Below are 40,941 nucleotides of genomic sequence, written 5' to 3' on the forward strand. Positions count from 1 at the left end.
GCTCGCGGTGCTGCTGCTCGTCGCCGCGACCACGGCCGGGTGCTCGGGCGACGGTCCCGAGGACGCCCTCTCCGCCTTCCTCGACGCCCTCGCGTCCGGGGACGTCGCCGCCGCGGCGGCGAACACCGACTCGCCGGCCATGGCCGCGAGCGTGCTGTCCCAGGTCCGCGGCGTGCTCGAGCCCGAGTCCCTGGACGTCGACGACGAAGACGTCAAGGAACCCGGCGGCGACACCGTGACCGCCGGCTACCGGCTCACCTGGCACCTGCCGCACGGCCGCACGTGGTCCTACCGCGCCGACGCCCTGCTGCGCGCGGCCGAGAACGGCTGGCAGGTGCACTGGCAGCCGACGGTCGTGCACCCGCAGCTGGCCGTCGGCCAGACCCTCGGCCTGCTGCCGCAGCTGCCCGACGTCGCACCGGTCCTCGACCGCGACGGCGTGCCGCTGATGCGCCCGCAGACCGTGATCGGGGTGGCCGTCGACCCGCAGAAGGCGGGCAACGTGAACGCCGTCGCCGGCTCGCTCGCGAAGGCGCTGCACCGCTTCGAGCCGTCCGTCACCGGCCGGTCGGTGCTGGACGGGATGAGCAAGACCAAGCCCGGCGACGCCTACCCGGTGATCAGCCTGCGCGCGGGCGACTACCAGCGGGTCAAGCCGGTGATCTACGACCTGCCCGGCGTCCGGTTCGTCAGCCAGGAGCGGCTGCTGCCGGTCACGCGCGGCTCCGGGCAGCAGGTCCTGCCCGGCATCCGCGCGCTCGTCGAGCAGCAGCTGGCGGGCGCGGCGGGCTGGCGGATCGTCACCCGGGGCGTCACCGGCGGCGAGGTCTCCGAACTGAAGGCCGAGCCGCCGCGCCCGGCGCCCGCGGTCACCAGCACGCTCAGCACGAGGATCCAGGCCGCCGCCGAGAAGGCCCTGGGCACCGAGCCGTACCCGGCCGCGCTGGTGGCGATCCAGCCGTCGAGCGGGGACATCCTCGCCGTGGCGCAGAACCGGGCCGCCGACGACGAGGGCTCGCTCGCCCTGGCCGGCCGTTTCCCGCCGGGCTCGACGTTCAAGATCGTGACGGCGGCGGCCGCGCTGTCGGCGGGCGACGTCGAGGCCGGCAGCCCGGTCGACTGCCCCGGCACCACGACGATCGAGAACCGCGTCATCCCGAACGAAGGCCGGTTCGACCTCGGCCGCGTCCCGTTGACGACGGCGTTCGCGCGCTCGTGCAACACGACCTTCGCCCGGCTCGCCGCGGGGCTGCCGGCGTCGGCGCTCACCGACGCCGCCCGCTCGTTCGCGATCGGCGCGGACTTCGTCGTCCCCGGCCTGACCACGGTGACCGGGGCCGTCCCGGCCAGCGACTCGGCGGTCCAGCGCGCCGAGAACGGCTTCGGCCAGGGCACGGTGGTGACCAGCCCGTTCGGCCTGGCGCTGGCCGCGGCCACGGTGCAGGCGGGGAAGGTGCCGGCGCCGTCGATCGTCAAGGGCCTGCCCGCGACCACGCAGAACGTCGGCGACCCGCCCTCGGACGAGGTCCTCGGCGCGCTGCGCGGGATGATGCGCGAGGTCGTCACGGCGGGCACCGCGACCGGGCTGCGGGACCTCCCCGACGTCGCGGGCAAGACCGGTACCGCCCAGTTCGGCGACGGCTCCCGCTCGCACGGCTGGTTCGTCGGCTACCGCGGTGACCTGGCGTTCGCCGTGCTGCTGACCGAGGCCGGGTCGTCCAAACCGGCGGTGCAGGCCGCGCACCGGTTCCTGGCGGCGATCGGCTGAGCGGGCCGTCGTAAGGTGGAGGCATGTCCGTTCGTGCCCCGCTGGTTCCCGGCGTCCAGACGCCGCGCCGTGACGTCCCCAGTTCCATCGCCCGTCCCGAGTACGTGGACAAGCCGGCGCCGAAGCGGGACACCGGCAACGGCGTGCGCACGCCCGAGGTGATCGAAGCGATGCGGGTCGCGAGCCGGATCGCGGCGCAGGCACTGGAAGAGGGCGGCAAGGCCGTCAAGCCGGGCGCCACCACCGACGACATCGACAAGGTGGTGCACGAGTTCCTGCTCGACCACCACGCCTACCCCTCGACGCTGGGCTACCGCCGGTTCCCGAAGTCGTGCTGCACCTCGCTCAACGAGGTCATCTGCCACGGCATCCCGGACTCGACGGTGATCGAGGACGGCGACATCTGCAACATCGACGTCACCGCCTACATCGGCGGCGTCCACGGCGACACGAACGCGACGTTCCTGGCCGGCGATGTCTCCGAGGAGGCGCGCCTGCTGGTGGAGCGCACCCGCGAGGCGACGCTGCGGGCGATCAAGGCGGTCCGGCCGGGCCGGCAGCTCAACGTGATCGGCCGGGTCATCGAGGCCTACGCCAAGCGTTTCGGCTACGGCGTGGTCCGCGACTTCACCGGCCACGGCGTCGGCCCGGCGTTCCACACGCCCCCGACGGTCCTGCACTACGAAGAGCCCTCCGTCGACACGATCATCGAGGAGGGCATGACCTTCACGATCGAGCCGATGATCACCCTGGGCACCATCGACTACGACATCTGGGCCGACGACTGGACCGTCACCACGAAGGACAAGAAGTGGACGGCCCAGTTCGAGCACACCCTCGTGGTGACGGCCGACGGCAGCGAGATCCTCACGCTGCCGTGAGTCAGTGACTGGTGGCCTTCTTGTAGCAGCGCACCGAAAGCGGCACGAAGATCGCCAGCAGCACCACGATCCACAGCACCGACGCCAGCATGGCGTGCTGCATCGGCCAGACGTCGCGCGCGGGGAGGGCCGCGCTCGTGTTGCCGAACAGCTCCCGCGCCGCCTGCGTGACCGCCGAGACCGGGTTCCAGTCCGCGATCGCGCGCAGCGGGCCGGGCAGCCGGCCGCTGTCGACGAACGTGTTGGCCAGGAACGTCAGCGGGAAGACGACCACCATCGAGACGTTGTTGAACACCTCGGGCTTGCGCACGGCCAGGCCGAGCGCGCCCATCACCCACGACAGCGCGTAGGAAAACGCCAGCAGCAGGACGATCCCGCCCAGCGCCTCGAGCACACTGGTGTGGATGCGCCAGCCGACCAGCAGGCCGACCAGGCCCATGATGAGCAGGCTCGCCGTGCTGAGGATGAGGTCGGCGGTGGTCCGCCCGATCAGCACCGCGGCCGGGGACATGGGCAGCGAGCGGAACCGGTCGATGATGCCCTTCTGCAGGTCGTCGGTCAGCCCGTAGCCGGTGACGATGCCGCCCATCGCCACCGCGAGGGTGAAGATCCCCGGCAGCATGAACTCGCGGTAGGACAGGCCCGGGATGTCGATCACGCTGCCGAACACGTACCCGAAGAGCAGCACGAACATCACCGGGGTGAACACCAGCGACCCGAGCAGGTCCAGCGAGCGGAAGATCTTGATCGAGTTGCGCTTGGCGACCGTCACGCCGTCGGTCACGGCCATCTGCACCGCGTTCATCACACGGCCTCCTTCGCGGTTTCGGCCACCTCGTGACCGGTGAGGGACAGGAAAACGTCGTCGAGGGTGGGGCGGCGGACGCCGACGTCGCGGACTTCGACGCCGTCGGCGGCGAGCAGGGCCAGCGCTTCGGTAAGCGCTTTCGCGCCGTGGGTCACGGGCACGGTGAGCCGGAAGCCCTCGGCCTGCGGCTCGCCGCTGGCCAGCCGGGCCAGCGCACGCTGCGCGACGACGACGTCGTCGTGCGTGCCGACGGTCAGCTCGATGCGTTCGCCGCCGACGAGGTCCTTGAGCTCGTCGGCGGTGCCGCGGGCGATCACGCGCCCGTGGTCGATGACGGCGATGCTGTCGGCCAGCCGGTCGGCTTCTTCGAGGTACTGGGTGGTCAGCAGCAGCGTGGTGCCACCGGCGACCAGCTCGGTGATGACGTCCCAGAGTTCGGTGCGGGCTCGCGGGTCGAGCCCGGTCGTGGGCTCGTCGAGGAACAGCACCGGCGGGTTCGCGACCAGCGCGCCGGCCAGGTCGAGCCGGCGCCGCATGCCGCCGGAGTAGCCCTTGACCGGGCGGTCGGCGGCGTCGGCGAGGCTGAACCGCGCCAGCAGTTCCCGGCCGCGCGCCTTGGCCCGCTTGGTGCCCAGGTGGTAGAGCCGGCCGACCATCTCGAGGTTTTCGGCTCCGGTCAGCTCGAGGTCGACGGCGGCGTACTGCCCCGACGCGCCGATGTGCGAACGCAGCGCGTGCGCGTCCTTCACGACGTCGAACCCGGCGACGGTCGCGTGGCCCGCGTCCGGCCGCTGCAGGGTCGTGAGGATCTGGACGGTGGTGGTCTTCCCGGCGCCGTTCGGCCCGAGCACGCCGAGCACCGTGCCTTGGGGTACCCGCAGCGACATTTCGTCGAGTGCGGTGACCTTCCCGTACCTCTTGACCAGTCCCTCGGCCACGATGGCGTCTGACATGGATCTTCCCCTTTGTTTGAAGGTCTTCAGGCGCGGCGGATGACGATGTCGCCGGTGTAGGTGTGGGCCTTGACCTCGACGGTTTCGGTGCTGCCGCCGGGTCCGTCGGTGGCGCTGAGCGTGTTGCGCACGGTGCCGGTCAGGGAGTTGAGCTCGAGCCACGCGGCGCTGCCCTCGCGGATGCCGACCTCGATCTCGCCGACGGCGGTTTCCAGCACGACCCGGTCGCGCATGACCTCGCCGAGCCGGATGTCGCCGGAGGCGGTCTTGGCGTGCACGCCCGCGTGGGCGACGTCGACGAGGATGTCGCCGTTGGCGGTGTTGACCCGCAGGTCGCCGGTGACCTCGCCGACGCGCGTCTCGCCGTTGGAGTTCTTCAGCACGGCGGTGCCGTCGATCTCGCGGATCCGCAGCTCGCCGGAGCCGGTGCCGAACTCGGCGTGGCCGGTGGCGCGGTCGACCGTGACGTCTCCGGTGGCGGTGCTCGCCTCGACGGCGGCGGCTTCGTCGAGGTGGATGTCGCCGACGGAGGTCTTGAACCGGCTGTTCCCGATGCGGCCGCCGACGCGGAAGTCGCCCATCGCGGCAGTGCCCTGGATCCGCGACCCGGCCGGCAGCTCGACCGTGACGTGCAGCGCGCCGGCCTTGCCCCAGAGCTTGGTGACGTACTTAGGGCCCTTGACCAGCAGCTCGCCGTGGGCGAACTCGACGCGGGTCCGGGCCACGGCCTTGACGTCCTCGTTGTCGGCCGGGTCGGCCGGGGTGACCTCGACGGTGGTCTCCGCGCGCTCGCCGGCGACGATCCGGACGTCCGCGACGCTCACATCGATCGTCGCCGTGATCGGCTCGGGAGTGGGGAAAACAGGCATGGCTGCGCCCTCCTGGGGTGCTCGGGTGGCGTCTCCGCAGGTCGGAGACCGAAGAGAAAAGGCTTACTGAACCCAGCCGGTGTACTTCTCACCGAAGGCCGAGCGGCGCTGGGACGGCTGGGGCTTGCCGGGGCCGAGCGCGCTGTTCGCGGCCCGCACGAGCCAGGCGTTGATGGAGATCCGGTCCCGGCCGGCGGCTTCTTCGACGCGCTGCTTGAGCTGCTCGGGCAGGCGCAGGTTGATCCGCGCGACGGCGCCGTCGTCGGCCTCCGGCGGAGGCGGCGGCGCTTCGGCGGGCGCCGGTTCGGGCGTGGTGGGCAGCGCAACGGCGAACTCGGCTTCGCGACGGCGAAGGCGCACCTCGACGGAGCCGGGCGCGAGGTCGCGGGTGATCTCGTCGGCCGCGGCCGACAGAGCGTCGAGCAGGGTGAGCCGGATCGCCGATTCGAGCGGAGCGGTGAGCCGCTCGGCGAGGGCGACGGCGTCCTCACCCGCCGCTTCGGCGGCGACCGCGAGCTCCCGGCGGAGTTCGTTCACGAAGGGCGTCAGGTCCATGGCACTACTGTGGCACCGCGATGGCACCACGACAACCCTGAATTGGCACCCTTAGGGGACGCCGGTGATGCCACACCCGGTGAACCCGCAGCTCAGCGCGGCGCGGGGCAAGCGCCCCAATGTGGCGTTCGGTGCGTGGGACGCACCCAATGTGGCGTTCGGTGCGTGAGACGCACCCAATGTGGCATTGGGGCGGACGCAGGTCGGGCTGGCAAGCGCCCCAATGTGGCCTTCGGTGCGTTAGACGCACCGAAGGCCGCCTTGGGGCGCACGTCAGGAGCGCTCGACGCGTTCCAGCAGCTCGTCCAGGAATCCGCACGCCTCCGCGGCCGCGCGGTCGGGGTCGCGTTGGGCGATCGCCTCGGCGAGGCCTTCGTGGCCGATCTCCGGTGCGTGGTCCACGCCCGGCGTGATGGTCGACGTCGCCGCGATGCTCGCCGTGATGACTTCGGTCAGGCCGCGGTGGAGCTCGGTGAGCAGGCCGTTGTGCCCGGCGCGAACCACTGCCGTGTGGAACTCGGCGTCGGTGTGGGCGAAGTCCTCCCAGCGTCGCTCGCGCAGTTCCGTCTCGCGGCGGGCCAGCAGCGACCACAGCTCCGCCACCTCCTCCTCGGTGCGAGACAACGCGGCGAGCCGGGCCCCCTCGGCCTCGAGAGTGCGCCGGACCTGCAGGACTTCGCGCAGCTCCGAACCGCAGAGCCGGCGGATCGCGCCGGACACCTCGCTGGTGGCGCGCACGTAGGTGCCGTCGCCCTGGCGGACTTCGAGCAGGCCCGTGTGCGCGAGCGCGCGCACGGCTTCGCGGATGGTGTTGCGCCCGACGCCGAGCTGCTCGCCGAGCTCGGTTTCGGTGGGGATGCGTTCGCCGAGGGGCCACTCGCCCTGCGCGACCGCGGTCCGCAGCTGCTCGATGACCTGGTCGACCAGGCCGGCCCGGCGGGTGGTGGCCAGAGGCACAGGATTATCCCTTCATCCAATCATCCTACGTATGCGATAGTAGCGGTCATGCGCGTCGAACACCGTCAATCCGCCCTCGAACCCGAGCTGGACGGCGCCGTGGAGATCCGGACGCCGGGCGTGCTCACCGCCGGCGCGCTGCTCGCGGTTGCGGTGGTGCTCACCGCCCTCAACCTGCGCCCCGCCATCACCGGGGTCGGGCCCATGCTCGCCGAAATGCGCGCCGACCTGGGGACCTCCGTGGTCTGGGCGGGCGTGCTCACGACGTTGCCGACCCTCTGCTTCGCCGGCGCCGGGCTGGCCGCGCCGCTGCTTGCCCGCCGGGCCGGGATCGGCGCCGCCATCGCGATCGCGCTCATCGCGATCGCGGCCGGGCTCGTGCTGCGCGTGCTCGACGGCCCGGCCGTGGTGCTCGGCGGGACGCTCGTCGCCACCGCCGGGATCGCCCTGATCAACGTGCTCATCCCGGTGGTCATCAAGGACTCCTTCCCGGCCCGCATCGGCATCATGACCGGCGTCTACACCGCCGCTCTGCAGGGCGGCGGCGCCCTCGGGTCGGCGGTCACCCCCCAGCTCGGCGACGCGTTCGGCGGCTGGCGCCCGGCTCTCGGCGCTTGGGCGGTGGTGGCCGTCGTCGCGTTACTGGCGTGGATTCTCGCAGCCCGCGGCACCGGCCGGGCACCGCGTCACGCCGATGCCGCCGATGCCGGCCGGTCGCTGCTGCGCAACCGTCTCGCATGGATCGTCACGATCTTCTTCGGCCTGCAGGCGTTTTACGCCTACGCCGCGATGGGCTGGTTCCCGCAGGTCCTGATGGACGCCGGGGTGCCGCGCGACCAGGCCGGCCTGCTGTTCGGCCTGGTCTCGCTGATCGCTGTGCCGATCAGCCTGGTCGTCGCGCCGATGGCCGCCCGCCAGCGCGGCCAGGGCCTCTGGATCATCACCCTCGGCGTCTTCGGTTTCGCCGGGACGGCCGGGCTGCTGCTCGCGCCGTCGTGGTCGCCGCTGCTGTGGAGCCTGCTGGTCGGGCTCGGGATGAGCGTGTTCTCCCTCGCCCTGACGGTGATCGCGCTGCGCGCCCGGACCGGCGGCGACACCGCCCGGCTGTCCGGCATGGCGCAGGGCTTCGGCTACCTCTTCGCCGCGCTGGGGCCGTTCCTGTTCGGCCTGCTGCACGACGTCGCGGGCGGCTGGCAGGTGCCGCTGGCCATGCTGCTGGGCCTGCTGCTCGTCCAGATGGTGTTCGGCGCGCTCGCCGGCCGCCGCCGGTTCGTCTAGTACTACTGTGCCGTTCGTTAAGAATCCGACCACAGTCACGGCCGGATGGCTTTCGTGGCAACGGTTGCCTGCCGCTCGGGGGCCGGCCTACTTTTGGCCGTATTCTTAACAGTTAACGCCGTTCGCCGGAGTCGGCGCCGCTTACGATCACCGGATGGCCGTGCCGGCGCCGGACCTCGGGACGTTGCTGCGCGTGGGCCCGTTCGACGCGGCCCTGCGCGCGGCGATCCGTGCCCGCGGCCTGAGCCTCGACCGCCTGCGCGAGCACCTGCGGGCCCGCGGGGTCACGGTGACGACGGCGACCTTGAGCTACTGGCAGTCCGGCCGCAGCCGTCCCGAACGCCGGGATTCGGTGCGCGGCCTGCGTCAGCTCGAGGCCGTCCTCGAGGTGCCGGCCGGTTCCCTCGTCGCGTTGCTCGGGCCGCCGCGGGTGCGCCGGGCCGCGCCCGCGGAGATCGGCCGGTTCTGGCCGGACGGCCGCCGCATCGACGCCGCGGTGTCCGATGTGGACACCCGCTGGGACGAGCGGCTGACCCGGCTGAGCCAGCACGACGTCGTCCTCGTCGGCCCGGGCCGGGAGGAGCTGGAGATCCGGTCGCGGCAGGTGCTGCGCGCCGAGGCCGACGGCCCGGACCGGTGGGTGGTGATCCTGCACCTCGACGAGCACGACCGGCCGCTGCCGGAGCTGCGTTCGCTGCGCGGCTGCCACGCGGGCCGCAGCGTGCACCGGCCGGAGGACGGCCTCCTCGTCGTCGAACTGCTCTTCGGCAGGCCGCTCCTGCGCGGCGAAACGGTGCTCACCGAGCACACGCTCGTGAATCGCGCGCCGCACCCGATCGCGACGAACTACGAACGCAAGTTCCGGCTGCCGGTCCGCGAATACGTGCTCGAAATCCGGTTCTCCCCGGAGGCGGTTCCGGCGGTGTGCCGCCGGTTCGCCGAGCCCGGCGAACACGCCGACGTCGTGCCGGAATCCGCTGCGGTGCACGGGGTCGCGCTGAACTTCGGGCCCGGCCGCTACGGCTTCGAATGGGACTGGCCAGTTAACTGTTAAAGACTCGCGGATCTTCAAAACAGGCTTTCCGGCGGTTTACCGTCTGCGCACTCCACTCGCCGATCCGAGGAGAAATTCGATGCGCAGATTCGTTTCCGTCGCCGGCGCGGTCGCGCTGGCCGCACTGGGACTGGGTGCCGTGCCCGCCGAAGCGGCGCCGGACCACCCGGAGGCCGAAGTGGCGGGCGTCGCCGCGGCGTTCGGGCTGTCCACCGATCAGGCCCGGGCCCAGCTCGCCGCGCAGGACCGGGCGCACCGGCTGGCCACGACCCTGCCCGAAGCGGTCCGCGCGCACGCCGCCGGCCAGTGGTTCGACGCGGCCATCGGCAAGCTGACCGTAGCCGTCACCACGGAGGACGCCGCCGATCAGGCGCGCGCCGCCGGCGCCGCGGCGAAGGTCGTGACCAGGAGCCAGACCGAACTGGACCGCACCGACGCGGCCGTCCGCGCCCTGGTCGGAAAGGGCGTGCCCGGGGTGTACGGCTGGGGTGTCGACGTCCGTGGCAACGAGGTCGGCGTCGACGTCGACCGGACGAGGAAGACTGCGGAAACCGACAGTTTTCTCTCCCGCGTAAAGGATCTCGGTGTCCGGATCACCGAGACGGCGACGTCGCCGCGGCAGCAGTCGGGCACGATCCAGACCGGCAACCCGTGGTGGCCGGGCAGCGAGTCGAACTGCTCGGTCGGCTTCCCGGTGACGGATGTCAGTGGTGCCAAGCACTTCCTGACCGCGGGCCACTGTACGAACGACGCCAACCAAGCCGCGTACGGCGCTTCGGGCCAGCAAAACAAGATCGGCACGTCGAACGTCGGCGGCACGCACAGCGTCAACGCCCGCGAAGGCGACATGGGTGTCGTCGCGGTGACGGAGGCGGGCTGGAACCTGTCGGCGTCGGTGAACACCTGGGGCCAGCCGGCGGTCACGCTCACGGGCGCGGCCGACGCGATGGTCGGCGACCGTGTCTGCCACTCCGGCAACACTTCGCACTGGCAGTGCGGTGAGGTCAAGTACACGCACAAGTCCGCCGACTACGGCGGCGGCCTGATCATCGACGACCTGACCTGGACGACGGCGTGCTCCCTCGGCGGCGACTCGGGCGGCGGCTGGCTGCTCGGCGACAAGGCCACCGGCCTGCACGACGGCGGCCCGTCGCAGTGCGTCCAGAACCCGAGCGACGGCGACCTTTCCCTGTTCCAGCCGGTGATCGAGGCACTGAACAAGTGGCAGCTCACCCTGGTGACCAGCGGCGGCACCGGCGACACGACGGCACCGAGCGCGCCCGGCAACCCGCGTTCCACCGGCACGACGTCGAACAGCGTCTCGCTCTCCTGGGACGCTTCGACGGACAACGCCGGCGTCACCGGCTACGACGTCTACAACGGCTCCGCGCTCGCCACGAGCGTCGCCGGGACCAGCGCCACGGTCGGCGGCCTGAGACCGGACACGGCCTACACCTTCACGATCAAGGCTCGCGATGCCGCCGGGAACGCGTCGCCCGCGAGCGCGGCGGTGTCCGCGCGCACCCAGGCGGGCGGCGGCGGCAACCGGACCCTGACCAACGACACCGACTACGCGATCCGTGACTACCAGCAGGTGGTCAGCCCGATCGCCTCGACGCTCACCGGCAGCGCGGCCACCACGATCGGCGTCTCGCTGACCGTCCGCCACTCGTGCGCCGAAGACCTCGGCATCACGCTGCTGGACCCGAAGGGCAAGGCGTACGCGCTGAAGTACAGCGGCGGCAGCACGTGCACCCCGTGGAGCGGCGCGCGGACGTTCACGGTCCCCGCCACCGCTTCTCCGGCCGCCGGACGCTGGCAGCTGCGCGTGACCGACTACGGCCCTGGCGACACCGGCACCCTGGACTTCTGGTCGATCACCCTGTGAAAAGCCGTGAATGTCGCATTGCGGGACTTGGAGTCCCTCAATGCGACATTCACGGACTTGCGTCAGTCCAGGGGCAGGCTGAGCAGGGCGTTCTCGATCAGCTCCGGCATCGCCGGGTGGATCCAGTACTGCCCGCGCGCCATCGAACGCGCGTCCTGGCCGAAGCTCATCGCCTGGATCAGCGGCTGGATGACCGACGATGCCTGCGGCCCGATGATGTGCGCGCCGAGCAGCTGCCCGGTCGCCGGGTCGGCGAGGAGCTTCGCGAAGCCCGTCGTGTCCTCCATCGCCCAGCCGTACGCGATGCCGGCGTAGTCCTGCTTCGACGTCACATACGAGACGCCCGATTCGCGCGCCTTCTGCTCGGTGAGCCCGACCGACGCGACCTGCGGGTGGGTGAACACGGCGTGCGGCACGAACCGGTGGTCGGCGGTGATTCGCTCGTCCGGGTGCAGCAGGTTGTGCTGCACCACGCGGGCTTCGTGGTTCGCGACGTGCTTCAGCTCGTGCGGCGACGAAAGGTCGCCGAGCGCGTAGATGCCCTCGACCGCGGTCTCCTGGAAGTCGTCCACGACGACGTGCCCGCTGTCCTTTGTGGTCACTCCGGTGGCGGCGACGTCGAGCAGGTCGGAGTTCGGCCGCCGGCCGGTGGCGATCAGCAGCAGGTCGGCCTCGACGGTCTCGGCGCCCTGCGGACCTTCGAGGTCCAGCGCGACGCCGCTGCCGGTCTTGCGCGCGCGGACGGTCTTGCGCTCCAGGCGGACGTCGAAGCGTTCCGCGGCCAGCTCGGTGAAGCGCGCGCTGACGTCCTCGTCCTCCGAGCGCAGCAGCCGCCCGGAGCGGTTGACGAGCGTGACCTGCACCCCGAAGGACGCGAAGACGTGCGCGAACTCGGCCGCGATGTACCCGCCGCCGAGGATGACGATGCGCTCGGGCAGCTCGTCGAGCCGCATGACCGTGTCGGACGTGTAGTAGTCGACGGTGTCCAGACCGGCGATGTCCGGGATCACCGGGCGCCCGCCCGCGGCCAGCACGAACCGGTCGGCGGTCAGCACCTCGTCGGGGCGGCCGTCGGGGAAGCTGACGCGCAGCTCCTTGTGCCCGGTGAAGCGGGCGGTGCCCTCGTAGACGTCGACGTCCTTGTTGTCCTCGTGACTGCGCCGGTACTCCGCGCCACCCGCGGCGATGGGGTCGATGCGGCCGAAGACGCGGTCGCGGATGTCGCGCCAGCGCACGCCCTTCAGCTCTTCGTCGACGCCGTACTTCGCGCTGTGCGAAGGCGTGTACGCGACGTCGGCGGCGTACACGAACATCTTCGTCGGGATGCAGCCGACGTTCAGGCAGGTGCCACCGAAGGTGCCCTTCTCCACGATCGCCGTCTTCTTGCCGGCGAATTCGGGCCCGAGGATGGAGTTCCCCGATCCCGTCCCGACGATCACCAGGTCGTAGTGGGGCACTGCATCCTCCGCGGGGTTTCGATCCGGTCGAGTCACCCTAGCCAACCGTCGCCGCGAAGCGGGTGTTCCCCGTTGTGCTTAACGTCGTATTACGTGGTCAGTGGCCGTTGCCGGTGAAGTGCATCCGGTCCTTCGGGCTGGTCCACGCGCCGCCCCAGCTCCACCCGATCGCCGCGAACGCGCGCACGGTCGAGTCGCCCGCCAGGGCCATGCCCGGCCGGCGGTCCGCCCGGTCGAGGTAGGCCGAGGCCAGCTCGGGCAGCACGAGGTCGCGCTGGGTGTAGGGGTTGCAGAACGGGTTGACGTCCACCGCGAGCCCGTACGCGTGCGCCGACCAGGAGGTCTGCCCGCGCGCCGGGCGGCAGACGAACGAGCCCGTGTTGTTGCCGTCGCCGGTCGGCGGCGCGGTCAGTTCGGCCGGGCTGGTCACGCGCATCTCTTCCAGGGGGAAGCCCGCCGCGAAGAGCTGCCCGAAGACTCGGGTGATCCCGGCGGCGCCCTTCGCGTTGACCAGCATTTCGCCGGTGTGCGCGCGGCCGTCGAACCCCCGGAAGGACATCGTCAGGTAGCGCAGGTCGGCCGGCTTGACCGGGCAGGCGGGCTGCCAGGTGCTGCGGGCGAGGACGTCGGCGGGCACCGCGCCGGCGGTCGCGTGGTACCTGCCGTCCGCGGGCGGCGGGAGGATGTCTTTTGTCGGAAGTGCCCGATTCACCAGTTCGGGTGGCGTCGGCTCGATCTCGCCGAACCCGTCCGGGCGGAGGGGGAGGGGCCGGGCACCCGCCTGCCAGGTGACGGCGGGCGCGCTCGACGTCGCCGGCGGCGCCGATTTCACCGGGGCGGGGGGTTTGGCCACCGTCGTCGAGGACGGCGTCGCGGCCACCGGCTGCGGGGTCCGCGGGACTTCCGGCGTGCAGGCGCCCAGCGTGAGGGCCAGGACCGTCCCGCACACCGCCGTCGCCGTCCGCCGCATCCGTCCAGCCTGACAGAAGCGCTCGGTGAGCGCGGAGTCCACCCGTTTCAGTGACACCGTTTCGGGCCCACTCCGATTAGGGTATTCAGCGCCGCTCGTTTACGCACCGGAGTCGTCCGGGTGCCGAGTGCTTCGGCTCGTGCTGGTTGAAAGAGGGGAACGTCCCATGTCCGTGAAGTCCCGCCGACCCCTGCTGCTCGCGAGCGGCGCGCTCCTCGCGATCGCCGCGGTGGCCGTCCCGGTGGTGGTCGGCACGGCGTCGGCGGACCCGGCCTCCGCCAACCAGCCGCGGATCGTGGGCGGCGACAAGGCTTCGCTCTCGGACCACCCGTACGCGGTGTACCTGACCGACGCGGGCGGCAACCAGTTCTGCGGCGCGGTGATCGTCAGCTCGACGGCGGTCGCGACGGCGGCGCACTGCGCCAAGGCGGTCGCGAAGCAGGACATCCGCGTCGTGGCCGGCCGGGAGGACAAGCGCACCGACGTGGGTGACGTGCTGAGCGTCTCGAAGGTCTGGATCAGCCAGGGCTACACCGACCCGACCCAGGGCAACGACATCGCGGTCCTGACCGTCCGCGGTCAGTTCGGCTATCGGCCAGCGAAGCTGCCCGCCGGCGGTGACACCGCTTCGTACCGCGAAGGCACGCGGGCGACGGTGCTCGGCTGGGGCCGCGTCGCCGACGGCGGCGACCGGTCCGACTACCTGCGCAGCGCCCAGGTCCCGCTGGTCTCCGACAGTGCCTGCCGCTCCGACTACTCCGTGTACGACCAGAAGACGATGGTCTGCGCGGGCTACGCCGAAGGCGGCGTCGACGCGTGCCAGGGCGACTCCGGCGGCCCGCTCGTCGTGGGCGACACGCTGATCGGGATCGTGTCGTTCGGCGACGGCTGCGGCAAGGCGGGCAAGCCGGGCGTCTACACACGCGTTTCGGCGTACACGGCCGACATCGAGGCCCAGGCCAAGCCGCGCATCCTCGGCTGAGCGTGATAAGCAGGGGGCATGCCGACCCTGCACGACGCGACCGGGCCCGAGCTGACCGCCGCCCAGCTGCACGACATCCTCCGCCTGCGCGTGGACGTGTTCGTGGTGGAGCAGAAGGCGGCGTACCCCGAGCTCGACGGCCGTGACCTGCGGCCGGACACCCGGCACCTGTGGTTCTCGGATCCCGGCGGCGTGCTGTCCTACCTGCGCGTGCTCGCCGACCCGGGTGGCGTCCGCCGCATCGGCCGCGTGGTGACGGCGGCCACCGCCCGCGGCCGCGGCCTGGCGGCCCGGCTGATGGACGAGGTCCTGCTCACTCCGGGCGAGTACGTCCTGGACGCGCAAACGTACGTCCAGGGCTTCTACGCGCGCTACGGCTTCGTCGCGGAAGGCGCGGAGTACACGGACGAAGACGGAATCCCGCACATCCGCATGCGCCGCCTCCCGAAGTAACCCGCGTCGACCCCCCAATCACGCGAGTTCCGCCTTCAATCACGCGAGATCGGCCCCCAATCACGCGAGTTCCGCCCAGGATCACGCGAGCCGACCCTCCAGGTACGCGAACCGACCGTCCGAGTACGGCTCAGGCGGTCGCGCCGCGCGGAGCCGTCGCCGTGATCACCTTCACCGCGCGGTCCACATCGGACTCCGTGAGGTCGGCCCGCGCGGTCAGCCGCAGCCGCGAAATGCCGTCCGGCACCGACGGCGGCCGGAAGCACCCGACCCGGATGCCCTGCTCCGCGCACGCCGCCGCCCACGCGACGGCCGACTCCGCGGACGGCGCCTGAACCGAGATCACGGCCGCGTCCGGCAGGCTCACCGTCAGCCCGGCCGCCTTCAACGACATCGCCAGGTTGCCCGCGTTCTCGACGACCTTCTCCGCCAGCCCCGGCTCTTCCTTCAGCGCGTGCAACGCGGCCAATGCGGCGGCAGCACTCGCGGGCGCCAAAGCCGTGTCGAAGATGAAGCTGCGAGCCGTGTCGATCAGGTGCTTGATCACGCGACGCGGCCCCAGCACCGCCCCGCCCTGGGCGCCGAGCGACTTCGACAGCGTCAACGTCGTGACGACGTCGGGGGCGCCCGCCAGCCCGGCCGCGTGGACCGCGCCGCGACCACCCTCACCCAGGACGCCGAAGCCGTGCGCGTCGTCGACCAGCATCGCGGCACCGTGCGAGCGGCAGATCCCGGCCAGCTCGGCGAGCGGGGCGAGGTCACCGTCGACGGAGAACACCGAATCGGTCACCACCAGCGCCCGCGGCTTCCGGCGGGTCGCCAGCGCGTTCTTGATCGCCGACGGCGTCGCGTGCGCGACCGCGGCGACGTCGGCCCGCGAGAGCCGGCAGCCCTCGATCAGCGACGCGTGGATGTACTTGTCGGTGACGATCGCGGATTCGGCGCCCGACAGCGCCGTCACCGCGCCGAGGTTCGCGGTAAACCCGGACGAGAACACCAGCGCCGCCTGCACGCCGCAGAACCGGGCGAGCTCCATCTCCAGCTCGGTGTGCAGCTCGGTCGAACCGGTGACCAGCCGGGACCCGGTCGACCCGGCGCCCCAGCGCAACGCGGCGGCCGCGGAGGCCCCGGCGACGCGCTTGTCGCGGGCCAGCCCGAGGTAGTCGTTGCCGGCCAGGTCCAGCTCGTCCGCCTTGGCGGGACGCGGTCGCAGCTGCCGCACGAGCCCCGCGTTCGCCCGCTTTTCCGCCTCGGTGTCGAGCCAGTCGAAAACCTCGTCGGGCGGGAGCGTCGGCGGCGTAGTCACGTCCCGCAGTCTCCCATCCGGCCTTCGCCCGGCCGGGAAGCGGGCCCGGAAACGCCGGAAGCCCCGGACCGCACGGTCCGGGGCTTCCGAAAACTTCAGAGAACGAGATCAGCTGTCGTAGCCGCGACGCGGGCCACGGCTCGGGCGGCCGTAGCCACCGCCGTTGCCCGAGCGGGGCTGACGGCCACGGCCGCCGAAGCCGCCGGGACGACCCTCGCCGGAGCCGGAGCCGGAGCGCTGGCCGTAACCACCGCGGTCGCCGCCGCGGTCACGGTCGCCGCCGTAGCTGCTGCCGCCGCGCTCGCCCTGGCTGCCGCGGTCGCCGCGGTAGCCACCGCGGCTCGCGCCGCCGTGACCGCGGTCGCCGCGGAAGCCGCCACCGCCGCCGCGACGCGGGCTCTCGCGCCGACGCTCGATGACCGGCTCGCCGCTGGGCTCGCGGGCACCCGTGATGCGGGACAGGGCTTCGTCACCCGGGCGGACCATCGTGGACTCGGCGCGGACGCCGGCCCGGTCGGTCATCCGCTTGACCATGCGGCGCTGGTCGTTGGTGACCACCGTGACGACGACCCCGGACGCCCCGGCGCGGGCCGTGCGGCCGGCGCGGTGCAGGTAGTCCTTGTGGTCGGCCGCCGGGTCGACGTGCAGCACCAGCGAGATGTCGTCCACGTGGATGCCGCGCGCGGCGACGTCCGTGGCGACCAGCACCGGGGTGTGGCCTTCCTTGAAGTCCGCAAGAACGCGGTTGCGCTGTCCCTGCGTCTTGCCACCGTGCAGCGCCGCCGCGTTCACGCCCTGCTCGCGCAGGCGCTCGGCGAGGCGGTCGACGTGGTGCTTGGTGCGCACGAACATGATCGTGCGGCCCTCGCGGGCGCCGATCTGCGTGATGACGTCCTGCTTGTCCTGGTGCGAGACCTGGAGCACGTGGTGGTCCATGGTCGTCACGCTCGCGGTCGACGGCGCGACCGAGTGCGTGACCGGGTCGGTCAGGTACTGCCGCACGAGGCGGTTGACGTCACCGTCGAGCGTCGCGGAGAACAGCAGCCGCTGCCCACCCTGAGGGGTGAGGTCCATGATCTCGCGGACCTGCGGCATGAAGCCCATGTCCGCCATCTGGTCGGCCTCGTCGAGGGCGATGAAGTTGCAGTCGCCCAGGTGCGCGGTGCCCTGCCGGACGTGGTCCGACAGCCGCCCCGGGGTGGCGATCAGCAGGTCGACGCCACGGGAGAGCGCGTCGGCCTGGCGGGCGAAGGCCATGCCGCCGACGGCCGTGCGGCACCACAGGCCGAGCGACCTGGCCAGCGGGGTCAGCGAGTCGGCCACCTGCATGGCCAGCTCACGGGTCGGGACGAGGATCAGCGCGCGGGGGCGCTTCGGGCGGGCCTTGCCCTCGGCGAGCCGGGCCAGCATGGCCAGGCCGAAGGCGAGGGTCTTGCCGGAGCCGGTCTGGGCGCGGCCCAGCACGTCGCGGCCGGCCAGGGCGTCCGGGATGGTCGCGGACTGGATCGGGAAGGGGCTGTTGATGCCCGCCTCGCTGAGCGCGCGGAGCAGCGGCTCCGGCAGACCCAGCTCGGCGAAGGTCTTGGTGGCCACCAGCTCGACCGCGTCGTCGCGCAGCATGTCCCCACCGGCCGGGCGGGTGCGCGGCTTGCGGTCGGGACGGCCCGCGTGAGCGGACGTCGAGGAAGGGCCGGAATTGAACGTGACGGTCACAAATGCCTCTCGGACGTGGTTCGTCGCAAGGGAGGCCCGGGCAGCCCGCGCGCAGGCAGGGCAAGATGGTGTGCGATGGGCGTTCACAGGGACGGACCCGGCACACCGTGTCATCGCTTGCCGACACTGCGCGCCGCTTGGGTTACGGATCACCGCGAGCCATTCGGTGGCTCTGGAGGCGACGGACACCAACTCATCCACGCCGCCGGTTGCGGTCTGAATCGATAGTACCTGAGGGTGGCCTGGTCGTCCGCATCGAGGTGACCGGTTGTGGGCGGCGTCGCAGTCGTGGCCCGGGCCACAGCCGCGACGCCGCCGCGAAATCACCCGAGCCCGGCGGCGGAAACGAGGTCCGCCAGCAGCTCACCGGTGTTCGTGACGTGCTCGCCGAGACCGCGGCCGTGGAACCAGCCGGCGAGGTTGCGCACGTCCCGCGCGAGGAACTCGACGCCGCCGGGGTTGGCGACGACGTCGACCGCCTGCGGCAGGTCGATCACCACGAGCCGGCCCCGGTGCACGAGCAGGTTGTACGCGGAGAGGTCGCCGTGCGCGAGCCCCTCCGACGCGATGAGCTCGAGCGCCGCGGTCGCCTGGAACCAGAGGTCCTTCAGCTCGTCCGGCTCCGGGCGCACCTGGGCCAGGCGGGGTGCCGCCGTTCCGTCCTCCTCGCCGAGGAATTCGAGGAGCAGTTCGGTGCCGTTGCGCTGCACCGGGTACGGCACCGGCGCGCCGAGCGTCCACAAGCGACTCAACGCGGCGAACTCCGCGACGGCCCACTGTTCGGCGATCAGGTTGCGGCCGAACGCGGTGCGCTGCGCCATCGCGCGGGTCTCCCGGGAGCGGCGCATCCGCCGCCCTTCGAGGTAGCCCGCGTCGCGGTGGAACAGCTTGTGTTCGTCGCTGCGGTAGCGCTTCGCGGCGAGCAGCGTGCCGGGGGTACCGGGCAGGCCGCGCCGCAGCAGGTGGACGTCGGCCTCCTTGCCGGTTTTGAGGACGCCGAGGTCGGTGTCGACGGCGGCGAGCTCGGTGACGACCCACTCGGGCCGGGGGAGCGGGCCGTGTTCGGCGTCGTCCCAGGTGGACCAGCGGTCGGCGCCGTCCGGCAGCTGGTTTTCGGTGTAGGCGTCGTCGCGCAGCTTCGCGAGCCGGACGCGTTCGCCTTCGGTGAGCCGCCCGCGGCGGGTGGGCTCGGGTTCGTCCTCGTAGCGCACGGCGCGGCGAGCGCGCGGTGCGTCGTCCTCGGACCGCCGGCGGCGGCGCGAGGGGCGTTCGTCGAAAAGCTCGGAATCGTCGAAATCGTGCTGGCGCACTGGTGGGGTTCTCCTTGGTCAGGGATGCCCCACCGGGCGCGTGATCAGCCTCGGGGGGCGGGTGGGTGAGGGCGCGAGAAGGCCCGGACATCCATCACGACAGGCACCTCCCGCTCTCTCCGCACCGGCTCCCTGCCGGTTGTGCTTCAGCTTGCCGGACCGATCCGGGCCCGCGCAACCGAATAGCGCGAAAGGACCGTTCGTGCGCTTTCCTTGAATTCCGCCTCCGGCCGTGGCCACGATGAACGGGCAGGCCGATCTAGGAGGAGCGGATGGACTCGTACGACGTCGTGGTCGCCGGCGGCGGCCACAACGGGCTGGTGGCGGCCGCGTACCTGGCGCGGGCGGGCCGGTCGGTGCTCGTGCTCGAACGGCGCGGGGAGACCGGGGGCGCCGCCGTGTCGTTCCGCGCGTTCGACGGCGTCGACGTCCGGCTTTCGCGTTACTCCTACCTGGTCAGCCTGCTGCCGAAGAAGATCGTGGCCGATCTCGGCCTCGACGTGCGGCTGAAACGGCGCCGGATGTCGTCCTACACGCCCACGGCCGACTCGGGTCTCCTTGTCGACACGGGTGACGACGGCCGGACGGCGGCGTCCTTCCGCGCGGTCACCGGGTCCGCGGCGGACTTCGCGGCGTGGCAACGGTTCTACGAGCTGACCGAGCGCGTCGCCGAACGCTCCTTCGGCACCCTCACCGAGCCGCTGCTGTCCGAAGTGGACTTCCGCGCGCGGATCGGTGACGGCGAGGCGTGGCCGCTGCTGTTCGAGCGGCCGATCGGCGAGACGCTCACGTCGTGGTTCGGCGACGACACGGTCCGCGGTGTCGTGCTGACCGACGCCCTGATCGGCACGTTCGCCGCGGCGGACGGCGCGGACCTGCGGCAGAACCGCTGTCTGCTCTACCACGTGATCGGCAACGGAACCGGCGACTGGGACGTCCCGGTCGGCGGCATGGGCGCGGTCACCGGCTCGCTCGCGGCGGTGGCCGCCGGCGCGGGCGCGCGGCTCGTGACCGGGGCGGAGGTGCTGTCGATCGACCCCGGCGGCGAGGTGCGCTACCGCCGTGACGACGTCGAACACGTCGTGCGCGGCGGCCACGTGCTGGCGAACGTCGCGCCGGCGACGTTGGCGCGGCTGCTGGGCGAGGAGCCGCCGGAGCGGCCGGAAGGCGCGCAGCTGAAGGTGAACATGGTGCTGTCGCGGCTGCCGAAGCTGCGCGACCCGCACGTCGACCCGGCCGAGGCGTTCGGCGGCACGTTCCACGTCAACGAGACGTTCACCCAGCTGGAGACGGCCTACCGCGAGGCGGCGGCGGGGCAGATTCCCACGCTGCCGCCGTGCGAGATCTACTGCCATTCGCTGACGGACCCGTCGATCCTGGGTCCGGCCGAACGCGCGGCCGGCGTGCAGACCCTGACGTTGTTCGGCTTGCACATGCCCGCGCGCCTCTTCGAAGGCCGCAACGAAGAAGCGCGCGAAGCGGCGTTGCGCGCGACGCTGGCTTCGCTGAACAGCGTGCTGGCCGAGCCGATCGAGGACTGCCTGCTGACGGGGCCGGGCGGGAAGCCCTGCGTGGAGGCGAAGACCCCGCTCGACCTGGAGGCCGAGCTGGGCCTGCCGGCGGGGCACATCTTCCACCGCGACCTGGCCTGGCCGTTCGCGACGGACCCGGCACAGGTGGGCAAGTGGGGAGTGGAGACGTCCCACGAGCGCGTGCTGCTGTGCGGCGCGGGAGCGGTGCGGGGAGGTGGTGTCAGCGGCATCCCCGGCCACAACGCGGCGATGGCGGTGCTGGGCGCGGAAATCGGCTGAGGCTGATGTCTTGAATGAGTCATTCAGGTCTCCGGAGGTCCTGAATGACTCATTCAAGACCTTCGGCACGGCGAACCTGGGCGCCGCGGAGAGCTGCCTGCGGCAGCGCGACCCGCCCGGCGGCCCCACCGACCGGCGGCCCCACCGACCGGCGGCCGTGCCGCCCGGGGGCACGCGGCCCGGCGGTTCCCGGTCAGGCGGTTTCCCGGTCAGCCCTTGACCGCGTCGTGCTCGGCGCACAGGCAGCCGACGCCCGGCTCGATCCACTCCTGCCCGGCCCACTCCGGGTGGCGGCCGACCAGTACCTCCCGCACCTCGGCGGCGACCTCCTCCACCCCGAGGCCCGCGTCCCGGCGGCGCCAGGTCTCGTCGCGCAGCTCGCGCAGGTAGTCGCGGACGTCGGTGAGCACTGACACCCCGCCGACCTCTCCGTGGCCGGGCACCACCACCCGGGGCCCGTCGAGCGCCAGCCGGTCCAGGACCTCGAGCCAGCCGATGCCGGTGACGTCCGTGTCGTGCGGCGGGAACCACGGGAGGATCGCGAACTGCCCGGTTTCGGCCAGGTCGCCGGTGAACAGGACGCCGGCGTCCGGTACCTCGACGACCTGGTCGCCCTGGGTGTGGCCGCGGCCCGTGGGGCGCAGCCGGACCGTCCGGCCGCCCAGGTCGAGGTCGTGGGAGCCGTCGAAGACCACGTCGGGCGTGGGCACCCGGACGCCTTCCAGCCGGCGGGCGACCACCTCGCCGAGGCCGCGGAACATCTCGAGGTAGCCCGCGCCCTTCGTGCTCAGGTCGGCCGCCTGGGCGCGGTTGACCAGGTAGGTCGCCGAGCCCGCGAACACCTGTGCGCCGTACGCGTGCTCGGGGTGGAAGTGCGTCGTCGTCAGGTAGAGGCGGCGGCCGGCCGCCACCGAAGTCGCGAAGGCGAGCACCTCCGACGCGTTCTCGGTGCCCAGGCCCGTGTCGACGACGAGGACGGCCTCCGTGCCGCCGATGACGCCGATGTTGGGCACGAGGTCGACGCGGGCGTTCGGGATCACCAGCAGGTCCGGGGCGATTTCCCGGGCGCCGGCTACCTGCACGGCGGGATCGATCAGATCGGTCATGTCCTGATTCCACCGCCGGGACGCCGGCGCCGTCCAAGACCGATTGCGTGGCGCCGATACCCGGCGGACATCGTCGCAGGCCGGCGCTACTGTTCGGCCATGGCAGTGGATCAGGAACTGGTGGACGCGGCGATCGCGCTGGCGCGGGACCGTTTCGGCGGGACGCCGTGGTCCGGGGCGGCGGCGCTGCGCCTCGACGACGGCACGGTGCTCACCAGCACGGCGCCGGACTTCCCGAACCAGGCCGTCAGCCTGTGTCACGAAACCGGCGCCCTCTGCGAAGCCTTCAAGCTGGGGCGGCGCGTCACGGGCTCGGTGTGCGTGACCGCCGCGGACGAAGATCGCGGCTACTGGGTCCTGGCGCCCTGCGGGGTCTGCCAGGAACGGCTCTTCGCGCACGGTCCGGACGTCGAGGTCGCCGTGCCCGAGCCCGCAGACCCGCGCCGGTGGCGGGCCCTGCGGCTGCGGGACGTCCAGCCGCACTGGTTCGCGCGCGTCTTCCCCGACGACGTCTGGCCCTTCGAAGCCGCTGAGCAAGCCGGCGAACCCGGCTGAGATGGAACTGCGCACGCTGCGGTACTTCGTGGCCGTCGCCGAAGAACTCCACTTCGGCCGGGCCGCCGCGCGGCTGCACATGAGCCAGCCGCCGCTGAGCCGGGCGATCAAGCAGCTGGAGGCCGACGTCGGCGCCGTCCTGCTGGTGCGCTCCGCGGCCGGGGTCACGCTCACCCCGCCCGGCGCGGCACTGCTCGACGAGGCGCGCGCCCTGCTCGACCAGGCCGACCGGGCGCGCGTGCGCGTGGCCGCCGCGGCCGGCGCCGCGACCATCACCGTCGGCCTGCTCGCCGACAGCGCCGACCCGGACGCGACGCGGCTGGCCGACGCCTACCGCCGGCAGCACCCCGGTGTCGAGGTCCGCGTCCGCGACACGGACCTGACCGATCCGACCTGCGGGCTGCGCGCCGGGCTGGTCGACGTCGCGCTGACCCGCGGCCCGTTCGACGAGACCGGCCTGACGCTGCACCGGCTGCGTGAAGACCCGGTGGGCGCGGTGCTGCGCGCCGACGACCCGCTCGCCCGCCGCGACCACCTGGAGCTGGCCGACCTGGCCGGCCGGCAGTGGTTCCGGTTCCCGGACGGCACCGACCCGGTCTGGCAGTCGTACTGGCACGGCGGCGAGCCGCGCGAAGGGCCGGTGGTGCGCGCCGTCCAGGAGTGCCTGCAGGCGGTGCTCTGGAACGGGACCGTCGGGCTGATGCCGCTCGGCCACCGGCCGCCCGGCGACCTGACGGTGGTGCCGCTCACCGACCTGGCGCCGAACCCGGTGGTCGTCGCCTGGACGGACGCGACCCCGCTGGTCCGCTCGTTCGTGCGGCTCGCGACGGCCGCGTATCAGACGACCGGCGGGCGCCGGACGTCGTAGAGGTCCCAGTCCAGCTGCCAGAACGCGTCGATGCCGTGCTCGCGGATGTACTGCCGCTCGGTGTCGTGCACCGGGAAGCAGCCGGCGATGCTGATCGGCGCGCCCCCGATGTCGATCAGCGTGTACTGGTGCGCGTCGAGGCCGGCGGGCGCGGACACGGCGAAAGCGGTCATGGCGGACTCGGGCGCGATCGGCTCGCCGAAGTCGATGGTGTCGCCGTAGACGAACGGGCAGGTGCCCCGCAGCTGCTCGGCGAGGTAGCCGATGGCCAGTGCCCACACCGGGTCGTCCGACCGGACGCTGATCCACAGCTCCGGTTTCACGCCGTGCCATTCGTCGTGGTCGGCCAGCGAAAGGCCGTAGGTCACCCCGGTCAGGTATCTCGGCTCCGGTTCGTCGGCGTAGACGAACGCGATGACGTCGTCGAGCCCGTCGTGGGTCGACGCGATCGGCTGCAACCGGGGCTCGGTGCTCCCGGTCAGGGTGTCGAGATGGGCGACATACCGCTCGGCACGGCTCGGCATGGCGCGCAGCATACGACCGGCCGGTCGAGGGCGCGGGGCAATCCCGGTGGCCCGGGCGCGGCAAAGTCGGGCAGGGTGGGGGACATGCGAGTGCTCGTGATCGGAAGCGGAATCGGCGGCGCGGCAACGGCCTGGCACCTGGCGGGCCGGGGCGCGGAGGTGGTCGTGGCGGACGCCGCCCGCCCGGGGACGGCCACCGAAGCCGGCGCCGGGATCGTCAGCCCGTGGACGTCACGCTGGGAAGACGCGCTGTACCCGCTCGCGTCGGCCGCCGGCCGGTACTACCGCGAATTCACGGCGGAACTGGCGGATTCGTCGTTCGAGGTCGTCGGCGGGATGGTCGTCTCGGCCGACGAAGCCGAGCTGGCCGAGGCGCAGGAACGGCTGACCGCGCGGGCGGCGAACGCGCCCGAAATCGGGGAAATCCGGCGGCTCGACCCCGCCCAGGCGCGCGAACTGTTCCCGGTGCTGGCGCCCGGATTGGGCGCGGTGCACCTGGCGGGCGCGGGCCGCGTCGACGGTCACCAGCTGCGCCGCGCCCTGCTGCTCGACGCCGAACGCCGGGGGGCGAAGTTCGTCGAAGGCGAGGTGGCGTTCCGCGCCGACGGCACGGTCGCGAGCCCCGAAGGCCCCCTGGAAGCGGACAGCGTCGTGGTCGCGGCCGGCGCGTGGAGCCGGGAACTGCTGGCGCCGCTGGGGATCGACCTGCCGGTGACGCCGCACCGCGGCCAGATCAGCCACTTCGACCTGCCGGGCACGGACACGTCGGCGTGGCCGGTGGTGCTGCCCCGCACGAGCCACTACCTGCTGGCGTTCGGCGGTGGCCGGGTGGTGGCGGGCGCGACGCGCGAGGCGGAGGCCGGCTTCGACTACCGCGTGACGGCGGCGGGCCAGCGCGAGGTGCTGGACAACGCGCTGACGGTGGCCCCGGGCCTGGCGGACGCGACGCTGGCGGAGACGCGGGTGGGCTTCCGCCCGGGCACGCCGGACGGCCTGCCGGTGCTGGGTGCGCTGCGGCCGGGCTTGGCGGTGTCGACGGGCTTCGGCGCGGGCGGGCTGACGAACGCGCCGTTCGCGGGGAAGCTCGTCGCGTCGATCGCGCTCGGGGAGGACCCGGGCTTCGACCTGACGCCGTTCGCGCCGGACCGCTTCTGAGCGGCGGGCGCGGGCTCATCAGCCCTCCGTGACCAGCTCCAGCGCGTGGTCGCCGGTGCGCTTCACCACCAGGCCGGCCTTCCGGATCACCTTCACCAGCTGGTCCACAGTGGACGGTTCGGCGCGCGTGACCACCAGTTCGCGCGCCAGCCGGCCCTTGTACGCCTTGTTGAAGTGGCTGACCGTCACGCGCTCGCCGCGGGCGTTCTCCGTCACCACGCGGACCGTCACCGCGTCCGGGAGCAGCTTCGCGAACGCCGAGTACGTGCCCGAGCGCAGGTCCACCACCAGGCCTTCCACCTGCTGCAACACCGGTTCGAGCACCGGCTTCCAGTGCCCGCGGACCGTCCCCAGCGACGGGAGCGAGTTCCCGCCGGAAAGCCGGTACGCGGGAATCGGGTCGGTCGCCGACACCACGCCGAACAGCGAAGACGTCACCGCCAGCCGCCGGTGCGCCTTCTCCAGGCCCGCCTTCGTGAGGCTCTTCACGTCGAGCGCGTCGTACAGCACACCGGTGTAGCGGCGCAGCGCCGGCATCGTCGGCGACGCGAACAGCTCCGCGTTGCGCGCCACCTCGCCGGACTGGCGCTCGGTGAGACCCAGGGCCGCGACGCTGGCGGGGACGTCCCCGGCCAGCTCGACCAGCGCGTCGAGCAGCTTCGCGCGGGCCGGGTTCAGCTCGGGGAACGACAGCGCGTCGAGGTCGAGCGGGCCGCCGCGGCCGCCGTCGGCCTTGGTCTCGGAAGGAGGGAGGAGCACCAGCACGCATCGAGCGTACTGTGCCGGCTTTTGCCAAAACGGGGTGCGCGGACGCCGCCGTCCGGCCTAGCCTCCCGGCATGGACCTGACCTGGCGCCCGTTGACCCTCGACGACGTCCCCGCCCTCACCCGGCTGTACGCCGCGGCCGAGGAGATCGACCGGACAGGTGACCACTTCACCGACGAAGACCTCCGCGAGGAGCTCGAAGGCCCCAACATCGACCTGGCCCGCGCCACGACCGGCGCCTGGGCGGGCGGGACGCTCGTCGCCTACGGCCTGATCCGCCGCCGCGACGCCGCGAACCCCGTCCACATGCTGCGCCTGCAGTCGGTCGTGCGCCCGGAGTACCGGGCCGCCGCCGTCGGCGCTCACCTGGCCGAGTGGTTTTCGCGGACGGGCCGAGAGGTCAACGAGCGCACCTTCCCGGACGCGCCGTTCGAACTGCACCACGGCCACCACCAGAACGAGCGCTGGATCGCCGGGGTCCTGGCCGGCGCCGGGTACCGGCACGCGCGGACGATGGTCAACATGCGCGTCGGCCTCGCCGACCTGCCGCCGCAGCCGCCGCTGCCGGACGGTCTCGTGGCGGTCCCGTTCGACTTCAAGCACGACCTCGCGGTGCTCGACGCCCGCAACGACACCTTCGCCGACCACTGGGGCAGCACGGTCTACGAGCCTGACGCCTGGCGCCACCTGGTCACCGGCTCGAAGGACTTCCGCCCGGACCTGTCGTACCTGATCCTCGACGGCGACAAGGTCCTCGCGTTCGTGCTCAGCCACTTCTACGCGTCCGAAGCCGCGGTGACGGGCATCCGCGAGCACTACGCCAGCTGGGTGGGAACGCGGGCGGTGTTGCGCGGCCGCGGCGTCGCGTCGGGGTTGCTGGGGCACACACTTATGGCTGCGAAAGCGGCGGGATTCGACCGGTCGGCGCTGAACGTCGACGTCGACAATGCGCACCGCGCCCTGGGTGTTTACGAGCGGTGCGGATATCGCGTCGACGATGAATGGCACGTGTACGTGCTGTCCTGAATTCGGGACGCCCCACCGCCGATCGGGGAATGGACGACGTTCGTACCATCGCCTCATGAAGCCGACTTCCGCGTCCCCGGGTGCCAGGGCGCTCGCCGCGTCGTTGCGTGAATTGCGGATGACGCGGGGCAAAGGACTGCGTGAGCTCGCCCGGATGGTGCGGATTCTGCCGCAGTTGCTGTCGGCGTGGGAAAAGGGGCAACGCGTCCCCGGCCCCGAGGACGTCGCCCGGCTGCTGGGCGCGCTCCAGGTCGACGACGCGACTTACGAGCGCATGATGCGCCTGGCCAGGCGCGCGAAGGACGACAACTGGCTGGATTCGAACCCGTCCGACCTGCCGCCCGCGCTGAGCGGCATCGTCGAGTACGAGCGCACCGCCACCCGCATCACGAACTGGTACCACGCGATCGTGCCGGGACTTCTGCAGACGGCTGACTACGCCCGCGCGATCTTGAGCAATTCGGAGATCGGCCTGGAACAGGCCGATGCGATGCTCATCGCGCGGATGAACCGGCAGCGTGTTCTCGCGAAGGCCGACCCGGTTCGCCTCACCGCGCTCATCGGCGAGGTCGCGATTCGCGAGGAGATCGGCAGCGCCGACATCATGTCGGACCAGATCGACCACCTGCTGGAAACGATGGCGCTGCCGAACGTTTCGCTGCGGATCGTGCCCGCCAACGTCGGTTATCACCCCGGGCTGATCGGCTCGTTCATCCTGTACGAGTTCGCCGATCTGCCGCCGATCGTGCACCTGGAGAACTCGCACGCGACGGCGTTCCTGCACGAGTCCGATGTTGTCGGCAGCTACCGGAAACAGGCTAGGATTCTGGCGGGGACAGCACTGAGTGACGATGCCACCCGAGCCATGCTCCGGGAGGCCGCGCGATAGTTCGGGAGGCCATGGGATGAGCGGTTGGCGCAAATCGAGCTACAGCGGCGGCCAATCGGACTGCGTCGAGGTGAGGCTCGATCGCTCCGTCGGCGTCCGGGACACGAAGGCCCGCGAGCAGGGGCAACTGACCGTCACCCCCGCCGCGTGGGCGGCCGCCGTCAAACTTCTACGAGGTTGAGCAGCTCCTCACCCTGCACGTACCTCCGCAGCTGCTCCGCCGCCAACTTCTTGGCGCGCGGGTAGAACGACGCCGATCCGCCGGCGATGTGCGGGGTGATGACCACGCCCGGCACCGTCCACAGTGGATGATCGGACGGCAGCGGCTCGGGGTCCACGACGTCGAGGCCCGCGCGCAGGCGCCCGGTGCGCGTCTCGGCCAGGAGGGCGCCGGTGTCGATCGCCGTGCCGCGGCCGACGTTCACCACCAGGGCGTCGTCGGGGAGGGCGGCCAGGGCCTTCGCGTCGATCAGGCCGCGCGTCGCGGGGGTGTCCGGGAGGACCAGCACCACGATGTCGGCCTCGGGCAGCAGCGCCGGCAGCTCGTCGACGCCGTGGACGTCCTCATCCGGCCGCGCGCGGCTCGCCACCCGCGTCACCACCGCTTCCGCGGCGAGGAGCTGGCGCTCGATCGCCTGCCCGATCGAGCCGTAGCCGACCAGGAGCACGCGGCTGTCGGCGAGGGACCGCGTGTGCTCGCGAGCCCACTCGCCCCGCGTCTGCTGCGCGAACCACCGCGGCAGGTCGCGCTGCGCCGCGTGGATCAGCGCGAGGGCGTGCTCGGCGACGCTGAGGTCGTGCAGACCCCGCCCGTTCGCCAGCCGCACCCCCGCCGGCAGCAGCGGCACCAGCGTCTCGACGCCGGCTGACAGCGACTGCACCACCCGCAGCGACGGCAGCTCCCCGATGAGCTTCGGCGGCTCCGGCCCGCGGTCGTAGGGCAGCACGTAGACCTCGACGTCGTCGAGCTCGGCCGGGGGAGGCTCGACGCCGTCGTAGTAGGCGGCCTCGACCCCTTCGGGCACGTCGATGTCGGTCCACGGCAGCAGTACGCGAGCGCTCATGCCGCCTTTCTACATGTCGCAGTACCTAAGTAGCTATTAGTGATGGCTTCTGCGCAGAAAGTTATGTGTATGTACGTACGTCTGGGTGTGTGGATGTGCGTCTGCCTGTGTTAGGCTCGTTGTGTCACCGGGAGGCCGGCTTTGGCCGACGAGGCTGGCCAGGTGGATGCAATGCAACTCATGCTGAGGAGGTGAAAACGTGACTGATGGCAAGTTGCGGGTGGTGGACGACGAGGTTGACCAGATCAACGTCGTCGCTCCCACTCGTCGGGAAGGTGACCCCCAGGTTCGCTTGAACCTGGCACTCGCCCCGGCGGTGGCGAAGGTGCTCAAGGACTATGCGGCCCGCAACGGTGTAACCGTCACCGAAGCGGTCCGACGGGCAGCGTCGCTTCTCGATATGTATTCGACCGAGGTTGAACATGTCGACGACGCCGACCTGGCGGTCGCCAAAAAAAATACTATCAGAAGGGTCAGGTTCAATTGGCTCAGGAAGTAATACCACTCTTACCTGTTCTTACTATGTCGATTGCTCTGCTGATTATCTGTTTGATCACTTCAGCTTCTGTCTTCCGCAATCTTGTTCTCGTCGTCAGTAAGTTCTGGCACGGCACCGTCCGTGCAGTAGTGGGTGAGTTCAAAAAGAACGATCCAGCGCTATTAGCTCTGACCTAACCATGGGTGCGATCCGATTTGGAGAGGTGGTGTAAAGGAATGGGGCGCCCGTTTCCCGTGTGCTGGCTTGGGTTTGAAGATTTGTAGCTGAAGGTAGAGAAAGGCTGAAGTAGTCGTGAGTAATCCCGGTGGCAAGGTTCGTCGGCAGAACCAAAAAGAGTCATCCGTGCAGCCTCGAGTCGTCGAGGTGGTTCGTGCGGCCGTCGAAGAAAGCGACGACATCACGAAGCCGGAGTTCGACAAAGTCGAAAAACTTCGGTATGCACAGTGGAAAATCTGGATGGCGTACGCATACTTGACTTTTGTGAGTGTGTTGTGTGTCAGTGCGGTACTGATTGCTCCGACGGGTGAAGTTAATGCGGTCGCCCTCGCACTCTGGGGCAGTTCGTCGGCGGGAGTTTTTCTGCTCCTCCGCCGGGAGTACGGCAACCGGATCTAGCTGGACGACGAGAGAAAGGCGGACGACATCGGAAGGCCGGGCACGGCTCAGGTGCCCGGTCTTCCGGCATTATAGGTCGCCATGCTGGGGTGAGGGGCACGCGTGCAGCGTCACCATCCGACTGGTCTACCCGAGCGGTTACCCAGCGGTCCCAGACGCACCTTGGCGGACGCACGTGGTGAGGAAAGCTACGTCGTCCAGTGTCCGGTACTAGTGCGCGCTCGCCTTGCTTCCGCGCCGGCTTCCTTCTATCAGCGGACCGTCGCACGCACCGGACGACCTGCTGTGGTCGCGTCAAACCATTGGTCACCGCTAGTGCTCACCTCCCGAGACGCAGAACTCGTTGCCCTCCGGATCGGTCAGCACGGTCCACGCCAACCCCGGTACGGAATGCTCGGCCACCTCCTTCGCACCCAGCTCCACCAGCCGTTTCACCTCCGCCGCCCGATCGTCCCCGCCGAAGTCGACGTGGACTCTGTTCTTCCCCACGCGCGGCTCCGGTACCCGTTGCAGGCCCAGCGGCAGCCCGCCCTCCGGGGGTGCCAGCACCAGGAACTCGCCTTCGTAGTCCTGGGCCACCGTGGTGCCCAGCGCCGCCGTCCAGAACTCCGCCAGACCGCGCGGATCCGCGCAGTCGATCGTGATCATGCCCAGGTGGATCGCCATGTCCCCGAAGCTAGCCGCCACCACCGACAAAAACGGGCCGTCGAGTAACCCGTTGGAGTCACGGCCGGGGGAGTGACTACCCTGAGCGGGACTTTCACACCCGCCCGGAGCAGGGAGCCCCGCAGTGATCACCAGGACTTCGTCGTTGTTCCTTCGCACCTTGCGCGAGGATCCGGCGGACGCCGAGGTACCGAGCCACCGGCTCCTGGTACGCGCCGGCTACGTCCGCCGGGTCGCCCCGGGCGGGTACTCGTGGCTGCCCCTCGGCCTGCGCGTGCTGCGCCGCATCGAGGCCGTGGTGCGCGACGAGATGAACGCCATCGGCGCGCAGGAGATCCAGTTCCCCGCGCTGCTGCCGAAGGAGCCCTACGAGGCGACCGGCCGCTGGACCGAGTACGGCGACAGCCTCTTCCGCCTCAAGGACCGCAAGGGCGCCGACTACCTCCTAGGCCCGACGCACGAAGAGCTCTTCACGCTGACGGTCAAGGGCGAGTTCAACTCCTACCGCGACTACCCGGTCACGCTGTACCAGATCCAGACGAAGTACCGCGACGAAGCGCGTCCCCGCGCCGGCATCCTGCGCGGCCGCGAGTTCGTCATGAAGGACTCGTACTCGTTCGACCTCGACGACGAGGGCTTGGAGCGTTCCTACCAGGCCCACCGCGCCGCCTACACGAAGCTGTTCGACCGCCTCGGCCTCGAATACGTCGTGGTCAAGGCGACGTCGGGGGCCATGGGCGGCTCGGCGTCGGAGGAGTTCCTCGCGGTCGCCGAAACGGGCGAAGACACCTACGTCCGCAGCACGGAGTCGGGGTACGCGGCGAACGTCGAAGCCGTCGTGACGCCCGCGCCGGCCGCGCAGCCGATCGAGGGCCGGCCCGAGGCCCAGGTGCACCACACGCCGAACACGCCGACCATCGAGTCGCTGGTGAACTTCCTGAACAACGCGGACCTGGGCCGCACGTTCACCGCCGCGGACACGCTGAAGAACGTCATGCTCAAGGCGCGTCAGCCCGGTGCGAAGGAGTGGGAGCTGATCTGCGTCGCGCTCCCCGGTGACCGCGAAGTGGACATGAAGCGCCTCGAGGCGTCGCTCGAGCCCGCCGAGGTCGCGCTGCTCGACGAGGCCGACTTCGCCAAGAACCCGTTCCTGGTCAAGGGCTACATCGGCCCGAAGGCCCTGCAGGACAACGGCGTGCGCTACCTCGCCGACCCCCGGATCGTGCCCGGCACCGCCTGGGTCACCGGGGCCGACAAGGTCGACCACCACGTCATCGACCTGCTGGCCGGCCGCGACTTCACCCCGGACGGCACCATCGAGGCCGCCGAGGTCCGCGAGGGCGACGCGTCGCCGGACGGCCACGGCACCCTGGTCGCCGCGCGCGGCATCGAGATCGGGCACATCTTCCAGCTCGGCCGCAAGTACGCGGACGCGTTCGAGCTCGACGCGCTCGGCCCCGACTCCAAGCCGATCCGGATCACGATGGGCTCCTACGGCGTCGGCGTCTCGCGGCTGGTCGGCGTGCTCGCCGAGCAGAACCACGACGACCTCGGCCTGATCTGGCCGCGCGAGGTGTCGCCGTTCGACGTGCACATCGTCATCGCGGGCAAGGACGACGCGGTGCGCGCCGGCGCCGAGAAGCTCGCCGCCGAGCTGGACACGGCCGGTCTCGAGATCATCCTCGACGACCGCAAGGCGACCCCGGGCGTCAAGTTCGCCGACGCCGAGCTGGTCGGCGTGCCGACCATCCTGGTGGTCGGGCGCGGCCTGGCCAACGGCGTCGTCGAGGTCAAGGACCGGCGGACGGGCGAGCGCGAAGAGATCGCGGTCGACGCCGTCGTCGAGCACCTGGTCAAGCTCGTCCGGTCCTGATGGGCCGGTTCTCCCGGCGCTCGGACGACACGACGCCGGGGTACGAGGACAACGCGGCGCTCCGCGGGTTCGGCGGCTACGAACCCGCGGACGCGCCGGCGCCTGCGAGTTTGCCTTCGGTTGAACCGCCGAGGGCGCGGCCGAAGCGGATCCGCCCGGCGCCGAAGCCGCTGAAGTGGCGGCGGGCGCCGTGGCTGGGGCTCGTGCTCATCGCGCTGATCGCGGGTGTGCTCAACGCACTGGGTGTCGGCAAGGCGCACCGGCCCTCGGGTTCGGCTCCGCTGCCGCCGCTGGTGGTGACGCCGTCGCCGCGAACAGTGGTCCCCGCGGTGACGAGCGGCTGGCAGTCCGTCGCGGCGCGAGACGGCTCATACGCGTATGACGTCCCGCCGGACTGGAAGCCCGCGCCGACCACGCAGCACGGCTGGGACGAGCCGGCGATCCGGCTGATCACGAGCGCGTTCCTGGGCCGGGACTTCTGCGGCCGGGACACGCTGGGCGGCGCGGGCGTCACCACCGAGCCGCTCCCCGATCCCGAGGCAGCGGCGCGCAAGGCCGCGACAGACCTGGCGACCGGCGCGTACGGCGGGACGTCCCAGGTGGGCCCGGGCACGGACGCCCAGCTCACGAAGGCCGACGGCACCCGGAGCCCGGCCCGGATCGTGGTCGCCGAAGTGACCCCGGCGGCGACGGGCGAATGCTCGGCGAAGCATGCTCTGGTTGCCGCGATGGCGTTCGGCAACGGGAGTGCGTCGGGCGTGGTGGTGGCCTACGCCGATGCCGACCGTTCCGGGCCGACGATCCGGGACGACCTGCTGGGGATCTTGAAGAGCTACCGGTTCGTGCCGGCGGCGGACCGGAGCACGACCACTCCGCCGCCGACCACCTACCGCTAGAGCGGCGGTACGGTGGATCGTTTCGGTCGACAATTCGAGTGGTGGATGACTCTATGGACAAACGGCTGCTGAGGATACGGGCTGGTGCAATCAGCGTGCTGATTGTTGCCGGAATTATTCTGCTGTTCGGTCCGTTGATCGTCAAGGCTTGGACGTGGGTTACGCGGGCTCGTAGCGCCGACTGGTGGGGCGCCGTTGGGCAGTGGGCTGGTGCGGCCGGAACGGTCGCGGCGGTGGTAGTCGCGTTGTGGATCGCCCGCCGAGATGGACGGATAGCTCGAGAAGACCGCCGACGGCAGGAACTGCGCGACAGACAGGAGCAAGCATCGCGCGTGACGGCCTGGATCGAGGTGCCTGAGAACGGTGCGAACTTCCCTGACGGTGCACCAGTGGATTTGTATATGATTGTTGCCAATGGGAATCCGGAGGCGATCAACTATGTGATGGTTTCCTTTGACATCTTCAAGGGACTTCCGGTGTACGGTCCATACATCCAGCGCGGTGACAGCGTTGAAGAAGACGAGTACCTGTACGCAGTGCTCCCGCCAGGAAAGTGGCGAATGCCTGTGCGGCCCGGCTGGGCGGGCATGAGCGCCCAGCCGGGTGTCATGTTGGCCTTCACGGATTCCAAGAACTGTCATTGGCTACGCCTTACAGATGGCACTCTGACCGAACAGCCGGAGAACGTTATCAAGCGGCGTGAGATTTGGTTCCCGCAGCGGATTAGTGTCCCCGAGAGCTACTGACGAGCTTCGCCAGTTCGCGCAGCCGCACATCCGGCAGGTAGGCCCGGCTCAGCGCCAGCCCGATCCGCGGCAGGTCCGCCTCGTCCCGGTAAGCCAGGTACAGCGGCACGCGGCGGGGCTGGAACTTCGCCTTGAACGCGTGCAGCGACCGGAAACCGTAGTACGGCTCCATGACCCGGCCCAGCGACTCCAACGCCCGGTCCACCAGCGCCGCGGACTCGGAATCGCTGCGGGCCAAGGGTGCGCCCGACAGCGACACGAACCGCGCGCCTTCCTCGCGGAACTGGACGCACGCCGACGCGATCAGGAACTCCATCACCGGGCGGAAACCGTGCGGGCTGCGGCGCATGACGTCCAGCGTCCAGCCGCCCACCTTGCCCTCGCCCGTGTGGACCGGCAGCCACGACGTCACGCCGTGGACCGTGCCCTCCGCGTCGACCGCGAGGCCGACCCGCGTCGCCGGGTCCATCGCCTCGTCGAGGCCGCCGAGGGTGAAGCCCATCTCCGGCATGCCCTTGCCCGACATCCACTCCTCCGACAGCGCCCGGACCTGGGCGAGGATGGGCTCCGGCTGGTCGGCCAAGCGGACCAGCCGGAAGTCGATGTCCTGCTTGGCGGCCTTGTTCAGCGCCGACCGGACGTCCTGCCACGCCTTGCCGCGGAACTCCAGCTTCTCCAGGTCGAGCACGTTGTCCTCGGCGACCTGGACGTGCTGCCAGCCCTGCTCGCGGGTCGCCGCGACGGTCTCTTCCGTCGCCGAGAACACGCACGGCACCAGGCCGGAGTTCTCGCACATCGTGGTGAACTCGGTGACCGTGGCCGCCGCCGTGCCGTCCGGAGCGATCGGGTCGCCCAGCGCGACGGCGACGCCCGCGTGCTTGCGGTAGGCGAGGTAGGAACGGCCGTCCTCGCGGACGAAGTACGTGTTGCGCGGCCAGGTCGTCATCCACGACAGCGTGCTGCCGCCGTGGCGTCCGAGCAGCGTGCGGGCCAGCGACGCGCCGGGACCCTGAGCGTGGCGCCGCTGCCGTCGCCGCGAAGGGACGCGGAAGGCGTGCTGGGCGGCGATGAGGACGCCCAGCTCGACCGTCCACAAGAGATTGTCCACGAAGAACAGCGGCAGGCCCGTGGTGTCGTAGCCCGCGCCGAAGACGTCGGCCAGCCCGTAGACCGTGGCCGCGGCGAGCGCCTGCAGCGTCACGAAGGCCGACAGCGCGATCGCCCAGCGCCACGCGACCCGGCTGCCCTTGCGCAGCCCGTTGATCATCGGCACCGTGACCAGCACGAGGAACGCCAGTTCCGGCGCCGACAGCGAAACCTCTTCGGTGGAGCCGAACGGGCCTTCGCCGGGCACCAGGAGCATCACGATTTCGGCGATGGTGAGCAGCAGCAGGCCGGCGACGGTCAGCAGCCGCCACTCGCGCGGGTTCGGCCCCACCGAGGGCGCCCGCCGGGAGCCGACGAGCCGGTTGCCGAGCGGGATCGCCGCCAGCAGCGCGAAGAAGTGCACGAGGTCGGCCAGCGTGCCGACGTAGATGATCGCGACCCCGGCGTACACGCAGAGCCCGGCCCGCAGCCGCAGCGCCCACGGCGGCCGCAGCGTCGCGCTGGCGACGGCGACCGCGGCGAGCGCGCCGCCGGAGAACCCGACGTCGAGGCTGCCCGCCATGCGCTCGGCCCACAACCAGCCGGAATTACCGCACAGCGCCAGGAACTGCGTCGCGACGAGCACCGAGACGAACTGGCCGCCGATGGTCACGGCCATCGCGCGCCGCGTCCCCAGCTGCCACTCGGCGAAGCCGGCGAAGAGCGCGAAGCTGCCGACCATCGGGAGGTAGTACCAGGGGACGACGGCGAAGAACGGCCCGGTGAGCATGGTCCACCACCGGCCCTCCTCCAGCGACGGCAGCCCGTAGGCGATGAACGGGTAGGCCGCGCGGTCTTCGGCCGCGTTCCAGAGCGCCCCCGACGCGACGGCCAGCACGAGCATCGCGAGCACCACACTGCTGGTGAACGGCAGGCGCTGCCTGAGCACCGCGACCGTGCCGCGGATGCGTCCCCCTCCGGCGGGCCCGGCCGCCGACGCTGCTTCAGTCATGCTCGGAAGTGTGGCGAACAGCCTCTCCGGCCACATCGGGCGAAGGAAGGAGATTGACCCCTAAGGGGTCGTCCCTTCGGATGAGGGTTGACACCCTCCCGAGGACGACGAAGACGACTTTCAGCTGAACACGGCGGTTTTCACGGCGTCGGTGTCGGCGAGGTCCGGCAGCACGATGTGCGCGCCGGCCGCGCGCAGCTCGTCGGCACTGTAGAGCCCGGTCGCCACCGCGATCGACAGCGCGCCGTGGGCCAAGGCGGCCTTGACGTCGTTCGGGGTGTCGCCGACGACGACCACCGCGCCGGCCTCGAACGGCGCGCCGTGCTTGGCCGCCGCCAGCGTCACCGCGTGCGGGACGAGGTCGGGGCGGTGCACCGAGAGCGTGCCGTAGCCGCCGATGTCGAGGTCGAGGTGCTCGTGCAGGCCGAACGCGGTGAGCTTGTGCCGCGAGATCTCCGGCAGGTTGCCGGTGACGAGCGTCTGGACGACGCCGTCGTCCTCGGCGAACGCGACCAGCGCTTCGGCCGCGCCCGGCAGCGCGCGAGCCTCCGCCGCGAAGCGGTGCGCGGCCCGTTCCGACTCCGCCACCAGGGCCTTGAACATCGCCTGGACCGTGTCCGGCGCGGCTTCGAAGCCGTTCGCGGTGAGCAGTTCGGTGGTGGTCGCCAGTTCGGTGCGGCCGCCGAACACCGGGGCGACGCTCAGGGTCGCGCCGGTCGCGGCCGTGAACGCGGCCGCGTACCAGGCCATGCCCAGCCCGGCGAAGTCCACGAGCGTGTGGTCGATGTCCCAGAGCAGCAGCCGCTTCTTCGTCACGAGACCGAGGCTACCGGCAGCACTATTCAACACGCGTTGACTTTTGCGGGACGCGGTCGTACCTTGGCCAGTAATTCAACAAGCGACGAATAAATGGAGGTTGTCATGACTGGTCCTGTCCGGCGCCCCGCCGGGGCGCTCGCCCTGGTCGCGGCCGTGGCCGGCGCGCTGGTGGCCGTGGTGCTCGGGTTCCTCACCTTCGGCGCGCAGGCCACGGCCGCGCCGGACGGCGTCCCGGTCGCGGTCGCCGCGCCGCCGGAGATCGCGCAGCGCATCACCGCGCACGGTGGCGGTCAGCTCGACTGGACGATCGCGTCCCCGGCCGACGCGCGGAAGCTGCTGGAGGACAAGAAGGTCTACGGCGTGCTCGAGCTCGGGCCGGGACCGTCCGCGACCGTCGTGACTGTGGTGACTTCGGGGGCGGTCAACCCGTCGGGTACCCAGGTCGCGCAGCAGGCGCTGACCGGCGCGGCGTCGGCGCTGGGCGGGGCTCCGAAGCAGGAGGTGCTGCGCCCGGTGAGTGTCGCCGGCCGGACCGCACCGCTGGCCGCGTCCGCGCTGGCCTGGATCGGCGCGCTCGTCGCGGGCCTGGCGCTGACGCAGCTGGCCCAGCGCACCGGCCGCACGGTCGGCGCCGGCGCGCGGTTGCTGCAGGTCGTCGGCGCCGGAGTGCTCGTGACGGCGGCCGTGGCCGGGTTCTTCGCGCTGTGGGACGCCGCGCTGCCGCTGGACTTCGGCGTCCTGGGTTTCGTCTTCCTCGCCGCCACGGCGTTCGCCGCCCTGCAGGCGGGGCTGCTGCGCCTGCTCGGGCTGCGCGCGATGGCCGTCCTCGGCCCGCTCTACCTGGTCGCGCCCGCGGTCGCCGGGCAGGTGCCGGAGCTGCTGAACCCGGCCTACCGCACGCTGCTGTGGTCGTGGACGCCGTTCCGCTTCTCGACCGAAGGCCTGCGAAGCCTGCTTCAGGGCGTGCCGGGTGCGCCCGACGTCACGACCGGCGTCTGGGTGCTCGGCGCGCTGCTGGCCGCGGGCTTGCTGGTGGTGCTGTGGCCCGGCCGGTCAGCCCGCGAGGAAGCTGAACCGCACCTTGCGGACCGGGTTGTCGAGGTTGGTGTCCACTAGGCAGATCGACTGCCAGGTGCCCAGCGCGAGGACGCCGCCGAGCACCGGGATCGTCGCGTAGGGCGGCACCAGCGCCGGGAGCACGTGGTCACGGCCGTGGCCCGGGCTCCCGTGCCGGTGCCGCCAGCGGCCGTCGCGGGGGAGCAGCTCGTCGAGCGCGGTCAGCAGGTCCTCGTCGCTGCCGGCGCCGGTCTCGAGGACCGCCAGCCCGGCGGTGGCGTGCGGGACCCAGACGTGCAGCAACCCGTCGGTCGCGTCCGCGTCGCGCAGGAACGACTCGGCCTCGTGGGTGAGGTCGTGGACGACGGCTTCGGAACCGGTGCGGACCTCGATCTCGGTGGAGTACATGGGCCCCAGCCTAGGCCCCCGCGCCGGGACCGCGCGCCCGTCTGCTCAGGAATCCAGGTAGCGCAACACCGCCAGCACCCGGCGATTGTCCCCTTCGGACGGTGGCAGGCCGAGCTTGCCGAAGATCGACGTCACGTACTTTTCGACCGATCCGGCCGAGAGGAACAGCTTCGCGGCGATCGCGGAGTTCGAGCGGCCCTCCGCCATCAGGCCCAGGACTTCGCGCTCTCGCGGGGTGAGCCCGCTGAGCGCGTCGATCTGCCGCGTCGCCGAGAAGAGCTGGCTGACGACTTCGGGGTCGAGCACCGTTTCGCCGTCCGCGACCCGGCGCAGCGCGTCGAGGAAGTCGGACACCTCGGCGACGCGGTCCTTGAGCAGGTAGCCGACGCCACCCGCGCGGTCGGCCAGCAGCTGGGCCGCGTACTTCGTCTCGACGTACTGGGAAAACAGCAGGATCGCGCGGCCCGGTGACTCGCGACGAAGGGAGATCGCCGCCCGCAGGCCCTCGTCGGTGTGCGTCGGCGGCATCCGGATGTCCACGATGGACACGTCGGGGGAGTTCTCCTCGACGGCGGTCCGCAGCGCGTCGGCGTCCTTCACTGCGGCGACGACCTCGTGGCCGCGAAAGGTCAGCAGCTCGACGAGACCCTGGCGCAGGATGGTCGAGTCCTCCGCGATGACGATCCGCATGCCGCGACCCTAGCGGGGCAAGGGCACCCGCGCGGTCACTTCGGTCGGACCGCCCACCGGGCTCGCGACGGTCAGCTCGCCGTCGACCGTCCGCAGCCGTTCGGCGACCCCGGCCAGCCCGCCGCCCGGGACGAGCCGGGCACCGCCCCGGCCGCGGTCGCGCACCCGCAGCCACAGGACGTCCCGTTCTTCGGTGACCTCGACGTACGTCGTCGTCCCGCCGTGCTTCGCGGCGTTCGTGAGCAGCTCGGCGGCGCTGAAGTAGACGATCGTCTCCAGGGACGGCGGCGGGCGGCGCGGCAGGTCGACGGCGACCCGCGCGTCCATCCCGGACGTCGCGACGAGGGTGGCCAGCGCGACGTCGAGGCCCGCGTCGAGGGCGGCGGGATGGATGCCGCGGGCGAGGTCGCGCAGCTCGGTCAGCGCCTGCTTCGCGTTGGTGTGGGCGGCGGTGACCAGCTGCTGGATCTGGGGGAGGTCGAGGCCTTCGAGCTCGTCCTTGGCCAGCCCGAGCTTCATGGCGAGCGCGACGAGCTGGGCCTGCGCGCCGTCGTGCAGGTCGCGTTCGATGCGCCGCAGCCGCAGCGCGGCGTCCTCGACCGCCGTCGCGCGGCTCGCCTCGAGGTCCCGGACGCGTTCGGAGAGCTCCCGCGTGCCGAGCAGGCCGACGACCAGCAGCCGGTCGAGCGCGACGAAGGCGTGCGTCACCCACGGGAGCGCCACGAGCACCAGCAGCCCCGACGCCGACCACGCGAGGGCGCCGGCCCAGTTGCCGGCGTAGATGTCGAAGACGTCCAGGTGCCGTTCGCCCAGCGGAAACCAGAGGAACGCGAACGGGGTCGCGGCCAGGGCGTAGACCGTCGCGGTGGTCATCGTGAGCAGGGCGACGAAGGTCACGGGGAGGCGCAGCAGCAGGTAGCCGCCGGTGCGCCAGCCGGCGGGATCGCCGACGCGGGCCCGGACCCACGCCCACAGCCCCGGCTTGAGCTCGGGCCGGCGCGGAGCGGGCACGCTGACGCCGAGCAGTGTTTCGGCGAGGCCGCGGTGCAGGGCGCCGAGGCCGCGGGCGTAGGAGATGGCGCCGGCGAGGACGAGGAACCCGAAGAGGACGGGGGTCAGCGAGAGGCCCAGCACGAGCAGCAGGAGGAAGCTGAAGAGCGAGAAGAGGGTGAGCGGGCCGGAGAGCCACAGCCAGGCGTATTCGGCCCAGAAGTCGCGCGCGGCCAGCGGCCCGAAGACGCGGCGCAGCGGGTGGGGGCGGGGGGCTTCGAGGCTGGTCACGGCTTCAGTTTGGCCGGGGTGGGGCGCGGTGCCCATCCGGTTTTCCCCCGAGCGTGACCCGGGGAAAGCGCCCCAATGTGGCGTTGGGTGCGTGGGACGCACCGAACGCCACATTGGGTGCGTGGGACGCACCGAACGCCACATTGGGTGCGTGGGACGCACCGAACGCCGCATTGGGTGCGCGAGCCGGCTTTCGCATCGGCCCGCGGGGGCGCCCCCCGTCTTCCACGTTACCGGCCGGCACCGACAGTTCCGGCGCGGAAAGGGCGGTGGTGGCCCAGTTGTCCACACACCCAAGGTGGCCTTCGGTGCGTGTGACGCACCGAAG

The 40,941-nt window shown here is 71.4% G+C and carries 40 protein-coding genes (1 of these 40 running past the window's edge); 20 read left to right on the forward strand and 20 right to left on the reverse strand.

Features of this window, described 5'->3' with window-relative positions:
- Both AB0M83_RS21975 and map read left to right on the forward strand, forming a co-directional pair.
- A protein-coding gene (locus AB0M83_RS21975) for a penicillin-binding transpeptidase domain-containing protein (protein WP_364519744.1) crosses the window boundary here: on the forward strand, positions 1-1,768 show its 3' portion. Its footprint begins 26 nt before the window's first position; only the last 1,768 of its 1,794 coding nucleotides appear in the window; its start codon lies off the left edge, out of view; the stop codon is at positions 1,766-1,768.
- A gap of 23 nt (positions 1,769-1,791) precedes the next feature.
- Positions 1,792-2,649, forward strand: coding sequence for a type I methionyl aminopeptidase (gene map / locus AB0M83_RS21980; protein ID WP_364519745.1), 858 nt, complete (start codon positions 1,792-1,794; stop codon positions 2,647-2,649).
- Between the two features lies 1 nt (position 2,650).
- Here the strand turns inward: map and AB0M83_RS21985 are convergent, their stop codons facing one another.
- The 5 genes from AB0M83_RS21985 to AB0M83_RS22005 all read right to left on the reverse strand — a co-directional run bounded on the left by AB0M83_RS21985 (position 2,651) and on the right by AB0M83_RS22005 (position 6,791).
- Positions 2,651-3,454 carry an ABC transporter permease gene (locus tag AB0M83_RS21985; RefSeq protein WP_364519746.1) on the reverse strand — a complete coding sequence of 268 codons (804 nt, stop codon included), beginning with the start codon at positions 3,452-3,454 and terminating at the stop codon, positions 2,651-2,653.
- The gene (locus AB0M83_RS21990; RefSeq protein ID WP_364519747.1) at positions 3,454-4,410 is read right to left on the reverse strand and encodes an ATP-binding cassette domain-containing protein; all 957 of its coding nucleotides are present in this window, start codon (positions 4,408-4,410) and stop codon (positions 3,454-3,456) included. The genes AB0M83_RS21985 and AB0M83_RS21990 overlap by 1 nt, the downstream gene beginning before the upstream one ends.
- A gap of 26 nt (positions 4,411-4,436) precedes the next feature.
- Positions 4,437-5,279 carry a DUF4097 family beta strand repeat-containing protein gene (locus AB0M83_RS21995; protein ID WP_364519749.1) on the reverse strand — a complete coding sequence of 281 codons (843 nt, stop codon included), beginning with the start codon at positions 5,277-5,279 and terminating at the stop codon, positions 4,437-4,439.
- Between the two features lie 63 nt (positions 5,280-5,342).
- The gene (locus AB0M83_RS22000; protein WP_364519751.1) at positions 5,343-5,834 is read right to left on the reverse strand and encodes a hypothetical protein; all 492 of its coding nucleotides are present in this window, start codon (positions 5,832-5,834) and stop codon (positions 5,343-5,345) included.
- A 273-nt stretch (positions 5,835-6,107) separates the two neighbouring features.
- Positions 6,108-6,791, reverse strand: a complete 684-nt coding sequence (locus AB0M83_RS22005) for an FCD domain-containing protein (protein ID WP_364519753.1) — start codon at positions 6,789-6,791, stop codon at positions 6,108-6,110.
- Between the two features lie 48 nt (positions 6,792-6,839).
- Between AB0M83_RS22005 and AB0M83_RS22010 the strand changes: the two genes are divergently transcribed.
- The 3 genes from AB0M83_RS22010 (at position 6,840) to AB0M83_RS22020 (ending at position 11,011) form a co-directional block, all read left to right on the forward strand.
- Positions 6,840-8,069 (forward strand): MFS transporter, encoded by a 1,230-nt coding sequence (locus AB0M83_RS22010; RefSeq protein WP_364519755.1) that lies wholly within the window; start codon positions 6,840-6,842, stop codon positions 8,067-8,069.
- A 154-nt stretch (positions 8,070-8,223) separates the two neighbouring features.
- Positions 8,224-9,123, forward strand: a complete 900-nt coding sequence (locus AB0M83_RS22015) for an XRE family transcriptional regulator (protein ID WP_364519757.1) — start codon at positions 8,224-8,226, stop codon at positions 9,121-9,123.
- A gap of 79 nt (positions 9,124-9,202) precedes the next feature.
- Positions 9,203-11,011, forward strand: a complete 1,809-nt coding sequence (locus AB0M83_RS22020; RefSeq protein WP_364519759.1) for a proprotein convertase P-domain-containing protein — start codon at positions 9,203-9,205, stop codon at positions 11,009-11,011.
- A 62-nt stretch (positions 11,012-11,073) separates the two neighbouring features.
- Here AB0M83_RS22020 and AB0M83_RS22025 read toward each other — a convergent pair whose 3' ends face one another.
- Both AB0M83_RS22025 and AB0M83_RS22030 read right to left on the reverse strand, forming a co-directional pair.
- A complete protein-coding gene (locus AB0M83_RS22025; protein WP_364519761.1) occupies positions 11,074-12,468 on the reverse strand; it encodes a mycothione reductase in 1,395 nt (464 codons plus the stop codon).
- Positions 12,469-12,565: 97 nt separating this feature from the next.
- A complete protein-coding gene (locus AB0M83_RS22030) occupies positions 12,566-13,438 on the reverse strand; it encodes a M15 family metallopeptidase (protein WP_364519763.1) in 873 nt (290 codons plus the stop codon).
- A 166-nt stretch (positions 13,439-13,604) separates the two neighbouring features.
- Between AB0M83_RS22030 and AB0M83_RS22035 the strand changes: the two genes are divergently transcribed.
- Entirely contained in the window at positions 13,605-14,420 is an 816-nt protein-coding gene (locus AB0M83_RS22035; RefSeq protein ID WP_364519765.1) for a serine protease, read from the forward strand.
- Positions 14,421-14,438: 18 nt separating this feature from the next.
- Positions 14,439-14,873, forward strand: coding sequence for a GNAT family N-acetyltransferase (locus tag AB0M83_RS22040; protein ID WP_364519767.1), 435 nt, complete (start codon positions 14,439-14,441; stop codon positions 14,871-14,873).
- A 130-nt stretch (positions 14,874-15,003) separates the two neighbouring features.
- Here the strand turns inward: AB0M83_RS22040 and AB0M83_RS22045 are convergent, their stop codons facing one another.
- From AB0M83_RS22045 to AB0M83_RS22055, 3 genes are all read right to left on the reverse strand, one after another.
- A complete protein-coding gene (locus AB0M83_RS22045; RefSeq protein WP_364519769.1) occupies positions 15,004-16,179 on the reverse strand; it encodes an 8-amino-7-oxononanoate synthase in 1,176 nt (391 codons plus the stop codon).
- Positions 16,180-16,287: 108 nt separating this feature from the next.
- Positions 16,288-17,892 (reverse strand): DEAD/DEAH box helicase, encoded by a 1,605-nt coding sequence (locus tag AB0M83_RS22050; protein WP_364519771.1) that lies wholly within the window; start codon positions 17,890-17,892, stop codon positions 16,288-16,290.
- 323 nt (positions 17,893-18,215) lie between these two features.
- Positions 18,216-19,202, reverse strand: a complete 987-nt coding sequence (locus AB0M83_RS22055) for an RIO1 family regulatory kinase/ATPase (protein ID WP_364519772.1) — start codon at positions 19,200-19,202, stop codon at positions 18,216-18,218.
- 272 nt (positions 19,203-19,474) lie between these two features.
- Between AB0M83_RS22055 and AB0M83_RS22060 the strand changes: the two genes are divergently transcribed.
- Positions 19,475-21,013, forward strand: coding sequence for an NAD(P)/FAD-dependent oxidoreductase (locus AB0M83_RS22060; RefSeq protein ID WP_364519774.1), 1,539 nt, complete (start codon positions 19,475-19,477; stop codon positions 21,011-21,013).
- A 209-nt stretch (positions 21,014-21,222) separates the two neighbouring features.
- Here the strand turns inward: AB0M83_RS22060 and AB0M83_RS22065 are convergent, their stop codons facing one another.
- On the reverse strand, positions 21,223-22,119 hold the full coding sequence (locus AB0M83_RS22065) for an MBL fold metallo-hydrolase (RefSeq protein WP_364519776.1): 897 nt from the start codon (positions 22,117-22,119) through the stop codon (positions 21,223-21,225).
- 99 nt (positions 22,120-22,218) lie between these two features.
- Between AB0M83_RS22065 and AB0M83_RS22070 the strand changes: the two genes are divergently transcribed.
- Together AB0M83_RS22070 and AB0M83_RS22075 are read left to right on the forward strand one after the other, a co-directional pair.
- On the forward strand, positions 22,219-22,674 hold the full coding sequence (locus AB0M83_RS22070) for a cytidine deaminase (RefSeq protein ID WP_364519778.1): 456 nt from the start codon (positions 22,219-22,221) through the stop codon (positions 22,672-22,674).
- Position 22,675: 1 nt separating this feature from the next.
- Positions 22,676-23,542, forward strand: a complete 867-nt coding sequence (locus tag AB0M83_RS22075; RefSeq protein WP_364519780.1) for a LysR family transcriptional regulator — start codon at positions 22,676-22,678, stop codon at positions 23,540-23,542.
- On the opposite strand, the gene AB0M83_RS22080 is transcribed toward AB0M83_RS22075, so the two are convergent.
- Complete coding sequence (locus tag AB0M83_RS22080) at positions 23,512-24,066, reverse strand: suppressor of fused domain protein (protein WP_364519782.1); 555 nt, start codon at positions 24,064-24,066, stop codon at positions 23,512-23,514. The two genes, AB0M83_RS22075 and AB0M83_RS22080, sit on opposite strands and share 31 nt — an antisense overlap.
- Positions 24,067-24,150: 84 nt before the next feature.
- Here AB0M83_RS22080 and AB0M83_RS22085 point away from each other — a divergent pair, with 84 nt between their 5' ends.
- Positions 24,151-25,221, forward strand: a complete 1,071-nt coding sequence (locus AB0M83_RS22085) for an FAD-dependent oxidoreductase (protein ID WP_364519784.1) — start codon at positions 24,151-24,153, stop codon at positions 25,219-25,221.
- 18 nt (positions 25,222-25,239) lie between these two features.
- Here the strand turns inward: AB0M83_RS22085 and yaaA are convergent, their stop codons facing one another.
- A complete protein-coding gene (yaaA, locus tag AB0M83_RS22090) occupies positions 25,240-25,986 on the reverse strand; it encodes a peroxide stress protein YaaA (RefSeq protein WP_364519785.1) in 747 nt (248 codons plus the stop codon).
- 73 nt (positions 25,987-26,059) lie between these two features.
- Here yaaA and AB0M83_RS22095 point away from each other — a divergent pair, with 73 nt between their 5' ends.
- Genes AB0M83_RS22095 through AB0M83_RS22105 form a run of 3 tightly spaced genes read left to right on the forward strand, consistent with a single transcriptional unit; the run spans position 26,060 to position 28,083 of the window.
- Entirely contained in the window at positions 26,060-27,013 is a 954-nt protein-coding gene (locus tag AB0M83_RS22095; RefSeq protein WP_364519787.1) for a GNAT family N-acetyltransferase, read from the forward strand.
- A gap of 55 nt (positions 27,014-27,068) precedes the next feature.
- Entirely contained in the window at positions 27,069-27,902 is an 834-nt protein-coding gene (locus tag AB0M83_RS22100; protein WP_364519789.1) for a helix-turn-helix transcriptional regulator, read from the forward strand.
- 16 nt (positions 27,903-27,918) lie between these two features.
- Positions 27,919-28,083, forward strand: a complete 165-nt coding sequence (locus tag AB0M83_RS22105) for a DUF397 domain-containing protein (protein ID WP_364519791.1) — start codon at positions 27,919-27,921, stop codon at positions 28,081-28,083.
- On the opposite strand, the gene AB0M83_RS22110 is transcribed toward AB0M83_RS22105, so the two are convergent.
- A complete protein-coding gene (locus tag AB0M83_RS22110) occupies positions 28,064-28,966 on the reverse strand; it encodes a 2-hydroxyacid dehydrogenase (RefSeq protein ID WP_364519793.1) in 903 nt (300 codons plus the stop codon). The genes AB0M83_RS22105 and AB0M83_RS22110 overlap by 20 nt on opposite strands.
- 199 nt (positions 28,967-29,165) lie before the next feature.
- Here AB0M83_RS22110 and AB0M83_RS22115 point away from each other — a divergent pair, with 199 nt between their 5' ends.
- Entirely contained in the window at positions 29,166-29,465 is a 300-nt protein-coding gene (locus AB0M83_RS22115) for a hypothetical protein (RefSeq protein ID WP_364519795.1), read from the forward strand.
- A 291-nt stretch (positions 29,466-29,756) separates the two neighbouring features.
- Positions 29,757-30,080, forward strand: coding sequence for a hypothetical protein (locus AB0M83_RS22120; RefSeq protein WP_364519797.1), 324 nt, complete (start codon positions 29,757-29,759; stop codon positions 30,078-30,080).
- A gap of 312 nt (positions 30,081-30,392) precedes the next feature.
- Here the strand turns inward: AB0M83_RS22120 and AB0M83_RS22125 are convergent, their stop codons facing one another.
- The gene (locus tag AB0M83_RS22125) at positions 30,393-30,746 is read right to left on the reverse strand and encodes a VOC family protein (RefSeq protein WP_364519799.1); all 354 of its coding nucleotides are present in this window, start codon (positions 30,744-30,746) and stop codon (positions 30,393-30,395) included.
- 124 nt (positions 30,747-30,870) lie between these two features.
- Here AB0M83_RS22125 and AB0M83_RS22130 point away from each other — a divergent pair, with 124 nt between their 5' ends.
- From AB0M83_RS22130 to AB0M83_RS22140, 3 genes are read left to right on the forward strand one after another with little or no spacing between them, the layout of a single operon-like run.
- On the forward strand, positions 30,871-32,619 hold the full coding sequence (locus AB0M83_RS22130; protein ID WP_364519801.1) for a proline--tRNA ligase: 1,749 nt from the start codon (positions 30,871-30,873) through the stop codon (positions 32,617-32,619).
- A complete protein-coding gene (locus AB0M83_RS22135; protein WP_364519802.1) occupies positions 32,619-33,515 on the forward strand; it encodes a hypothetical protein in 897 nt (298 codons plus the stop codon). Before AB0M83_RS22130 ends, AB0M83_RS22135 begins: the two co-directional genes overlap by 1 nt.
- A gap of 53 nt (positions 33,516-33,568) precedes the next feature.
- Positions 33,569-34,261: a hypothetical protein gene (locus AB0M83_RS22140; RefSeq protein ID WP_364519804.1), complete on the forward strand. Its 693-nt coding sequence runs from the start codon at positions 33,569-33,571 to the stop codon at positions 34,259-34,261.
- Here AB0M83_RS22140 and AB0M83_RS22145 read toward each other — a convergent pair.
- Entirely contained in the window at positions 34,239-36,359 is a 2,121-nt protein-coding gene (locus AB0M83_RS22145; RefSeq protein WP_364519806.1) for a DUF2156 domain-containing protein, read from the reverse strand. The two genes, AB0M83_RS22140 and AB0M83_RS22145, sit on opposite strands and share 23 nt — an antisense overlap.
- A 120-nt stretch (positions 36,360-36,479) precedes the next feature.
- Positions 36,480-37,175 (reverse strand): haloacid dehalogenase-like hydrolase, encoded by a 696-nt coding sequence (locus AB0M83_RS22150; protein ID WP_364519808.1) that lies wholly within the window; start codon positions 37,173-37,175, stop codon positions 36,480-36,482.
- A 105-nt stretch (positions 37,176-37,280) separates the two neighbouring features.
- Between AB0M83_RS22150 and AB0M83_RS22155 the strand changes: the two genes are divergently transcribed.
- Positions 37,281-38,294 (forward strand): ABC transporter permease, encoded by a 1,014-nt coding sequence (locus AB0M83_RS22155; protein ID WP_364519810.1) that lies wholly within the window; start codon positions 37,281-37,283, stop codon positions 38,292-38,294.
- Here the strand turns inward: AB0M83_RS22155 and AB0M83_RS22160 are convergent.
- Genes AB0M83_RS22160 through AB0M83_RS22170 form a run of 3 tightly spaced genes read right to left on the reverse strand, consistent with a single transcriptional unit; the run spans position 38,232 to position 40,649 of the window.
- A complete protein-coding gene (locus tag AB0M83_RS22160; RefSeq protein WP_364519812.1) occupies positions 38,232-38,642 on the reverse strand; it encodes a secondary thiamine-phosphate synthase enzyme YjbQ in 411 nt (136 codons plus the stop codon). The genes AB0M83_RS22155 and AB0M83_RS22160 overlap by 63 nt on opposite strands.
- A 45-nt stretch (positions 38,643-38,687) precedes the next feature.
- Positions 38,688-39,332: a response regulator transcription factor gene (locus AB0M83_RS22165; RefSeq protein WP_364519814.1), complete on the reverse strand. Its 645-nt coding sequence runs from the start codon at positions 39,330-39,332 to the stop codon at positions 38,688-38,690.
- Between the two features lie 9 nt (positions 39,333-39,341).
- Entirely contained in the window at positions 39,342-40,649 is a 1,308-nt protein-coding gene (locus AB0M83_RS22170; RefSeq protein WP_364519816.1) for a sensor domain-containing protein, read from the reverse strand.
- Between the last annotated feature and the right edge of the window lie 292 nt (positions 40,650-40,941).

The sequence above is a fragment of the Amycolatopsis sp. NPDC051106 genome, assembly GCF_040682775.1.
In the GTDB taxonomy this organism is placed as follows: Bacteria; Actinomycetota; Actinomycetes; order Mycobacteriales; family Pseudonocardiaceae; genus Amycolatopsis.

Bases quoted from the DNA above. Each gene is read 5' to 3' on its own strand.
- AB0M83_RS22015 (WP_364519757.1), top strand. From the start codon at position 8,224: ATGGCCGTGCCGGCGCCGGACCTCGGGACGTTGCTGCGCGTGGGCCCG.
- AB0M83_RS22110 (WP_364519793.1), bottom strand. From the start codon at position 28,966: ATGAGCGCTCGCGTACTGCTGCCGTGGACCGACATCGACGTGCCCGAA.
- AB0M83_RS22075 (WP_364519780.1), top strand. From the start codon at position 22,676: ATGGAACTGCGCACGCTGCGGTACTTCGTGGCCGTCGCCGAAGAACTC.
- AB0M83_RS22080 (WP_364519782.1), bottom strand. From the start codon at position 24,066: ATGCCGAGCCGTGCCGAGCGGTATGTCGCCCATCTCGACACCCTGACC.
- AB0M83_RS22170 (WP_364519816.1), bottom strand. From the start codon at position 40,649: ATGGGCACCGCGCCCCACCCCGGCCAAACTGAAGCCGTGACCAGCCTC.
- AB0M83_RS22105 (WP_364519791.1), top strand. From the start codon at position 27,919: ATGAGCGGTTGGCGCAAATCGAGCTACAGCGGCGGCCAATCGGACTGC.
- AB0M83_RS22000 (WP_364519751.1), bottom strand. From the start codon at position 5,834: ATGGACCTGACGCCCTTCGTGAACGAACTCCGCCGGGAGCTCGCGGTC.
- AB0M83_RS22030 (WP_364519763.1), bottom strand. From the start codon at position 13,438: ATGCGGCGGACGGCGACGGCGGTGTGCGGGACGGTCCTGGCCCTCACG.
- AB0M83_RS22160 (WP_364519812.1), bottom strand. From the start codon at position 38,642: ATGTACTCCACCGAGATCGAGGTCCGCACCGGTTCCGAAGCCGTCGTC.
- AB0M83_RS22065 (WP_364519776.1), bottom strand. From the start codon at position 22,119: ATGACCGATCTGATCGATCCCGCCGTGCAGGTAGCCGGCGCCCGGGAA.
- AB0M83_RS22010 (WP_364519755.1), top strand. From the start codon at position 6,840: ATGCGCGTCGAACACCGTCAATCCGCCCTCGAACCCGAGCTGGACGGC.
- AB0M83_RS22165 (WP_364519814.1), bottom strand. From the start codon at position 39,332: ATGCGGATCGTCATCGCGGAGGACTCGACCATCCTGCGCCAGGGTCTC.
- AB0M83_RS22135 (WP_364519802.1), top strand. From the start codon at position 32,619: ATGGGCCGGTTCTCCCGGCGCTCGGACGACACGACGCCGGGGTACGAG.
- AB0M83_RS22040 (WP_364519767.1), top strand. From the start codon at position 14,439: ATGCCGACCCTGCACGACGCGACCGGGCCCGAGCTGACCGCCGCCCAG.
- AB0M83_RS22100 (WP_364519789.1), top strand. From the start codon at position 27,069: ATGAAGCCGACTTCCGCGTCCCCGGGTGCCAGGGCGCTCGCCGCGTCG.
- AB0M83_RS21985 (WP_364519746.1), bottom strand. From the start codon at position 3,454: ATGAACGCGGTGCAGATGGCCGTGACCGACGGCGTGACGGTCGCCAAG.
- AB0M83_RS21995 (WP_364519749.1), bottom strand. From the start codon at position 5,279: ATGCCTGTTTTCCCCACTCCCGAGCCGATCACGGCGACGATCGATGTG.
- AB0M83_RS22085 (WP_364519784.1), top strand. From the start codon at position 24,151: ATGCGAGTGCTCGTGATCGGAAGCGGAATCGGCGGCGCGGCAACGGCC.
- AB0M83_RS22070 (WP_364519778.1), top strand. From the start codon at position 22,219: ATGGCAGTGGATCAGGAACTGGTGGACGCGGCGATCGCGCTGGCGCGG.
- AB0M83_RS22095 (WP_364519787.1), top strand. From the start codon at position 26,060: ATGGACCTGACCTGGCGCCCGTTGACCCTCGACGACGTCCCCGCCCTC.
- AB0M83_RS22125 (WP_364519799.1), bottom strand. From the start codon at position 30,746: ATGGCGATCCACCTGGGCATGATCACGATCGACTGCGCGGATCCGCGC.
- AB0M83_RS22155 (WP_364519810.1), top strand. From the start codon at position 37,281: ATGACTGGTCCTGTCCGGCGCCCCGCCGGGGCGCTCGCCCTGGTCGCG.
- AB0M83_RS22140 (WP_364519804.1), top strand. From the start codon at position 33,569: ATGGACAAACGGCTGCTGAGGATACGGGCTGGTGCAATCAGCGTGCTG.
- AB0M83_RS22060 (WP_364519774.1), top strand. From the start codon at position 19,475: ATGGACTCGTACGACGTCGTGGTCGCCGGCGGCGGCCACAACGGGCTG.
- AB0M83_RS22020 (WP_364519759.1), top strand. From the start codon at position 9,203: ATGCGCAGATTCGTTTCCGTCGCCGGCGCGGTCGCGCTGGCCGCACTG.
- AB0M83_RS22145 (WP_364519806.1), bottom strand. From the start codon at position 36,359: ATGACTGAAGCAGCGTCGGCGGCCGGGCCCGCCGGAGGGGGACGCATC.
- AB0M83_RS22035 (WP_364519765.1), top strand. From the start codon at position 13,605: ATGTCCGTGAAGTCCCGCCGACCCCTGCTGCTCGCGAGCGGCGCGCTC.
- AB0M83_RS21990 (WP_364519747.1), bottom strand. From the start codon at position 4,410: ATGTCAGACGCCATCGTGGCCGAGGGACTGGTCAAGAGGTACGGGAAG.
- map (WP_364519745.1), top strand. From the start codon at position 1,792: ATGTCCGTTCGTGCCCCGCTGGTTCCCGGCGTCCAGACGCCGCGCCGT.